We start from the raw sequence: 57,671 nt of genomic DNA, 5'->3' as shown, positions 1-57,671 counted from the left end.
GTTCAGGTTGTTGAATCTGAAATGAGCTCGTCATCGGAAGATTCTACGGTTACGGAACCCCCGAAGTTTTCCTATGTGGGCGGCCCGATTATTTTTACAGAAGTGGATCCCATCAATACGGTCTATGATGATCATGAGGGTGGTGATGCCGGTTGGGTTGAACTGTATAATTCTTCCAGCGAACCGGTGAATCTAAAGGGAATGGCTTTGACCAATTCACTGGACAAGCCTGAAAAATGGATTTTTGGAGATGTGGTTCTACAGCCGGATTCCTTCATGCTGGTTTATCTATCCGGGAAAAATTTGCCTGATTTTGTTGCTCCTCATGATTCAATCAGCTTGATTGGAACGGGTTGCTGGAGTTGGACAGATGCCCAGAATGATCCCCCGGGAGAAAGCTATTCTGAACCGTTAGACGGACAGAAAAAACTGTGCTTTACGGAAAATAATGGACGGATGTTTGGCGCCCGGATGCGTCTAGGCGAAAATGAGAAACTGGGCTGGTCTTCCATTTCGTCCTTTGTGGGGACGAGGAGTAGCGGCGAAAATGATGTGCTGGACATTTCGGCTACCAATGAGATTTTGCTTCATGCCTTTATCACCAGGGATCGAAAGGTGTCCTTCCGTTTGGGTCAAACGGGACTTGATGACTGGAAAGGTTACGAATTGGTCTTTACGGGAACGGGGGATTCTTCTACGGTGTATCGCGCCTTGCTTCCTACGGGGAAGACGTTCCCTGACTTGTCCATCATTTATGGAACTAGGATGAGCCCGGAAAGTCAGGAAAAGCAGGAAGTGACCGTGAAGGCCTTCTCTTACATCGCGCGAAACAGAGGGCATGAACCTCATACGTCCTTCAAAATCAAGAACGAAGGTGGTTCGCTATACTTGATGAAAAATGCGTTGGAAATTATGGACTCTGTGGCGTACCCCAAACTGCCTGTTGAAAAGACCTGGTCTTTGGGCGATGGCCGCTGGGGCTTTGCCGATGCGACGCCTTATGGTGTGACAGTTTCCGATGTGGTTTCGGAAAGGTCGCCTGCTTTGGATACTTTGACTGATTTGCCTCCGTCAGGTTTTTACCAGGATGAGTTTGTAGTGTCGTTCCCGAAGGAAAGTATGGTGCGCTGTGAATTTGGTGGAGCCGTTCCTACGGAGAATAGCCAACTGGTTTTGGCGTTGAAGGTGGACAACTCCGCTGTAGTTCGCTGCGCCAGCTTTATTCCGGGCGCCCTTCCTGGAGAAGTCTTGAACCGAACTTACCTTTTTGAAACGACGCCCAGTGTTCCGACGGTCTTTATAACTAGCGATCCCAATTCCCTGTTTGACCCTGATACGGGAATCTACATGGAAGGTCCCAATGCCGAACATGCGGAACCTCACTACGGTGCCAACTATTGGGAAGACAAGGAAGTTCCTGTTTTTGTTGAACTACTTGAAGTGGGGCAGGGCGCTCCTGCTTTTGCCAAGAACGCCGGGCTGAAAATTTTCGGAAACTACAGTCGTCAGAATGAAAAAAAATCCGTGGCAATTACATTCCGAGAAAAGTATGGCGACAAAAGATTGAACTATCCCTTGTTCCCTGATTTCCCGGATTTAACTAAGTTTAAAGTTTTCCTGTTAAGGAATAATGGTAGCAATTTTAACAACGACTATATTCGAGATCGTTTGGCCAGTTCTATTTCAGAAGGGCTTGGCGTTGACTATCAGAGAGGGCGTGGCGCAATCGTCTATTACAATGGCGAGTACTACGGTATTCACAACATCCGTGAACGCTCTACGGAATATTATTTCGAAACCCATTATGGATACGACCCCGATGAAATTGACTTGCTGAAGGCGGATAATGCCGCATCGGCTGGGTCCGCTATTGGCTACACCGATTTGATGTCCTGGATGGAAGATCATGATTTGTCTTTGGATGAAAATTATGCCTATGTTTCGGAGCAGATTGATGTAGACAACTTGATGAATTACATGCAGACGGAAATTTTTGCAAATAATAGGGACTGGCCTGCCAACAATCTTAAGAAGTGGCGCTGTGAAAATCCCGCAACAAAATGGAAATGGTTCATTTACGATACTGACTTTGGTTTTGGTGGCAGTTCCACGGATCAAAGCAATATTTTTGACTTTACTACTACGGAGGAGGGCAAATCTTGGCCCAACGGACCGGAATCTACGTTCCTTTTAAGGACGCTCCTTAAAAATCAGACGTTTAAAATTGCGTTCATAAATCGTATGACAACTCTCCTTTCCATGAATTTTGAGTCCAGTAGGATTCTTGCTCGAATCGAGTCCATGATGGGTGAAATTGAGTCGGAAATTTCCAGGGATCAGGATCGTTGGAACCATAAATCCTCTTACATGAGTAGTCAATTTGATAAGATTAAGAGTTTTGCCAAAACCCGTCAGGCCGTAATCGTGACGGAACTGCAGGAATTCTTCGGTCTGGGCGAGGTGGCGGAGGTTTCCCTATCTGTGGAGGGGCATGGAACCATCCTTGTCCATGGGTTGTCCTTGGATCGTAACTCTATGACTGTCAAGTTCTTTGCCGGCACTCCCGTGACTCTTACCGCTGCTCCGGTGTCAGGTGGTGTGTGGGCTGGCTGGGCTGATGGTGTCATGGACGCTACCCGAACAATTCTCCCCGAGGAAATAACCTCCCTAACAGCCACTTTTAGGTAGCACTTTGGGTGTCCAAAACGTTTTTTTTCTAAATTTAGGGTATTATGAGTTTTACTACAAAGATTCTTTGCATTGGTGCGGGCTACGTCGGTGGTCCCACCATGACCGTTATTGCCGACAAGTGTCCTGATGTAAAAGTTACTGTCGTTGATATTAACCAGGCCCGCATTGATGCCTGGAATAGCGAAAACCTCCCGATTTTTGAACCGGGACTGGATGACGTCGTTAAGCGTGCCCGTGGCCGTAATCTTTTCTTTAGTACCGATATTCCGGCTGCAATTAAGGAAGCGGACATCATCTTTGTGTCTGTGAATACTCCGACCAAGACGTTCGGTCATGGCGCCGGAAAGGCTTCTGACCTCCAGTACTGGGAAAAAACCGCTCGAAATATTCTTGAAATTGCCGATGAAGGCAAAATTATCGTGGAAAAGTCCACTTTGCCGGTTCGTACTGCCGCCGCAATGGAACGCATCCTGAATTCCAATGATAAGGGACTCCACTTCGAAGTTCTGTCTAATCCGGAATTCTTGGCTGAAGGTACCGCCATCCAGGATCTGTTTGAACCGGACCGTGTTCTTATCGGTAGTCACCAGACTGAATCCGGCTTGGCCGCTTGCCAGAAGCTGGTCGATGTCTATGCCCACTGGGTTCCCCGTGATCGCATCCTGACCACGAACCTGTGGAGCTCTGAACTGACAAAACTTACTGCAAACGCCTTCCTGGCTCAGCGTATTAGCTCCATCAACTCCATTAGCGCCCTGTGCGAACGTACCGGTGCCGACGTGGATGAAGTTGCCTTTGTCATGGGCAAGGACAAGCGTATCGGTCCTAAGTTCCTGAAGGCTTCTATCGGTTTCGGTGGCTCCTGCTTCAAGAAAGACATCTTGAACCTGGTTTACCTTTGCGGTTACTATGGACTGCCTGAAGTGGCTGCCTATTGGGAAAGCGTGGTAAAGATTAACGAATGGCAGACCCATCGCGTGGTGGACCGTATGCTGGAAACCATGTTCAACACCATCGCCGGAAAGAAGATTGCCGTCTTCGGTTTCGCCTTTAAGGCAAATACGGGTGATACTCGTGAAAGTCCCGCAAACCTGGTTGTTCGCGACCTCCTTTCTGAACATGCACTGCCGGTTGTAACTGATCCGAAGGCTATTCCCGATGCAAAGCGTGACCTGAAGGATGTACTGGATCAGGTTGAATTTAACGAAGATCCGTATAAGGCCGCCGAGGGCGCACATGCGGTGGTGGTCTGCACTGAATGGAAGTGCTTTGCTGAACTGGATTGGAACCGTATTTACAGTTCCATGGCTAAGCCTGCCTTCGTGTTTGATGGCCGTAATATTTTGGATGCAGATGCTCTTCGCAAGATTGGCTTCGAAGTGACGAGTATCGGTAAGGGTAAGGCGGAGTAAAAAGGATTATTTTTTATGGCAGCAATTAGTGTCTTTGGGCTTGGGTATGTGGGTTGCGTCGGCATTGCATGCTTGGCGAAACTGGGCAACAAGATGGTGGGCTGCGATGTTGATGCAAACAAGGTTTCCCGTGTTTCCAAGGGTCTTCCGACCATTGTCGAAAGAGACATTGATGAATTGATGGAAGAAGGCTTCAAGGCTGGGTTGATTTCTGCAACCGAGTCTGTCGAAGAGGCTGTCTTGAATACGGATTTGTCTTTCCTGTGCGTTGGAACTCCCAATGCACCTGATGGACATCTGGATGTTTCTTATTTGATAACCGCTGCAGAAAGTATTGGCTCTGCACTCAAGAAGAAGGACTCGTTCCATATTGTCATTATCCGTAGTACGGTTCCTCCTGGAACTAACGCTATGATTTCAGAACGTATCGCTGAAATTTCCGGCAAGCAGGTCAATATGGATTTTGCTGTTGTTTCCAATCCGGAATTTCTGCGTGAAGGGACTGCAGTAAAGGACTTCCTGAATCCTCCCATTACCGTTATTGGATCTCAGAACGAGATTGCGGTTAAGACCTTGCGTACCTTGTATGAACCTCTTGGCAGTGAAATTGCCGAAGTTCCCGAAAAGGTTGCTGAGATTATCAAGTTTGTCAATAACTCTTACCATGCCCTCAAGGTGACATTCGGTAACGAGGTTGGCGCAATTTGTAAGTCTCTGGGAATCGATAGCCATCAGGTGATGAACTTGTTCTGCAAGGATACTCAGCTGAATATCTCTCCGTACTATTTCAAGCCCGGTTTTGCCTATGGTGGCTCTTGCTTGCCTAAGGATCTTAAGGGTTTGAAGTTCCTTGCTGAAAATAATGATGTCAGTGTACCTGTCCTTGACTCCATTGAAAAGAGTAACGATGCTCACATCGATAGAGTTGTTGAACTGGTCAAGAATTCTGGATGCAAGGATGTGGGCGTTATTGGTTTGACCTTTAAGGCCGGCACTGACGATTTGAGAAATTCTGCTTCGACTCGTATGGTCGAGGCTCTGATGAAGTCCGGTTACAATGTCCGTATCTTTGACAGATTCCTGAACCTGGCTCTGGAAAAAGAAACGAACCTTAAGGATTTGAATTCTCGAATTCCTCATTTGCTGCCCCTTTTGAAGGGCTGCACCGAGGATGTGGTGAAGTGCAGTTCCCTGGTGATTGTGACCGTGCGTAATCCCGATATTCCTGCGATGATCCGTAAGTACACGAACGTACGTTTCTTCGATCTGGATCGTGTGAAGGATTCTTCTGTGGAATGCTTGCCCAATTATGAGGGCTTCTGCTGGTAGTATTTTATGTCTGAGTTGTGCGGAAAGAAAGTCTGTATCGTTGTTGAAAACTTGCCGGTTCCTTTTGATAGGCGCGTCTGGCAGGAAGCAACGTCGCTTCATGATGCTGGTGCCGAAGTTACTGTGATTTGTCCCCAGACAAAGAAGTATCCCTTGGCGTACGAAGAACTCGACGGTATCAAGATTTATCGTCATCCGCTTCCTGAAGCAAACAGAACCTTGGATTATTTCAAGGAATATTTCTGTGCTCTCTTTCATGAATTTAGACTGCTCTTGAAGGTGTTCCGGAAGCAGGGCGTGCAGGATGTAATCCATGCCTGCAATCCTCCTGACTTGATTTTCATTGCGGCATTCCCGTTTTATGCATTGACCCGCTGCAAGTTCCTCTTTGATCATCATGACATCAATCCGGAACTGTGGATTGCCAAGTTCGGTAAGAAGGGCTTGGGTTACCAGGCTATGCTCCTGGTAGAACGTTTGACGTACCATTTTGCTAAACACGCTATCGTCACTAATGAATCCTACAAGGAAATTGCCATCCGTCGTGGTAAAAAGCGGGAAGAAGATGTGACGGTTGTCCGTAGCGGTCCCAATATCCAGAAGCTGAAAGTGGGCCCGGCCAAGCCTGAAGTGAAGCAGGGCTTTAAGCATCTCGTTGGTTATATTGGCGTTATGGGAAAGCAGGAAGGTATTGATCTGCTGCTCCAGTCTGTCGACTATATCGTAAATAAGAAAGGTCGCAAGGATATCCGTTTCTGCATTATGGGCGGCGGTCCTTCTCTTGAAGAACTCCGTCAGATGAATCAGTCCATGGGTCTTTCTGATTATGTGGAATTCCCGGGTCGCGTGTCGGACGAGCATCTGGCCGATGTGTTGAATACTGCGGATGTGTGTGTGAATCCGGACCTGCCCTCTGAAATGAACGACAAGTCTACCATGAATAAAATTATGGAGTACATGGCGTTTGGAAAGCCGATTGTGCAGTTCACCTTGAAGGAAGGTAAGTTCAGCGCTCAGGAAGCTTCTCTTTATGCAGAGAATACTAGCACGGAAGATTTTGCAGAAAAGATTCTCTGGTTGCTTGAAAATCCCGAAAAGGCTGCAGAAATGGGCCGCTTTGGCCGCAAGCGTGTCGAAAGCGAGTTAAGCTGGGAATATGAACGCCCGAAGCTGATCGGGGCCTATAAGAAGCTGCTGAAGGTTTAACAGTAAAATTAGCCCTCACTTTGAGGGCTTTTTTTATTTAAAGTTTGCTGTATAGGAAGACTTCTTTTCTGGGGAAACTAGGCGCGGATTTTCTGTAACGCCGTCGTCCCATTGGGTAAAGTTGTGCCCGCTTTCGGGGATGGCCTCTATTAGGAGTTTGTTTCCTCTAAAGAATGTTCCACTAAATGTTTTTGAATGATTTTCTGGAAGCCGCATTCCGTCGATGGTTATGTAGCCAGCTCCCTTGGCTTCGAAAGAAACAGGTGTGGTCTTGCCTAGGTTGAATTCTTTTCTGTAATCTTCTATGACGGATTTGTCGCGTTCTACGGCCCATTTTATGATGTCCTCGCCGTCTTTAGAAACGGAGCGAGGGAATCGTTCCATGTCACGGTCCATTTCGTCGGAGTCAATTTGGGCTAGAATCGTCTTAACAGCATTGGAAACTTTTTCGGCGGTTAGATAGTGACTAAACAGAATGGCGGAATGATTGATGAAGGCTCTCTTGAAGTCATCATTTTGAATGAGTTGAGTGTAAACCTTGGCAAATGACCATGGGGTTGAACGGTCTCGGATCCAGTCGAATATGTTCTGGTTGCTTTTTTGCCATTCATAGGAATCAAGGTTAAAACCATGATCTATGTCGAATGCCATGTATTTCCAACGTGTGGAATCTGATTTCCAGGCACGAACGTTATTTGTTGGCCAATCGTCGTTGAGGCTGTAAATTTCAAAAGCCATGTAGTTCGTGAAGTTTATTATGTCCAATTTTGTTTGCAGGGTGTCGTATTCGTCTTGCCTTGAAAAATCGGAATTGGCGATGTACCTGATGAAATCAACGTATTTTTTAATTGATTTTCCGCTGAAATTTTCGCGGTGATGTTCTACGACGGTTACGGTTTTTGAGTTGATTCCGTAGTTGGTCTCTATATAATCATCGTTTAATATTTCGCGTATGTTGTGGATTCCGTAGTATTCGCCGTTATAGAAAACTACTACGGGGTGTGAACGCTGGTAATCTATGGTTGTCCCTTCCAGAAGGCTTGTGAATGCGGCGTCTCCTACATAATCCTTGTAGAATCGATTGCCGAGATTTCTAAGACGGAAAGATTTGAATTTATTGTTGTTGGGGCGAGTGTCGAAAAGCGTGTAGGTGAGTTTGCCGTCTTGATAGACTTTTCTCATTTTGATGTTGACGGATTTCTTTGGGTAGTATCGGGTGCAGCCTCCTGCAATGGAAATTCCTGCATCAATTTCAAAACTGACTTTCTTGGATGAACTTCCTTTTGCGAAATATTCGACGTGGACGGGGTATTCCGTTTCATTGAGATATCCGGCATCCGCGTTGGGGTCAGAACATGAGTGATTGTCGTAATAGTAGGATTCCTTGAAAAAGATGGGGTCTACGCTAACGGAGATTACTGGCATCTTTATTTTTTCGCCGACAAAGTAGGATCTGGTTGTCGTGTTTATGGTAAGTGCTCCGTTTTTAAAACCGGCGCAACGCAAGATGGTGTTTTTTTCGATGAGGAGACTCTTACTGAAAATGGGGGAATTTTTGCTGGGTACAGATCCGTCCTGTGTGCAGCGGATGGTTTCCTTGTCGGATGGCGTCGGTGCCTGCAGGATAAAAGGATCTTTGTAGAATCCGGATTTTGTATTTAGATTTATGGTTTTGGCTATTTCCGAATACCAGTTTGAATCTACGTTTGCGTTTTCTGGGGTGGCTTTTGAGAAGTATCCCCAGATCCCGTCATTGTTTTTCCCGTAACTGATTCCGTTTGTCAACTGAGGGTAGGTGACTGAATCCAATACGTCAAATTTGGAATTTAGCAGATATATACTGCCGCCCTTTTTGCCTAGATTCCAGTTTGTATGAAAATTTGAATCTTTTTGATCGCAGAAGACGATTTTGTATGATTTGGCTGGAATTTCCTCGCTGGAAAATTTCCATTTGTCGGGCTCCGCTATGTTATCTGTCAAGTAGACGTTTTTGAGGCTGACGGTTGAATCTTTTGAGTTGTATAGTTCGATCCAACTAGGTAATTGACCTGCATCGTCTTTAAAATCTAAATTTTGAATTTGAATTTCTGATATGGAAATGTGAGCCCGATCCTGTAAACGCTGTTCCTCGGAGGAGTCTTCTTCGTCTGAGGCAAATATTGCACAGTTGGATATCGATGAAAGAATAAATGCCGTCAATAGCATTGTCGATATTGTGGAAAGTGTGTTTTTTAATTCAATCATCATCTGTATAATGTAATAAGGAAATTGGCTTTTTTCAAGTTTTTTTATTTAATCCATTTTTAGTCGACTTGTTCTATTTTTCTATCTTTGAAAGAGAATGTCATTAGTATGGTATATTCAACGCATTAAGACCTTTTCTCCCGAAGAGGTTTTTTATCGTGTAGGTCAGCGATTCCGCACGCATGTTCTTGATAAACGTCTGTTTAAACGAAACGTTGCAAAATGCAATTTAGAGGGGAAAGTTCCGCCCCGTTTGGTTGCTGATGAAAATGCTCACTTGATGTATCCTATCTTTGAATCGGCTGTTGATATTTATAAGCCGATAGACTGGCATCGTGATCTTTCGTCGGGAAGATCGTTCCCTGAAACGTTTGCCCATAAGATTAATATTCGTTCCGATGAATTTGGCAGCGCCAAGCATGTGTGGGAAGTTAACCGCATGCTGTTCCTGACGCGTATTGCAAAACTTTTTAAGGAATCGGGAAATCGTGATTTACTAGATCTATTTGTCTATCATGTGACATCGTGGATGGATTCGAATCCCTATTTGCGGGGGGTAAACTGGTACAGCAATATCGAGGTAAACATCCGTCTAATTAACTGGGCGTATTGCTGGAAGTTGTTGGATGCTGAAAATCTTTGTAAGTCTGACGAAAACTTCGGACGATTTGTCCGTGAAGTATGGCTTCCCCTCGTGAACCAGCATATTGAATTTTCAAGGAAGCATCCGTCGCTGTATTCGTCTGCGAATAATCACCTTGTTGCAGAATATGCTGGCCTCTTTATTGCGTCATGTTGCTGGGATTTTCCAAAACGTGAAAAATATCGTGCTTATGCCAAGGCAGGACTTGAAAGAGAAATTCTCTTGCAGAATGTGTCCGATGGCGTAAATCGAGAAGAGGCTGCCGAGTACATCCAATTTATTGATGACTTCTTTTTGCTTGCCTCCGTGATGGGAGATGAGGCGGGGTGTCCGTTGTCGTCGTCGTATAAGGACCGCCTTCATCAGATGGCTCGTTACTTGAATGCCATGCTGGATGTGAACTACAATTATCCCATGTATGGAGATGGGGATGATGGATTCCTGTTGCGTCCTGATGCTGGTGGTCATTTCAATAACTTTAGATCGCTGCTGACATCTTTTGCAACCTATTTTGCTGATGCTTCCCTAAAACGTTCCGACTTGAGTTGGGATGATAAGAACCAATTGATTTTTGACAATCAGGGAAAGGCTGCTTTTGACGCTTTGAACGCCGACGGCGATAATCCTGACAAGAATGTGTTCCTGACAGAAAGCGGTCATTACATTTTTAGAAAGATGGCTGGAGGGAGGGAAACATTTCTTCATTTTGATGCTGCTCCTTTGGGCTTCTTGAGTATCGCTGCACATGGTCATGCCGATGCATTGAGCATTATCTTGCATGTGGACGGTTTCCCTGTTGTTGTGGATTCGGGTACGTTTACTTATCATACTCACAAGGTTTGGCGTAAATACTTTATGGGAACTGTTGCCCATAATACAGTCCGCGTTGATTTTATGGATCAGGCCACTCAGGCCGGACCTACCATGTGGTTGAATCATTTTAAGTGCAGAGCCTTGCAGGTTGAAAATGATTCTGTTGTTGCAACCCACAGTGGTTATGATAAGCTTGGCGTCTGTCATTCTCGAAAGGTCGAATTCTTGCGGGACCAGGAAGAATTTATAATCACGGACTCTTTAAAGTCTGACGGATCTCATGATGCGGAAATACCCTTCCATTTAAGTCCTTGGGCGCAGGTGGTTAAAACTTCCAAGGGGGTCTTTGTAATCTCTGTTGCCGGGGCTCGTCAGGTGCAAATCACTACGGATCCGTCGCTGGAATATCGTATTGTGTCTGGCGAAGAATCTCCTGTGATGGGGTGGTATTCTGAACACTTTGGGGAAAAGGTCCCTTGCAAGGTGCTGTACGCACAAAAGAAGTGTTCTGGAAATTCAAGTTTTGAAACGAAGATTAAGGTGCTTTCATGATTGAAAAAATTTGTCATATTGGGCCGGCTCTTTATGTTCAGGGTGGAATCAGTTCTGTTCTTGTGAGTTATAAGAAGCTTTTTAAATTGCCTGAGGGCAATTTTATTGCTAGCTACAATGGCTCCTTTGTGAAGTCTCTTCCGGTTCTTTTTTTGCTTTGCTTGCGTCTTCTTATTTGCCCGCCGAGCCAGTTTGATTTCTTTCAGATTCACACTTCTAGTTATGGAAGTTTCTTTCGCAAGTATTTGATTAGCCGCTGCCTCCGTCTTCGCGGTCGAAAGTACGTTTGTCACATTCACGGAAGCCTGTTTGATAAATTCTGCAATGGAGCGCCTTCAATTGTAAAGCTAATGTTGAAGGATTATTTCGTTCATTCCGAAAAGATTTTCATTCTCTCTTCGGAAATGAAGGATATTGTTAGATCGGTGTCTCCTTCTTCCGAAAATTTCGTGGTAATCCCGAATCCTGGCGAAAGTATTGCCGGTGCTCCGGAGGATCTTTCTTTGCATGAAAATCCTGTGAAGGTGATTTTTTCAGGAAGATTCGGAAATCGTAAGGGCGTGTATGATTTGATTGAAGCCTTTGATAAGTCTTCTTTTTCTGTGCCTGTGGAGTTGTTCCTTTTTGGCGATGGTGAAGTGGACAAGGTTCGTGAATGTGTTGAAAAGTCCTCGAAATCAAGTCTGATCAGCGTGTCGCCCTGGATGAAACATGGGGATTATATCAGACAGTTGCCCAAATATGATTTGCTTGTGCTTCCTTCCTATGCAGAACGCTTTAGTATGAGTTTGGTTGAAGCACTCGGCTTTGGTTTGCCTGTGATTTCGACCTTCGTTGGTGGAACTGCAGAAGTGGTTGAAGATGGAGTTTGCGGAATTCTTTGTGAACCCGGAGACATTCTTGCCCTGACGAAGGCTTTGGAGACTATCGTTAATGATAAGGCCTTGCGACTGAAGATGGGAAAGGCGGGTTGGGAACGTGCCAGCACTCATTTTACAGGTGATGTTGTGAAGGGCTGCTTGGAAAGAGGCTACCAGGATTTGTTGAGTTAAAATATGATTAGTGTTGCGGTTCTGCTGGCGTTCTTTGCTTTGTTTGCAATGATGATTCTTGGGAATAAGAATCAGAGTTATCCTTGGATTCTTGCAAGCGTTATCCTTTTTCCGCAATGCGTCAGCTTTACCCAAAGCCCTCAGATTTCTCCCCAACAGGCTTTCCTCTACGGTTTCTTTGGCTTGGCTGTTTTAAGGAATAGCTCTGCTCTGGTTGATGGTGTCATCAAACATCCCTTGCGTATCCCTCTTTTTTTGTTGATGATGTCTCTAGCAGGAACTGCTGTATTGAATGGGGACGGTTCGAAGGGCCTTTATAATGCTTTCCGCTATTTCATGGAGAGCTATGCCTACCTTATTGTTGCCTATATGGGTGGCTTGTATTTTAAGGAAATAAAGATTGAGGAAAAGTGGTTCTATCCTGTAGCTGTCATATGTGTGCTGGGTGTAATCGAGTTTGTGCTGCGTACGAATTATATCTTCCCCCTGATTTGTAAGGCGTTCCCGAATTATGATGGCTTTTATGATTTGAACAGTGCCGTTTCTGCTTCAAGAAGCTATCGAAACAGAATATTCGTGACGACGATTCATCCCTCTGCGTTTGGCTGTATGATGAGCTGTGCCTTGATGATGTTTACCTGTTGCATGAAAAGAATTCCGTGGCCTCGCAACAAGGTGTGGTTTGTATGGGGTGCCCTGTTCCTGTTAGTGTGCCTTTCCGGATCAAGAACGGCTCTTGCTTGTTCTTTACTTGGTTTGCTGCTGTTCTTCTTAGGTAAGGTCAATGTTAAGATTAAGTTCCTTGCCGTTGTTGTGCTTGCGTTTGCAGTGGCAAATTTTGCACATAAATTTGTTGAAGAATTTTCTGTCGAGGGACAAGGTAGTTCCATATCGATGAGACAGGAACAACTTCTGTTTTCTTATGTTCATTTCATGAACAGTCCCATTTATGGAAATGGGGTTCGTTATACAAGTAAGACGGTGATGGAGCGCGACGCCTATAATGACCGCGTTACCGATAAGGAAATTGGTGGCCTGGAATCGGTGATTTTCTTCCAACTCATTGACTACGGCCTTTGTGGAATCTCATCCTATTTTCTGCTGTTCCTGTTCGCGTTCTTCTATTTCTTTAGACGACGACGTTTTGACTATGGACAGGGAGGTATGCTGGTTACGGTAGTCTTTTTTGTGTCTGCCTGTATGTCTGGTGAGATTGGCGGCAATAATGTATTTGCCTACATGCTGATGGGGTATTGTATGGGCGCATGCCGTGTTGAAGAAGATGACGAAATGCGGGAAGAAAGTTTAAGCGGTGAATCTCAGAAGATTACTGAAGAGGAGGCTGTAAGTGAATAAGTTTTCTGTTGTCATTACGACAAAAAATCGTTGTCAACTTTTAGAAAAGGCAATTCAGAGCGCCCTGTCGCAGACCACGGGGGATTTGGAATGTATCGTTGTGGATGACGCCTCTACTGATGATACCCAGAAAATTTATGCCGTAGATCCTCGCATCGTTTACGTTCGCATTGATGCCAAGGATTCACGAGGTGGAAATTATGCCCGTAATCAGGGTATTGCTCGGGCCACAGGCAAGTTTATTGCATTTCTTGATGATGATGATGAGTGGCTTCCTAATAAGCTTGAAAAACAGTTAGCTCTCCACGATCAACATCCGGGCTCCGTCATTTTTTGTGGAAGAACTTTCAAAAAAGTTTCAAGTGAAGGTGAAACTCTTCATACCGTCATTCCTCCACAGAAATTTTCTGGGAACTTGTCTCGCCTAATCCGTACCACTTACGTGACTTCCACTTCATGCCTTTTCTTCCCTAGAAATTTGCTTGAAAAAGTTGGAAATTTTGATGAACGTTTGACTTTTTGGCAGGAGTATGAACTGTGCATCCGTTTGGCACAGGTGGCTGAATTTCATTTTGTGCCGGAAGCCCTTGTGGTTTGTCTAGATGAGGTGAATGTCAAGGCTCGCGTTTCTAATAACGTGCTGAACTGGTCAGAAAATACTTCATACATCCGGAATAAGCATCAGTCCCTCTACGATGAACTGAGCTTCAAGGAAAATTGGGCCTATCATGCAACTTTGGTAAAAGACGCATTCCGACGTCACCAGCGTGCAGGAATGAAGGCTAAGGCTTTCTATTACGGTGTTATCCGTTTCTTTGTTGAATATATTCCCACGAAAGTTCTTCATCTTTTTTGAGGTACGATATGAAAAAAGTTTGTTTCTATCCGTCATGTCAAAAAAGAACAAATCATTTCCTGTTTAATCTGGCGAAGTTGCTGGAGTCTTCGGGCAATTTTCAATGTGTGAGCTACAAAGAAATGAAGAAAGAAGGCTCTGGGAATTTGTTTGAATCGGATGTTTATCACATCAACTGGTTTGATCAGAGTAAGACTTTTTTCTCCTTTTTAAAGAGACTCTATTTTTTACTTGCTCTGAAACAGAAGAATAAACGTATTGTCTGGACGATTCACAATATCGTTTCTCATGTAAAGACTCCTTTTTACAACAAGATTCTCTTTAAGCTGCTGGCCCGTTTTTCAAGTGTTATTCATGTGATGTGCGAAGACACTCTGACTATTGCCCATCTTGAAAAATATGCAGGGAAGGTTAAGCTTGTTCCTCATGGAGATTATTACGGGTCTTACCCTGAAAGCGATCTTGATGTTCGCAAGAAGTTTGGGATTGATGAACGTTCTCCGATTATGCTGTTCTCGGGGGCTATCCAGCCTTACAAGAATATAGAGGTGCTGGTGAAGGCTTTTATGAAAGCATTCGGTGAAAACGAGAATGTGGAATTGCCTGTTCTTTTGATTTGCGGAAAGGTGGAACCTGCTTCCTATGAAGCCGATATACGTAATTTGATTGGAAACTGTAAACGCATTGTCTTTAATCCTGGTTTTATTCCGGATGATGAATTGTCTGCCTATGTAAAGTCGGCGTGCGTTATGACTGTGCCCTACAGCTATCGTTCTTCTCTGAATTCAGGAACGATTCCGCTGGCGTTCTCTCTTGGGAAAACTTTGATCTGCCCTGATATTGCATGTGTCAAGGATATTTTGAAACAGTCTGATTGTCTGTATGGCTATCACTACGAATCCGAAAGCGAACATGTGGAAATTCTTGCTGAAAAGATGGCCGAGGCGTATTCTGATTTTGTTAGCGGTAAGATTGGCGAAAAGGAATCGCTTGCTGTGCAGTACATGGCCAGAAATTCCTGGGAATCCCATAAGAAGGAATGGCTTGAACTTTACGGAGAAACTTCATGCTGACTTTTATCTTTGTAGATTACAAGTCTGGTGAGGCGACGCTCAATTGCATTGCTCACTATATAAAAAAGTGTAAGAAGTCTCCTGCGGAAATTTCTTTTGTTGTCGTTGATAATAGCGTTGACGATGGCAATTTCGTGAAACTGTCTAGCGCCTATTCCACTATTTCGATAACAGAATATGATGGATCTGTTCTGGAAGAAAAGAATGTGGATGGCTACCGTCTGCTTTTGTGGAAGAATACTAGCAATGCTGGATATGGAAAGGGAAATAATGCCGGCGCGAAAATTGCAGGCGAGTTCCTGGGAAGCGATTATCTGATTTTTACAAATAATGACTTGCTTGTCCTTGATGATACTCTTTCGGTTGACACCCTGATTACCGAGACCGAAAAGCCGAATGTGGCTATCGTCGGCCCGTCCATTGTCGGTAAGGATGGACGTCCGCAGAATCCTTATTTTGAAAAGAATTTCTTTTTACGTTGGGGGTTGGACAATCTTTGCTATCCCTTGGCTCGCTTTTTGCCTAAAAAGTTGACTTCGGGTGACTTGCAAGAAAATTTTGTTCAAAATCCGGTTTTCCGAGTCATGGGCGCTTTTTTCCTGATTCCCCGTAGAATCTTTGAAGAAGTTGGCTGTTTTGATCCCAATACATTTCTATTTGCCGAGGAATTAATTCTTTCAAGGAAACTTCATGACAGGGGGTATGTAACCCACTATGTGCCGGCGGTACACCTTCTTCATAATCACTCTGAAATCATAAATAGAAATTATGATTTTTCTAAGAGGCTGATGCTCCGATTTGAATCGGAATCTTATTATTATAAGAATTATGCTGGTGTGAGTTCCGTTCAAATTTTTGTTGTACGTATGATTTTGAAGTCCTACATCTTTAGAAAGAAAATCTGCAAAAAGATAAAGAGCCTTTTTAAGAAGGTGTGATATGAACGCAATTGTTTCCGTTGTTATCCCTGTTCATAATGGTGAAAAGTATCTAAAGGAGTGCTTGGATACTGTTGTCAATCAGACCTTGAAAGACTTAGAGATAATTTGCGTTAATGATGGTAGCACAGATGGATCTCTTGCCATTCTCGAAGATTACGCTTCCCGCGATTCTCGCATAAAGGTTGTTTCACAGGAGGCGTCTAATGCAGGTCATGCCCGTAACACAGGACTTGCGGTGACTACAGGTGAATACCTTTCATTTTTGGATGCAGATGACTGGTTTGAATTGAATATGCTGGAAACGATGGTGACTGCGGCAAAAAAAGATGATGCTGACATTGTGTTCTGCAAGGCTGCCACATTTGACCAGAAAACAGGTGTTCAATCCACAAAGTCGTTTTCCCTGAAGGAACGTCTTGTGCCCAAGGGAACGGTTTTTTCTGGCAAGGATATTGCCGAGGATTTGTTCCAGTTTTGCAGAACCGCTGCCTGGGATAAACTGTATAAGGCTTCTTTCATTAAAGCGGAAGGCTTGCGGTTTCAGGAACAGGCTCGCATGAACGACTGCTTCTTTTCGACCATGGCGAATGTTCGTGCCAAACGGATGGTCGTATGCGATAAGATGTTTATTCATTATCGCATCAATACAGGGACTTCCATTACGTCCATTTCTCCGGATATAGCCTATCCCTGCACCTTGAACACCTTTGGTCTTTTACAGAAGACCATGAGGGCTGATGAGCTGAAGGCTGTTGAAAAATCCTGGAAGAATTTTGTGGTGAAAAATGTGGTAAATGAAATTTCCACGTTCTCTGTAGATGTGGCCTTCAAGTATTACACCATGCTGAAGCAGAATGATTTCGGTTTAAGCGGAATGAAAGGCTGCCAGATATATGACAGTTTCCTTTATTGCATGTACGATAAGTATTTGGATAAGGAATGGGACGAAGTATCTTTCAAGACCGCCTTTGAAAGTTTTATGCAGGAATATCGAGCCAAGAAAAAGCAGGCGAACTGGAAAAAATCTTTCAGTGGTTTGATTTCCCTGTTGCGTTCCCACAGCTTCTCCAGTTTAGTTCGTCAGTTTAGAAATTCCCGATAGGGGATCGTATGAATGGTTGTGGACTGATTTTCGCTATTTTACTAGCGGTATCTACGGCCATGGCTAGTGACCTGGATTCCCTTTTAGATCGTTTGAGAGAGGACTATTCCTCGAATGTTCCTCCGGAAGAATCCCTGAAAATTGTTGAGGACCTACATTCTGACGGAACGTGGTCTGGCCCCAAATATCATGAGAAGGGGCATACTCCCATTGAACATTTGAAAAAGACGAGAACGTTGGCGGAAAGCTATGCATATGCCTGTGCTGGACCGACTGCCAATAGTGAGTGCCTAAAAATAAAGGAGGCCGCAATAAGGTCTCTGCTTTTTTGGTTTAGTCGCGAAGAGGATTTTGTAAACGATAATTGGTGGATGAATGAAGTCGGTGTGCCGAGGGAGCTGGCTCCCATTGCACTGTTGCTGTGGGATGAATTGCCTGATTCATTGAGGACCAAAATTATTCGATGTTTCCCTGAATTGCCGAGTCGGAATGGTGTTAACAGAACATGGATTTCTGAACTGGTCGTTATCCGTGGAATTCTGGAGCGAAGAGATTCTCTGATTTATGATGGCCTGAAAAATATTGAGTCCACCATGCTTGTTACAAGTAGGGAAGGGCACCAGAAGGACCATTCCTTTTTTATGCATGGCAATCTGTTGTATAATGGCGGGTACGGGAAAATGGCTTTGTCTATTGGAGCGAAGTGGGCGTCCTTTTGTCGTGGGACGGTATATGCCTTTAATCAGGAAACACTTGATGCAATGAGCGCTCTTGCCTTGCATGGAAATCGCTGGATGATGTGGAAAGGGATGGTGGATCCCATGGTTCTAGGCCGTGAAATTTCTCGTAAGGACGATAACAAGAATGCAGGGGGATACGTTTATATTATCAGGAATTTGGAAAGTGTAGATTCCTCCCGTGCGGAAGATTATTCCTTGTGGAAAAAGGAAATAAAAGGAGAAAATTTTCTTTCGGGTTGCCATTACTTTGAGCGAGGAGAATTGATGGTTTGCCGTTCCGATGATTATTACATCTCTCTCAAGATGTCTTCAAGGAAAACGGTAGGTAGCGAAAGCATCAATCGTGAAAATCGGAAGGGGTTTTGGTTAGGGGCGGGAGTCCTGTCTGTATACCGTCACCCGGATGATTTTAAGGATATTTACCCTCTATGGGATTGGTCTATGCTTCCTGGGATTACTTGTTACGACAAGTCCGAACAGAAGGAAAAACGTGTGACTAATGAGTCTCGATTTGTTGGTGGCTTGAGTGAAGGAAACATTGGCGTCGCAACAATGATTGTTGATCGTTCGGGAATCTATGCCAAGAAAACCTGGGTGTTCATCAATGGCACTGTCGTTGCCCTGGGGGCTGATATTTCTAGCAGAATTGATTCTCCGATCCGAACAACACTGGATCAGCGCTTGTTGTCGACGGATTTTTCGCTTGAGTCTGTTCCTGCCGTTGGCGACTCTCTTGAATCGTTAATGGTTCTGCATAATGGAATTGGTTATCGCAGTCTAGACGGTCAGACCTTCAAGGTAAAGGTTGAAAATCGTGAAGGAAACTGGAGTGAAATCGGTACAACGAAATTTGTTGAACATGGAAAAATTTTCTCGCTATGGATAGATCATGGAATTCTTCCTCAAAAGGCAAAATATGCCTATCTCATGGAGGTTGGGGCAAAAACAGGTCATTTGACTTCCGGACATAAAGAACGTATTCTAGTTCTTCAAAATGATCCTGTGGGTCAGATTATTTATGATGCCGCAAACCACATTGTGTGTGGAACAATGTTCCGAGCTGCTTCATTCAAGTTCAATCAGCAGGCGTTCTTCTTTGATGTTCCCTGCGTCTTTATTTTCCGCGAAGACGGAGGATTTCTAAAAGACCTCTTGAAGAAAGACCTTGTTTTTGAAAAATGAATTAGTTACAGGAGGCTCTTGTAAAAATCAAGAAGCTGTCTAGAAATGGTCTTGCTGGATAGATGCCGTTGTGCGTAAGTCTTGTTCTTCTGGCCGTACCCGGCGGCAGCCTGCGCCAAGCCTTCCTTTATGCTGGATATCAGAGATTCCTTGCTGCCTACTTCAAATACGGGGTTCCCGGATTCCTTCAGGAACGGACCTACATTTCCTGTATCGGGGCCTACGACAACTTTGCCGAGATAGAATCCCATAGAGGCGTTCCCTGAATTTAGAATGACAACGCGCTGCAATAGCATCAGGTCTGCCATCGCTCCGAATAAGGGAATCTCCTCTTCGGGAATGATTTTTGCACTTGTCTTGATGTTGTGCAGTAAATTCAGCAATAGACATTTTAGCTTTGTCTTTGCGTGGCGCAGGTAAATTCGGATGCCCTTTGTCTTTCGCTCGATGAAGAATGATGGGGCAAGAATCTTGATGGAATTCTTCTTTAGGAAGTCGGTTAGCCCGAGTAGTAAATCTCGTTCCTGCTGGTCTCTAAAGGCTCCAAGGCATAGAATGTAAGTGTACTTGGTGCTTAGTCCAAGTTTTTTTGCAGCCTCTTCTTTTGTGACGGGATCCTTGTATCTGTCATCATAGATATGATGGGGGAGAATTTCGTGTCTGCTGCGAGGATACAATTCCTTGAACAGGTTTTGACTGTAGTTCCCCATGTGCAAGATCATGTCGCATAATTCGTAGACCACTGTGTAGGCTTCTGTTTGCCAGGGAAACTTTGCAAAGTGTGGCTTGATGTTGTGACATGTTGCTACAATCTTGCCGCCCTTTTCCTTGATAGCTTGCAGACGTAACCCCAGATCCTCTGGGGTCCTATTTGTGTTCTTTAGAAGAATATCTGGCCAGTGGATGTGTATGATGTTGCAGGATAATATTTCTTCATTCCAGAAGGTTTGAATTCCCGAAACAACTTCCAGGGTGTCGTCTATTTCTTTTAGACGCTTTATAAGAATCGAAACATACGGATTGAAACAATCGTTTTCGTCAATGCCAAAATAAATCTTCATGGGCTAGCGGAAAAGGGGGTGGAAGTCGTGCTTGTACTGGAGCGAATTCTTTCGTTCGCCGATTACTTTGGCGGGTACGCCTGCGACGATTGCATTGGCGGGAACATCTTTGGTGACGACGGCATTTGATGCAACGACTGCTCCGTTCCCGATTGTTACTCCGGGAAGTATGGTTGCCCTTGAAGCGATCCATACATGGTGACCGATATGAACCTTGCCTGCCCTGGATTCGTGAGTTTCACTATTGGGGTCGTGGTCCATGGTCCAGATCATTACATTTGTTGCAATGTCTGTGTCGTTTTCAATTTCTAGCGTTCCACGGCCGTCCAAAAGTACATCTTGATTGATGATGACTCGATCCCCGACGGAAATGCCTTTAGGGTATAACAGCTTGACATGGCGCAGAAAGGAGACTCCTTCGCCCATCTTTCCCAGGATCTTTTTTAGGTAGCGTGTACGAATTCTGCGGCTCGGAAATGAAAGTATCCACGGTCGGATGACTTCTGTCTTGAATAGCTGGTATTTTTGTTTGAAAGTCATAATTTTTTTTTGTATTTATTACTAATATAGATAATTATAAGTTTTATTGTTTTGGCTTGTTCGGGGTAGAAACATAAATCTATTTGAGGTATTGCTTGCTTTTAAGAACGGTCTGCCTTTTTTTTCTAGCGTTTATGCTATTGTCCTGTACGGAAACGTCACAGGATGATGATTCCTTTGGTCAAGGCGCATCGGAATCTTCGTTGGCTTCCTGCGTAGAAAGTATAGCTCTTGAAGATGAATTTCCATTTGAAAATTCTGAGTATCCCTTTGTTGGGCTTCAGCGTATTGTCATAGAGACGGATTCTTGCGAGCGTGATATTGAGAAGGGCGTTTATACATGGGCTAGCATGCGTGTGTATGGGGAAGATTCTGCACAGGGAGAATCGTTAAAGATGCGCATCAAGGGACGTGGGAACTCCAGCTGGAATGATATGCCGAAACGGGGCTATAAAATCGTTTTTGAAGAAAAAAAATCAATGCTGGGGATGCCTCGAAATAAGGAGTGGGTTCTTGTCGCCAACTATGCAGATAAAAGTTTGATGAAAAATCATTTGGCTTATAGGTTGGCATCTGACATTGGAATGGAATTTTCTCCGCGAAGTGAATTTTTTGAATTTTATTTAAATAGCGAATATCTGGGCGTTTACCTGTTGACAGAGAGTATCGAAGTCCGAAAAAATAAGGTAAATCTCCCTGAAGATGTGGATTCCTATCTGGTGGAGTTTGATGCCAAATATAACGAAGGAGAACAAGTTGTATTTGCCAATGTGTTAGATACGAATAAGCCATTCCGAATTCATTACCCTAAAAATGCTTCGGACAGTTCTTTGGAAAAATTGTTAAATCATGTTGAATCGTTTGAAAGATTCTTGCTGACGGTTGAAGGGGCGTCTATAGAGGAAATCTCTGAATGGATTGACATTGACGCTTTTTCAAAACATTTTTGGATTCAGGAATTTGCGAAAAATCCAGATGCGAATTATTTTACCAGCGTCTATTTTACCTGGTCGGATGGTTGCCCGATAAAAATGGGGCCTGTTTGGGATTTTGATGTAGCTTTTGGGGGAATGCGAATTTATAACGAGGCTCTTGCGTTAAGCGAAAATTGGCGAACTAGAGATGCTTATTGGAATGCAAGATTATTTTCAAATAAGGCTTTTGCAGATACAGTTGACCGGTATTGGAAAAAGTTAAGCCCGATTTTTGAAGGGGCTGAGGGAATTATTGATTCTCTTGGGGTAGCCCTAGAATTACCTGCGCAAAACAACTTTAAGCGCTGGGATATCCTTCATGAACATGGCAAGTGGATTTCCAATAGTGTTCGGAACTATGGAGAAGCCGTAAATAATTTAAGGAAGTGGGTCGTCGGAAGACGAAGATGGATTAATGAAAATACTCCCTAGAGTCTCCATTTCTTCTTTATGATTCTTCTGGCGATTCTGCTGTGTCTTGCGCAGAATAAGGCTATCTTCTGTTTTGCCGAAATGACGCCCTCGTTGATTTTAGAGCGAAATGTCGGATCGAATACAGCATAGCGAATAAGGGCCTTTCCAAAATCCTTTTTGAATTTCTGGATGATGGCTTCGTCTTTGATGTACTTGGAAAGGTACACGCGCATTTCTTCGCAGGATAGATTGAATCGGTATTGAGCCTTGTTCTTTTCGCCTCTGTGGCAAGCGGAGTTGGGCGTCAGACGATAGACTGATGTGACTGTGGGATCGTAGTGGATTTTACCAAGAGTCGATGCGAAGAAGAATAGCTGTGTATCTCCCATGAGGAAATATTTGCTTATTGCGAAGTCGTCGTTAATCTTGGACCAGAGAGAACTTCTGTAGACGGTGGTGACCGTTTGGACTCGGTACTGATTGGCGTCTAGGATATAGAGGCTTAAATCGCTTTGCTTATTTTTCTGAATATCCAAATTCTGTTGAATTGATTTATCTTCTAGAAATTTGTCGTTGGTCTGATCGTAATATTGGAAAGCCGTGTGAGAAAAGATGTAATCAGGATGACTTTCTAGAAAATCAACTTGTCTTTGCAATTTATTCGGGTCTATCCAATAATCATCGCCTTCGCACTCCGCGTAATATTTTCCTTGAGCTTTGGGATAGACGAAGGTGTTCCAGACGCTGACTTTTTTGGAATATTGATTTTCGGTCTGAAGAATAGGCTTGATTAAGTCAGGGTATTTTTCTGCGTATTCCCGTACGATTTTTGCGGTGCCGTCTGTGGAGGCGTCATCATGGATGATGATTTCGATAGGGAAATTAACCTTCTGTAAAAGAAAGCCCTCGATGGTTTGCGCAATGTATTTTTCTTGATTGTATGTTGCGCAGAGGATGGAAACCAATGGTTGTTGTGTCATATTTTCAATTTACTAAAAAATATCACTTGAAATTGTTGATGGCTTCAACGAATCGCGTCATGTCGTCGGTACTGTAGCGTTGGTCGCAAACCAGTGATAATATATTGGGGTAAATTTGGGCGATTTCGGGTCTTTCTGCTATGATTTTTGACGGAGTCCAGTGAATAGTACAAAAAATGTTGTTTTCTATTAGATGTTTTTGAAGGTCTGCGCGTCTGCCATTTTTTATGTAAATAGGGTAGTAGAAAGGTACAATTCCCTGTGGAATGTCATTGAATATTTTTTCAACAATATTGTTGTTTATGTTTTGGCTAAGAAATTTTGCGTTTTTGATTCGCTGGTTAATCACAAAGTCATAATTCGCCGTGTCGAAGATGACTTTTGATATTGGGGAAAGTGCGTACGCCTCTTTGTGTTCGAAATATTCAATGGTGTGCTTGAATAGGGGGTAGAATTGCGATTTTTCTACACTGGGGTCATTTTCTAAAAAACGATTTTTTAAAAGGGACGCCTCTATATATTCGTTGACTTGTTCTTCACAAAAGGGCTTAATGTTCTTGCTTTGAAGAGGTTGTGTGTCGGAAGACAAAACTCCACCATCGGGAGTTGATAGCCATTTGCGTATGCTGCACAGGTATATGTCCGCTTCAATTTCTTTTTTTTTGTTTAACCAGGATTGCGTATAATCGTCGATAATTGTCAGCTCGTTTTTCTGGCGAAGCTTCTTCAGTAATGGCTTTGCTTTTGATAACGTGTCAAATCCAAAATAAGAATGGACGTAGAGAATGCCGTTGTATGCTATTTTCTCTAGTTCGGTTACAAGAGAATCTTCGTTGATGGACAAATCTTCGTTGATTCTGTAGTATTCTATGTTGAATCCGTGATCAACGAAAGGCTTTATACATGTCTCGCATGTGTAAATCGGCAAGACTACATTTTTCTCTCCGCTGTAGATTTCGTCGAGATACACGTTTAGGGCGGATCTTGCAGAAAATGTATAAAGATTGTATTTGAACTTCGAACAACCGAATACTTCTTTTGTTGATGGCTGCTGATTTAGCACATCTTCTTTGAGTGGAATGTTTCCGCCAATTTCTCTTTGCAACTATGCATCCCCCAAATCTATTTTTTTGTCGGCGTAGTAGATTAGGCTGTTAAGGTGTGTTGCGTCGTTGTGCGTGATTTCTTGAAGTTCCTCGGAAACGAAATTCTTTTGGTAAAGCCAAGGCTTTCCATCGCAATTGTCAAAGAGCGGCTTTAAATGGGCTGTTTGTTTTGATATGAAATAGATGCCAGCGAACTTTTGTTCTGAATGGTAAAATTCAGGATCGTAAAAGACATTGCAGGCAGCAAGGATTATGCCTGTGAGGAATTTGTACCCGGTGCTCAGTTCCGTGAGCGGATATGTAATGCAATCTCCACCGGGCCTTGCATTGATTTCAATCAAGTAGATTTCGCCATCGATGATTTTAATTTCGGTATGGCACGGTCCATTTTCAATGCCGACGCATTCAAGCATGTCCTTGATGGCTGTTTCTACTTTCTTTCGCATTTCAGCGGTAAGGGCTGCCGGCTGATGATGCCCAAGTTCTACACAATGAGGGGCGCCGGAACTGTCCTTTTGCGTAACTTGGATGACGAAGTGCTTTTTGCGGAAGGACAGGGACTCGACTGAATATTCCTGCCCTTTGTCAAGGAATTGCTCTATGATGATGCCGTCTTTGTTTCGTGTCCCGATAGTTTCTTTGGCGTAGTTGATTGCTCCTTGGAATTCGTCTTCCGAGAATACGACTGTGATGCCGCGCTTGCCACCATAAGAAGCTGGCTTTACAATGACTGGGAAGGACTCGACCTTGATGACCTCGTCAAGGTTTGTGACTTCCTTATAGAATGGTTGCTTGATGAATTTGAAATTCTTCCCTTTGTTGCGGACCCAACTTTTATTGGTGATGTTCCCCATGACTTCGAGAGGACTTGTATTGAGGCCGAGGGCGTTCGCGACAATAGATGCTATTTTTACAGTGAGTTCTGTAGTGGCGAGAACCCCATCAACATTTTTTTCTTTGCAGATATCGATAATTCTGTTTGTGTCGAAGATGTCGATGTCATGAAATTCATCGACAGAATCCTTTGCTATGGCACCTTTGGCCCAGGCAAAACAAAGTGTTTTTACATTAAGTTCCTTGGCCCTTGTTGCTAGGATTTTGGCCATTACACCTGCACCGATAATTGCAATAGTTAACATTGTAAATCCTTGGGTTTTAGAATGTGACAGGCAAAAGTTCTTTGCAACTTTTTACGCCGTCTGTTTGGCAAATGAGTTTGCTGTCTGTGCCTTCGTTATTTAACCATTTCACGATTTGCTTTGGAACGTTTACGCCGGCATTGTGTGTGAACGGGTATTGCCCTCCAAAACGGCAATTCATTTCCAGTACATAAATGTCGCCATCTTCTGTAACAAAACAGTCGGCGTCTAATAGAGCAATGTGCTTTATATTTGAAGAAATGTTTTTTGCCACGTTTTCAAAGGGCTTGGTGGGTACAGTTTCTGCGACGTCTGTTTCACCGGATCGCATGGCTATTTTTTTCTTTGCAAATACGGTGACGTAGTTGCCGTCAAGGTCGTTTAGAATCTCGATGCCGTATTCCTGCCCTTTGATTGCTTGTTGGATGATAATGCATTTTTCCGTGTCGGCGGCAGATTCGTACTTCAAGTAAGTATTGAAAATTTCCCTATGAAGTTTTTTGTAAAGAACTTCCAACTCTTCATTGTTTTCTGCTTTGTATATGCCGATGGAACCCATACCCCAACGAGGCTTTAAAAAAAGTGGATAGTTCAAAGAGCCGTTCTGTAGAGCGTCTTTTGCGTCGTTTAGACGAATAAAAGCTGGAGATTGCTTGATTCCAATATTTGATAAAAATTTAAAGGTCTCCCATTTGTCGTTGCAGATAGATGTGGCTTCCACGCTGGAAACAACAAGTTTTATTCCTGCTTTTTCAAAGGAATGTCGATTTTTTGCGAGAACGGGAAGATCTATGTCAAATAAAGAAATGATAGCGCTGATTTGTTTTTCTTTGCAGTAATCAATTAGAAAATTAATGTATCGGTCGTCATAGATGTTTGGCGTCAATACGTAATCATCGGCTTGCAATAGCGTGTAAGTGAGAATGCTGTTGGATGCAAAAACCTTTCCTGTTCCCCTCAGTGCATCCTTGAAGTATTTTACTAGGTAAGTTCTGCGGCCGGCAGATGTGAGAAGAATGTTCATTGTATAAACCTATTTCTTGTTGACTACGACGTCAATAACTCTGTTCACACCTTCTTCGTCAAGGCCGGCGAACATGGGCAGACAGAGCACCTGGTCGGCAAGTTTATGTGCTACAGGAAGATTCTTGGGGTCAGCGGATTCCAACCCCTTGTAGGCACTGAAGGTGCTGATTAGCGGGTAGAAGTAGCGGCGCCCAAAAATATTGTGCTCTTGCAATTTTGCGTAAAGGGCGTCGCGACTGATGCCGTATTCTTCGCTAATGAAGATGGGGAAGTAGGCATAGTTGTGTCGAACACCTTCAATATCCTGGAGGAATCGGATTCCCGGGATGTTCTTGAATGCTTCGCGATATCTGTTTGCTACGGCCTGACGTTTTTCGATGGCGCTGTCCACCTGCTTCAAGTTCAGCAAGCCGTATGCCGAACGAATCTCATCCATCTTGCTGTTGATGCCCGGGGCGACCACGGTTGTTTCGCCGTTGAAACCGAAGTTCTTGAGGAAGTCGATTCGCCTTTTGGTGGCTTCGTCATGGCAAACTAAGGCACCACCTTCGATGGTGTTGTAAACCTTGGTGGCATGGAAACTGAGGGTGCTCATGTCGCCTGCCTTCAATACGGATTCACCATCTTTTTTGACGCCAAAGGCGTGGGCGGCATCATAGATAATCTTCAGACCATAGATGTCTGCGATTTCCTGGATGCGCTTCATGTTGCAGGGGGTTCCGTACACATGGACGGGCATAATGGCCGTGGTGTGCGGGGTAATGGCTGCTTCAATTTTTTCGGGGTCGATGTTGCCAGTTTCTTCATCAACATCTACAAATACCGGTTTCAGTCCGTTCCACCAGATTGAGTGGGTGGTTGCCACAAAACTATAGGGTGTGGTAATCACTTCTCCAGTAATTTTCATCGCCTGCAGAGCGGTAATCAGGGGCAGCGTGCCGTTGGTGAACAGGCTGATGTATTTTACGCCGAGGTAATCTGCCAGGGCTTTTTCCAGTTCTTCATGATAGTGACCATTGTTTGTTAACCATTTGCGGTCCCAGATGTCTTGAAGCATGGGAATGAACTCGTCCAGAGACGGGAGGAGCGGGGAGGTAACTGTAATCAGCTTGTTGTCCATTTTATTTCCTCTTGATCATGCTTAGTAGTTCGTCAATGGTCTTCTTATTAAAGAGATAACTGGTGATAAAATAGTAAATGCAACCTACTGCTATTCCTGTTGCAATCTGCAAAGCATACTGTTTCTCAGGTAGCAGGCTGTTTATCCCTATGACTAGTGCTGCCATAATGGATACATTCAGGAATGCGGGGAACAGGAACTTCATCTGAGTGAAAAAACCGGCTTTCAAAAACCTACCGGAATAGAATGTGTTTATGAAAAGACTTATCCATGTGGAGATGACCTGGCCGATGCACATTTCCAAAACACCCATTTGAAGGGTGATGATGAGGATGGTAAATCCAACCGTTTTCTTGATGATTTCCAACTTTAGGAAAAGGTCGGATCTGCCGAGAACCTGGAGCATATTTAGGTTGATTGCATGTACAGGGTACCACATCATGGCAAGGCAAAGAATTTGAAGCAGGATGATCATACCTTCCCAACGATCTGTCAGGAAAAGTAATGTACATGGTTTTGCCAGTGCGAACAGGCCCATCATTAACGGGAATACGATAAAGGTGGACATGTTTAAAAATTTCAAATAACCGTTGCGCATACGCTCAGGTTCGTTCTGCATTTTGCTGAGGACCGGGAATGATACTCGTTGCAGAATGCGGGTGATGTTGAGCGAAGGGAATTGGGCAAAATGTTCGGCCTTGGAGTATCCTCCCAGCTGGGCGGGGGTGTAGTACTTTCCGATTATAAGCGGATAAATGTTGTTGTAGACGGTGTCAATGATTCCGGAAATGAGCAACTTTGAACCATAGGAGAACAGATACTTAAAGGATTCCCTGGAGAAAAAACAGGTGGGACGCCAACGTACGACAAGCCAATATAGGGTAGACATGAGTACGGTGCTGAAGAGCGCCTGGATGACTAGTGCCCAGACTCCATAACCATTGTATGCAAAGAAGATGCCTACGGCGCCGGAAATGACTGCGCACACAAGCGAAATTTTAGCCTGTTTCTTGAAGTCAATTCTTATGACAAGTGTTGTTGTCTGGACCGCGTTAAAGGATTGTACGATAATCTTTAAAGCAAGAACTCGTAAAACGAGAGTGAGTTCTGGCATAGCGTAGAATTGCGCGATGAATGGTGCCAACAGGAATATGACTGCATAGCAAAACAGAGACATACCGATATTGAAGAAGAACATGGTGGCCATATCCTTTTCTGTACGGTCAATTTTTCGGATAATTGCATTTGAAAAGCCGCTGTCAATGAATGTCTGGCTGATGGCCAGAAAGACGGTTAGCATGGCGATTACACCATAGTCTGCAGGCGTAAGCATTCGAGCAAGGATGATGCCGAATAAGAACTGAACACCCTGCGTAGAAAATCTCTCTATGGCACTCCAAATGACTCCGTGCGCGGTTTTTTTCTTTAAATTGTCTGCCATTATACCTAGACTCCCCTTGTTAGGGAATTGTATTTATGCTTTCCACGGCAAATTTAGAAAAAAACATATTCGTGAATTTTATATGTTATATAGTGATGGCGTTTATGAAGAATGGATTTGACTATTTGAAAAGCACCCGATTGATTGCGGTGTTTATTGTTTTTTTTGTTTCGATGGCCTTCGCCTATATTCCTGGCGAGTCGGGTTTTGTATCCCTGGAAAATGAACATGGAATCTGGGGGAACCCTGCGGGGGTGCCTGCTTTTGATTCCAAGGGCGGCTTGGTTTCCTACGATTTTGACAATGGAATTACCAATATTCGTGCCGGCGGTAATTTGGATCATTGGGCTGCTGGTTTTGATTATGTGCAGGGGCCCGATGGGCTTGATGAATCACGTTGGAGTCTAACTCACGGTTCTGACTGGTTGAACCGCTACCTGTTTTTGGGAACACGCATTACGGCCTTCCGCAGTTCTGAATTCCGTGGGACGGAGTGGAGTTATGCGCCTGGTGTCCTGATTCGCCCTTTCCGCAGTCTCTCTCTTGGCTATTCCTGTGATAATCTGCTTTTTATCGGTCCGGAATCCCAGAAGAGAATTCATAATTTTGGAGCGACCCTTCGTCTGGGGTATTTTTTCAGCCTTAGCTATGACGTTGAAAATTTCGAGAATCATCGTCTCTTGTTAGAACTGGAATCTTATGGTTTCCGCTGGGGACTTAAGCTACCCGTTTATGGGGATGACGGGTATCGACTGAGTTTTTCGATGCCTATCGGGGGTTACAACAATTTCGCCTTGCATGTGTATGACGATTTGTTGCCCAAGGGCGGCGCCTGGGGATTTCATTCTGCCCGCAATCCTCGTTCAAGTTTGAGTGCCCAGATTATTCGTGTACCCCTGGATATGGAAGTGTCTGAACGGGAGGATGAATTTGCATTTTTCCGCAAGAGTTCCATTAGTATCTGGAAGGTCCGCAATCTTTTTGAACATATGTTCCGTGATCCTTCTAGTGGTCTTGTCATTCTTGACTTTTCGGGCTATAAGGGAAACATCGGAGTGTCCGATGAAATCAACCGTTGTGTGATGAAGCATCGTGCTCGCGGGGGCAAGGTGGTTGCCTATCTTGATGATATTCGTCCATCTGTCCTTTTGGCAGCTTCCAATGCAGATCGTATTGTGGTGGAGCCTTCGGCTCATCTGAATTGGCGTGGCCTGGGCGGAAACATCTTATTCTATAAAGGTCTGTTTGACAAGCTTGGTGTAAAAGTTGAATTCCTGCGTCATGGTAAATTCAAGTCTGCCGTAGAACCTTATATTGCCGATTCCATGTCTGTGGAGGCCCGTTCCAATATGGATTCCCTGTATAGGGATTTGTGGAAAACTCTTGAGTTGATTATTGCTAATCGTAAAATCGCCAAGACCATGTCGATCGATTCTGCAGTGGCCTATCTAGATACGCTTGCTACAAAGCCTATGGTTACGGCGAAGGCTGCACAGAAGGCTGGGCTTGTGGATACCATGCTGTATATTGACCAGGTTCCCGCCTATGCAATCAAGTCTTTCTTTGGTTTTGATGCGCCTTGGGCTAGTTACCGCACCTGGCGTCCTACAGACAAGAAGATTTTCAATGAAAGTTGGACTCCCCGCACAAAGTTTGCTGTTCTGAATATTGATGGGTCCATTGATAATCGCATGGAACGATCTGTTTCGGAATCTCTTCGCAAGTTGCCTGGATCTGGTGCAGAAGCGTTGATTGTCCGCATTTCGTCTCCTGGCGGAAGCGCTATTGCCTCTGATAAGATTTGGGCGGCACTTCGCCATGTAAGCGAAAGGGGAATTCCTGTGGTGGCTAGCATTGGTCATATGGGTGCTTCTGGCGGTTATTATATTGCCTGTGGTGCAGACCTTATTGTGGCAGAACCCATGGCCATCGTGGGTAGCATCGGTATTTATGGCGGCAAGGTTGACGCCTCGGGACTCATGAGTAAGTTGGGACTTCGTGCAGAACCGGTGAAAACTCACGATTATGCGGATGCCGAGACTTTTGTCCGTCCGTGGACCGATGTGGAAAAGTCGGCTCTCCAGGAATACATGGATGATTTCTATGACCGCTTTACTGGCGTGGTTTCGAGGGCGACTGGTATTCCCCAGGCTACGGTAGATTCCAGTTATGGTGGCGGACGTGTTATGTTGGGCTTGAAGGCTGTTGCTGCGGGGCTTGTTCATAAGCTGGGCGGTATCGATGATGCCATCGCTGCGGCAAAGGATCTTGCTGGAGTAAGTAAGTCTACGGATGTGGATTTGATGATTCTTGATTCTGACAAGGCTTATACTTTGCCGATGCCTAGTTCTAAGGCTTTTGTGAATTTCATTACTGAAATGAATCAGACTCAGTTGTGGGCCATTGAACCCAATTTGTGGGAGATGGAATAATGTTAGGTATTGTCATAACAGTTCTTCTGTGTCTTGGGGCGTCTGCGTTCTGTTCTGTGACGGAAGCGTCTTTTTATAGCATTCCTCCTGCTACCATAGAACTTCTGCAAAAACAGAAGAAATTTACGGCCCGCTATATGTCCCATGTAAAGGATAATATTGACCGTTATATTGCGTCGGTTCTTGTGGTGAATACGGTTGCCAATACTGTTGGTGCTTCCTTGGCGACGGCCTTGGCTGTAAGGAATTTGCCTCCTGCAGGTCAGGTGGCCTTACCTATTGTGCTGACCATCCTGATTCTTCTTTTTGGTGAAATTACGCCTAAGACTCTCGGCGTGAAACAGGCCAAGATTGTAGCCCCCCTAGTTGCAGTTCCGTTCTACTACATTACGAAGATTCTTTCCTGGACTGGACTAATCTGGCTCTGTCTGACTTTGACGAAACATTGGACTCGAGAATCCGAGGAAAAGAAGGATGTGAGCATCGAGGATATAAACAGCCTTGTTAGCCTTGGCCTGCGTGAAGACGTGATTGACCGTCAGCAGTCCCTGGTGATCAAGAATATTCTTGCGCTGAAATCGGTTCCCGTGCGTAAGGTGATGACACCGCGCCAGGTGGTGTTCTCGCTGGATGCCAATAAGACTTTGGGTGAATCCCTGGACGAACGCGGAAACTGGCCGTTCTCCCGAATTCCCCTTTACGAAAAGAATAAGGACAATTGGATTGGAACGATTTTGAGGCGCGATGCCTACAACAAGTTGGCTGACGGTCATCGAGATATTAAGTTGCGTCAGTTGATGCGTCCCCTTCAGCTGATTCCTGATTCCTTGACTCTGGATAAGTTGCTGCTCCGTTTTTTGAAACAGCGTGGACATATTGTCGGCGTTGTGGATGAATGGGGCGCCATTGCGGGGGTCGTTAGTCTCGAAGATGTTCTTGAAGAAATTCTTGGCCGAGAAATCGTAGATGAATATGATGAGTCGGTGGACCTTCAGGAGTCCGCCCGTAAGCGTTCCAAGGCTTTGGCCAGTATGCGTGAACAGCGTCGTGCTGTAACCCGTACTACGGCGGCGTTGGCCCGCGAAAGTGTGGTGACTCGCGAAAACGTCGCTGTTCCCCGCCCGCAAAATTCAACTTCAAACGAAAATTCCGCTGACACTCAACGGCAGTAAGATTATGACCGATTCCGTAACGAATTCCTCTGCAAAGACTGCACCTAAGAAAAATTACTTTCCCGCTTTGGATGGCCTTCGCCTGTTGGCTAGCGTGAACATTGTGCTGCTTCACTTGGCCAGTTCCAATGCCCTTGGCTACTTGGCTGACTATAAATGGCTGATGCCTATTCTTAGCGCTCCTGCGTTTGCTGCTGGTATTTTCTATGTGCTGGCAGGTTTCCTTTTTGCAAGTAAGTTTAGCGATCCCGACCGTCGCATTCCTGTTATCCCCTTTATGTTCGGTCGCATTTCAAAACTGTACCGCCTTCACTTCTTTATGACCTTGCTCATGTTCGTGGCCATGATCGTGAAGTTCAGCGGATACACCCATTTGCCGGGCTTGAGTGAAGTTTCAGATTGTGTGAGCAAGGGTCTTGCCAATATGACGCATCCCTGGCGCAGCTTGATTTTGCACTTGACTTTGACATGGTCCATTGTTCCCGATCTGGGCATGAAACTGAATGAACCTTCCTGGTCCCTTACCAGCTTCTTCGTCTGTTATGCCATTACGCCCTGGTTTAGCCGTTGGTTGTTCAAGCAGAATAATCGTACTCTCTGGATTCTTTTTGGCACGCTGTTTATTCCGGGAATTTTGTGGGCCATTTTCTTTGGCTTTAGCGGAAATCTTTGGTTTGATGGCTACGGCGCCAAATACCGTTTCTTCCACATTTTTGCTCCGGTCCGAATTTTCGAATACCTTTTCGGCATGGTCCTTTTCAGATTGTACAATGAAGGTTGCTTTGACTACCTGAAAAAGAATTTTGTCAGTGGCATAGCCCAGTTTGTGGTACTTGCCGCCATTTACGGAAGCCTATTTATCATGAGTCCCAAGGCCAATCCTGGTTGGAACTATTTTGCACACCATTCCGTTCCGGTGATGCTGTACGGATTGTTCCTGGTGTCGCTTTTGAGCGGCAAGGGCTTTATGGCCAGGCTTTTCACTGTCGGAATTGTACGCAAAGTGGGCAAGGCTTCTTTCTATCCTTACCTGATTCACCTGCCGATTATGACCATTGCCTGGGGCATGTGCAACTTGAATCAGCCGGCGAATACCGTCAAGTTTATGCTGTTCGTCTATACCGTCAGCACGTTATATAGCGAATTCAAGACCTGGCGCCGTAAGAAGGCTAAGGAAAAAGGAAAGTAGGCGTGGAATTTTTCGGGCGATTTCGTGTGTTGAGTCGCTTACCGTTCAAATCAAAAATGCCGCTGTGATTGCCATCGGTTTTGCGTTTTGTGCTAATGGTGGATTTCAGTTTAGATGTTCCCGCCGACTTTTTAATAGTCAGACTTAAATCGCAGAATTCAATGGTGTAGATCCCGTTTTCGTCGGGCTGAATTTCATTGTTGTTCTGTTCGATAACGATATTGTCATCGGCAGTAAAACCGGATTCCTTCAGGAATTCTTCGTTCAATTTTACCTTGAGAGGAATGCTCTTGGGCATATGCGGGTGGGGCATTTCCCAACTGATCTTGTACTCCTTATCGTTTGCGGTACCTTCTGCCTTATCCATTATAAAATGTGCTTTATGGTAGGCGCCTACCGTGCTAAATGGGGCTACCCACAAGTCATTCTTTAGGGCACGTTGAAAGGCATTCTTTATGGCTTCGGGGGTGATGCTCATACCGCCTTCATCTGATACGCCGTGGTTCAACAGAACTAGCCAGGAACCTCCCTTTACCTGAACGTCCCACGGATTTGCATTTGAAAAATCGCCAATGAATGCGGCTGTATCTAACGCTTCTAGAAGTTCTGTGTCCGCCGTTTCCGAAGAATTCCAGACTCGGGAGGCCATGCCTAACCATTCCGGTTCTACATCCCAGTCGTTTCGCCCATGCCAGCCGCAGTCGCGGTTAATAAAATGATGCTGGTTGATTTCGCCAGATACTTTTTCGTTGTTGGCGCAGAAGGGTGTGGCGTGGGAAGTGATGTTGATTTCGGCTCCGTTTTCGGCCATGACTTTTTCGATTTCCGTAGCGAAATCAGTAATTTCCGATTTTAGGTTGGCGTCATCTTGATCGGGGAGTTGCAAATGGTTGTCGGTATGGTTGCCGATTTCGTTGCCCATGTTGGCCAGTTTGGCGAAACCTGCACCGTTTTGCCTAAGGCTGTTTCCGCCCATGTTTGAAAGGAAAAAGGTCACCCTGACGTCTGGCATTTCTTCCAGGATTGGAGTCAGGTTCTTCACCTGATTTTCCATGGCGTCATCAAAGGTGAAACTGGCGGCGCCGACATGGCCGTTCCAGGGAACTGTAGTGAGAGGGGGCACGGCCATACTAAAACTCGTTAATCCTAAAGTGGCGATGAGTGTTCTCACCGCCGATTTCGCTAAACTCTTTTTTGCCATAAGTCAAATCCAAAACGTTTCTTCAAAATTAATTTAAAGTTTTGGATTGGAGGTGCTGTTGTTCTCTAGTGGATGACCTTTCTTACCTTGGCGGCGAATCCAGGAGTCTTTGAGATGATGATGTAGGGGCCCTTGGGCATAAAATCGGGGACTTTGAATTCGGTAATATTACCAAGGCGTCTTCCCTTTGCATCCAGGAGGGTGTACGTTGTGTTTTCGGAGAAGGGATCGTCTTGTGTTCTAAGGTCGGAACGAACCATGTAGGGCTTGGTGTCGGGAGTCTTGGAGGAGCCGTAGATGGTTGCCTTTAAAGAAGTGAATTCAAGAATGAAAATTCCGTCTTCATCGGGGTAGATTCTTTTACCATCCTGTTCGATGTAGATGCTCGCATTGTTGCCGAAATTTTCTCTGACGAAAGTTTCGTTTATGACGACCTTGAGAGGAATGCTTTTGGGCATATTCTTGTGGGGCATTTCCCATGTGACGGTAATATTGTTTCCATCGGCAACGGCCTTGGCGGTATCCAGGGTAAAGTGGGCGCGGTAGTAGGCCCCGACTGTGCTAAAGGGGGCAACCCACATATTGTTTTTTACGGCACGTTGAATGAATTCCTTCATCAGATCCTGGGTGATATAACCTTCTCCAAGATCGGCGATTCCATGATTGAGAAGAACCAGCCAGGAAGGGGCCATGGCTGAAGCATCGATAGAGTTGAGGAAATCTTCTTCGGCGTTGGGGGTGGTGTACCAAACCTTGGAATCCATATTGCTCCAGTTGGGTTCCACATTCCAGTCGTGTTTACCCGGTCCGCCTGCACTGCGATTGATGAAATGGCGGTCATCAATGACGCTAGAAACAATGTCGCTGTTTTGACTGTAGGGGAGTGCGTGGGATGTGACGCTCACTTCAGCTCCATAAGAGCCCATGATTTGCTCCAGTTCCCCGGCAAAATCGATAATTTCTGATTTCAGGGAGGATTCTGCAATGGAGGTGAGGTCGAAATGGTTGTTGGTATGGTTGCCGATTTCATGCCCCTGTTTTGCAAGTTCAGCGTATGTGGGGCCAAAGTAGTCAAGCAGGTTCATACCCATATTAGTAAGGAAGAAAGTCACCTTGACTTCGGGCATATCCTCGAGAATCTGGGAAAGAGGCTCTGCCTGGTAGAATCCGTCATCGAAGGTAAAGCTGGCCGCGCCAGAATAGCCATTCCAGGGGACTGTTACGAAGGGGCTTTTGACGGAACCTGCTGAAGCAAGCCCGCAGATTACGGAAATCCCTAAAAATGCTTTTTTGATGATCCTGTTCATAATTTTCTTCCATTCTTAGGGAACAAAATACGATCTCAGGATGTTTTTTTTTCAAAAAAATTTCATTTCCAATATTACAAGATGTAAGGAAATAGTCATATTGTATGGATTCTGTTAATACGGTGTATTAACAAATGTTATAATTGGCCCGCTATGAGAAGAGATAAATTGGCTATATCTATTAATGGTGGTGGTGCGCTGGGCATTGGTCCGGTTGCGCTGATGTGTGAAATTGAAAAGAAGCTTGGGGAAGGCTGGATTTCTAAGAATGCTGCCGCTTTTGGTGGTACCTCTACCGGCGCTATCGTAGCGGCTTGCCTCGATGAGGGAATGTCTGCAGAAAAGATCCGTAAGTTCTACCGCGATAACTTGAAGGATATTTTCAAGAAATATTCCTTGTGGGAACGCATTAAGGATCTTAAAAAGCCGACTTATAATCATGCACGCTTGAAAGAACTTCTAATGGACTGCATGAAGGGTAAGTGCAGCGATTGGGAAAAACCGATTTTCATTCCCACAACTCGACTCAATGGTAAAAAGTCTGTAGAAAAGGTTTGGGACAGAGGCGATGCCGATGTGGATAAGTGGTTCGCGGTTCTTTCGTCCACTTGTGCTCCTACCTACTTTGACGTTGAAAAACTTGGCGATACTTGGTATGCCGACGGTGGCATGTGGGCAAATTCTCCCATTGCGGTTTTGAATGCAGGCTTGAAGAGAGCTGGTTTCCGCGACGATTACCGTATCCTTACCTTTGATACTGACATGGATATGATGGTTCGCGTTGAAGACAACCAGACCTTGCTTGGCTGGGGTAGCTACGTGCTTAATGAATGGGTTGCCCGTTCTGGCAAGAGTGGCGATTACCAGGTCATGGCTGATATCGGTAGAGAAAACGTCCATGTGCTTTCGCCGTCTGCAAATGGTAAAAAATACAAGTTGGACGATGTTGCCGATGACAAGCTGGATGAACTTGAAAAAATCTGGCGTGGTTATTTCACGGAACATGAAGAACAAATCATATCCTTCTTGCAAAACACCTAGAGATGACGGCATTGTCATTAAACACGGCACTCCCTTGGGGGTGCTTTGTTTATATTTTTTGGCATGAAAAAAGCTTTCTTGATTTTTTTATTCTTGAGCGTCTTGACAGCTGCCCTAATATCTTTGGGGAGGAACTTATCTAGTTCTTCGTTTGAAAATGCAGATGAATTGCATCCCTCTGTATCGAATGAGCACTACGACGATGTTGCAACAGCCGCAGATACGGCGAGAATAAAAATTTTAGGTTATGACAGAGATGGAAATGGTGTAAGGGATGACCTGGATTCTCTAATTGATGCGAAAATTCCAGACAGTCCTGAAAAGAGAGCCGCTTATCGCTATCTGGCTCGGGCCATACAGAATCAGTGGATTGCTTTTTATGATAATCCGCAAATGACGTATGAGGAAATGCATCCCTATGCAGTTTTTACCTCTTTGGGAATTGAACTTATTGGAGAGCTTAATGCTGAAGTAAATCTTGATTTTAGTCTTTTTGAAGCCAGTTTACTAAATACATTGGAACGGGTTATGTTTAGCGATGAAATTGACAGAATCTTTGTCGGAAAATATTTGCCCGTAGCGGTAAAATCAGATCGGCAATATTCCGATTTGGTATCCTTAGGAATGGGTGCGTTTAATGAAATTTTAGAACAAGAGAGGATGAAATAATGCGAGAAATTTTTTTGAGAAAGAGCAGAATTTTATTCGCATTTTGTTCGCTCATGTTGGTCTCGTGTGTTGATCCTTATAAGTGCGCTAATGAAATTAATACAAATTAAATTACGGTGATTAGCGTAATTTCAACAAAGCCGGTCAAGTCTGTTAAAGCATATATAGGCGACAAAGTTCTTTGCGAAGGCGTTAACGAATTACTCTATAGAAAAAATAAGGAAGACCTCCTTTATCATTATACCTATGATGAAGGGAAAATTGATTCTGAACGTGAGGATTGGTTTGTTGTATATGGATGTTATGTCATACATGATACAACCGTAAAGAATGGGAAGGTTTATTTTGATGTTGAGGAAAATGACAGTATAAATGTCCTTGATGTTGACGACTTGATAATGGGGAAAACACACATTTATGCAATTTCGTTGCAAGACACTGCGTGGCTTTTCGGTTACAAAAGTAGTTTATTGGTAAATGACGCTCAAAATTACGATTTTTCTGTTTAGTCTCGATTGGGCTGCCGTGATGGCTATTACTTTGTCTCTTTGCCGATGATAGAAGAGGACCTGTGCTTTGATGATTGAAATTTATCGGGGTTTTTAAGGGGTGTCCCCTTAGGAGTGGGGGTAGCGTAAAATTTTGCGCGGCCTGCTTTTTAGACTGATTTGCGCAAAAGTTGGAGCGAGGGGGCGGCTGCCCCCCTTTTTGTTTTTTCTATCTGACAAGCTTTGCTTGCATTTAGTACGGCTCAATCATGCCATTTCACGCAAGCGTGAATGTCACGATGTTCGCCTTTTGCTAAATTTACGCCCGTATTTAATAGGGGGCTGTATGCCCCGAGGTAAACAATGGCAAAGTTATTCCGCGAAGTACAAAAGGAAGAAACCTTCCCGCAGATCGAAGAGCGCGTGCTCGGATTGTGGGATAAGGATGATAGCTTTAAGAAGTCTCTGGACAGCCGTCCGGAAACTGCACCCTATACTTTCTACGATGGCCCTCCGTTTGCAACGGGCCTTCCGCACTATGGTCACTTGCTGGCTGGTACCATCAAGGATATCGTTCCCCGTTACTGGACCATGAAGGGCAAGAAGGTTCCCCGCGGTTTCGGTTGGGACTGCCACGGTCTGCCTATTGAATCTCTGGTGCAGAATGAACTAGGTCTGGCTGGCGTTGCCGAAATCCAGAACCTGGGCGTAGATAAGTTTAACGAAACCTGCCGTAGCAAGGTTCTGAAGTACACCGGTGAATGGCGCAAGACGGTTCGCCGCATGGGCCGTTGGGTGGACTTCGACAAGGGCTACAAGACCATGGACAAGAACTTCATGGAATCTGTGTGGTGGGTGTTCAAGCAGTGCTTCGACAAGGGCCTCATCTATCAGGGCTACCGCATCCAGCCGTACAGCCCGGCTCTTGCAACTCCGCTTTCCAACTTCGAAACCAACCAGGGCTATAAGGATCGCCAGGACCCGTCCTTGACTCTTATCTTCCCGCTGGTTTCCGACGACGCTAAGTTTGCTGGTTCCAACATCCTGGTTTGGACCACCACTCCCTGGACTCTTCCTTCCAACTTCGCTATTGCAGTGAAGGCTGACGCCGAATACGTTTGCGTTGAACAGGACGGCAAGAAGTTCTGGGTCATGGGTACCCGCGCAGGCGCTTACTTCAAGCAGCCAAACATCGTGGACAAGTGCATGGGCTCTGACCTTGCTGGTCTCAAGTACGAAGCTTTGTTCCACATTAGCGACGCTTATGCAACTCCGGAAGAACTTGCAAAGCGTTACACAATCTACGTTGCAGATTTTGTTAGCGACGAAGACGGTGCCGGTGCTGTGCATATCGCTCCTTCCTTCGGTGAAGAAGACTTCCAGCTTGGTGCAAGCCTTGGCTTGGGTCTTTTCGACCCGCTGGATACCGAAGGCAAGTTCACCGACAAGGTCCCCATGTGGCAGGGCCTGGGTGCAAAGGAAGCCGACAAGAGCATTATCGCCTACCTCAAGGAACAGGGCCGCGTGTTCAAGCACGAAACCTTCGTTCATAGCTACCCCCACTGCTGGCGTACCGGCGTGCCTCTGCTGTACCGCGCCCTCAAGACCTGGTTCTTGAAGATCGATGGCGAAGTCACCAACGCAGAAGGTGTCACCAAGACTTTGAAGGAATGGATGGTCGAAAACAACCAGACCGTGAACTGGGTTCCCGACCACATCAAGAGCGGCCGCTTCGGTAAGTGGATTGCCAACGCCCGCGACTGGAACCTTTCCCGTAACCGTTTCTGGGGTACCCCGATTCCCGTATGGATTGCTGATGACGGCGAAATGATCGCTGTGGGCTCCATCAAGGAATTGGCTGACCTCACCGGCGAAACTCTGGACGACTTGCACAAGCACTTTGTAGATAAGATTGTCATCAAGAAGGACGGCAAGGAATTCAAACGTACTCCGGAAGTGTTTGACTGCTGGTTCGAATCTGGCTCCATGCCTTACGCCAGCCGCCACTATCCGTTTGAAAACAAGGAACTGGTTGAAAAGAGCTTCCCGGCTGACTTCATTGCCGAAGGCCTTGACCAGACTCGTGGTTGGTTCTACACCCTGACTGTTCTTTCTAACGCTCTGTTCCAGAAGCCCGCCTTCAAGAACGTGATCGTGAACGGTATCATCTTGGCCGAAGACGGTTCCAAGATGAGTAAGTCCAAGAAGAACTATCCGGACCCCAACGAACTTATCGAACGCACCGGCGCAGACGCCATCCGTCTGTTCCTCATCAACTCTGCTGCCCTTAAGGCCGAAGACCTGCGCTTCTCTGAAGAAGGCGTGAAGGGTATCGTGAAGCAGGTGATGTTGCCGCTGTGGAACGCTGTTAGCTTCTTCGTTTCTAACCACAATGCAGACGCCGCCAAGGGCCAGCTCAACTGGAAACCGGGTCAGGAAGTAAAGTCTGAAAACGAACTGGACCGCTGGATGCTTGCAACCCTGCAGGATCTGGCCGCTAAGGTCGAAGTGGAAATGAAGGCTTATCGCCTGTACAACGTGGTGCCCGCAATCATCGCTGCTGTGGATGACCTGACCAACTGGTACGTCCGTCGTAGCCGCCGCCGCTTCTGGAAGTCTGAAAACGATGGCGATAAGAATGCAGCATATGCAACCATGTACAAGGTGCTGGTGGACTTCAGCAAGATTCTCGCTCCGTTCCTGCCGCTCCTGGCCGAAGAAATCTACCAGATTCTCGTTCGCGAAGTGGATGCCAACGCACCTGTTAGCGTACACCTCTGCGAATTCCCCAGCGCAGACGAATCCTTGAAGGACGAAGCTCTGGTGCAGCGTATTGCCATGGTCCGCGGTATGGTTGAAATGGGCCGCGCTATCCGCGCTACCAACAACGTAAAGAACCGTATGCCGATTGCTTCCATGACTGTGGTGCCCCATGGTGCTGTAGAAAAGGACGTTGCCGAAACCATGAAGGACCTCATCCTCGAAGAACTGAACGTTCGCGAAATGAAGTTCCTGGAAGACGAAACCGTTCTGGTGAAGCTTACCGCAAAGCCCAACTTCCTGGGCATCAAGGCCAAGGGTCCTGAATACGCCAAGAACATGAAGGTCATCTCTGCAAAGCTAAACAGCCTGAGCGCTGACGAAATCAAGGCTCTGCAGGGTGGTGAAACCATCAAGTTCGAATTCGGCGAAGTGGGTGCTGACTGCCTCATGATCCAGCGCATTGTGCCGGAAGGCCTTGCCGTTGACGCCGACAGTCACTTCACCGTGGCTCTGGACCTGAACGTTACCGACGAACTGCGCCGCGCCTGCGTGGCCCGCGAACTGGTAAACCGCATCCAGAACCGCCGTAAGGAACAGAACTACACCATCACTGACAAGATCGAAGTGACCTTGTTCTCTGAAAGTGAAATGTTCAAGCAGGCTGTTGCTGAAAACGAAGCTTATATTGCTGGCGAAACGCAAGCCACCGCAATTAAGTGGGCTGCAACCGCTGATGGCCTCGAAAAGAATGATGCCGATGGAGAAGAATTCTCCTTTACTACGGTAAAGGCTTAATCGTCATTCTGGAGGGGCAACGCCCCGATAGAATCCATTTTACAAGGTCCCCGAAGTTAACCGCTTCGGGGATTTCTTCTGCTATTGACAAATATCATAAAATAAGATATAATTTTATGATATGAGTTTTAAAGAGAAAAAAGAAATTGGCTTGCTGAAAGATGTGGCTGCTGCTTACAATGGGGTTGTGCTTTCCTCAAAGTCCGGGTCAGTGGGAATTTCACGGGCCCAGTTATCGTCTTTGTGCAAGTTGGGCGAACTTGTCCGGGTGGCGCAAGGGCAGTATGTTTTGCCAGATGCAATTCCAGATGAAATCTTCATGATTTCGTCTCGTTCAGATAATTTGATTATTTCTCACGAAACGGCCCTTTTCTTGCACGGCTTCTCGGAACGGACTCCTTTTGAACATTCAATAACAGTTCCCTTTGGACATGCACCGTCATTGTCTCTGAAAAATGCCTGCAGGGTATTCACTTGCAAGCCAGAACTATTTGATTTGGGAGTGACGGAGGTGAAAACTCCTTTTGGTAATACCGTTCGCTGCTATGACCTGGAAAAAACAATTTGTGATTTGATCAAGAACAGATCCCGCGTAAGCAACGAACTGTTGCTGGCGGCAATTAAGAGGTTCGCTGCATGGGATGGCAAGGACTTAAATAAGCTTGCAGAATACGCGAAGAAACTTAGGGTTTCCAAAATTCTGAAAACTTACCTGGAGGTGCTGCTCTGAAAAATGCGATGCCGGAGTAAGGCGTCGGGGAGGGTTGATTGTTTATTTAAAGACAAGCGGAATACGGAAGCGATTTTATTGGCTTTCAAAAGATTTTTTAAACATTTCCTTTGTAAGAAAGTCTTCTTCACCCTTATAAAAAACAGTTATTTGCCAATCCTCATCTTTCAACACCGGTAAATAGTAATAATCGCCTGTAAGAATAGAGCACTGCTTATAACAGTCCTTCAGAGCGTTGATTTTTGATTTGTATTCCACTGAGTCAAATTGGGCTTTATTTGATACGTTGACGCTCTTGACTTCGAAAAGGTGGTTAGAACCTTTCTTGTCTCTCATAATAAAGTCTGGATATGAAGAATGAATTCCATTCAGGTAGTATTCAAATTTAATTTCTGAGTTTTGAAGGTAGTTCTTCCCCCAAACATTTGATTGGAAAAGAGACCTCTTTTACTAACCCATTTTCATCTTTTGTCAAAAAAATCTACAGCAACGAAATCTTAAGGCTCAAACAGGCCTTAGGGTTCGGAATTATGTGTCTTCTTTGAAAAGTAAATAAACAACTTATCAACATGTTTTCATTGTTTTTAGTAAAAAAACACAATATGTAACATAAAAACTTGATTATAACATTTTAAAATGTTACATTTGATAGTGAATGTTATAATGAGTATTTAGATATGGCTTTTTTCTTCTTTTTTGACAATGAGAACATCTGCGATTTTGTAAAGAGCATTTTCCTTGAAAATGGTTTTGACTGCAATGTGGATATCGCTGTTCAACCCAAGGGCTTGCCTTTGTACATGGTGAAAAATCGTGGGTTCTTTAATGCTTGCGTAGAGGGAGTCCGTTTTGTTGTTGTCGCTGTCCTTGGCGAAGAATCCTTTGATGCAGAAGCTTTGGCAAGGCAGATTAAAAAGTACGAACAAGTTTTGACGAGACCGGTGGCGTTTCTTTTTAAGAATTCTTCTAATGCGCAGCGTAAATCGTTGATTCAAGAGCGAGTTCCGTTCATTGCGCCGACATCCCTGATTTACCTTCCGTTTTTGGGAGTGGCTTTGCAAAACCAGAACCGCGCTGCGGGTGTGCGGAACGAAGACGATAATGACCTTCCTAAAAAAATGACACCTCAGGGGCAGCAGCTTTTTTTGTACATGTTGTACAAAGTGAAAGACTCTTATGTGACCAAGGCGCGAGCCGCTCAGGAAACAGGTTTAAATGCAATGGCAGTATCCAGGTATTCTCGGGAACTGGAAAAACTTGGGCTGGTGCGATTGCAGGAGAATGGCCGGTCGATTCTGATGACTTGCTCGGACAATGGAACGAGCCTGGTTGAAAAAGCAAAACCCTATTTGATAAATCCCATAAAAAAGCGAATCATTGTAACAAAGGATAACTTGAAGGAAACATTCCCGAAGGCCGGTGAGTCGGCTCTTTCTGCAAAAACTATGTTGACCACTCCGCGTATTGATGCGTATGCCTGTCAAAAAAAGGATTTACCCCCAAGTGTCATTGATTACACTGCTGGTTTGAGGTGGTTCAGCAAATTGGAACTGGTTGAAGTTCAGATATGGAGTTATAATCCCTCGCTGTTTGCCGTAGATGGCGTTGTCGATCCCCTTTCTTTGTATATGTCGTTGAAAGAATCCAAGGATGAACGAGTGGTTGGATGCCTTGAAGAAATGATGGAGACCGTACAATGGTAAATGGCCTTGAAAAGTTTCGTGAAAAATTCGAAAAATTTAATGACGAATATGTCGTCATCGGCGGGACCGCTTGCTCTATCCTGATGGAAGACGCCGGATTGAAGTTTCGCTCAACGAAAGATGTCGATATGGTGTTGGTTGTTGATGCCCAAAGGTATGTTGAATTTGGAAAAACTTTTTGGGATTTTATTAAAGAAGGCCAATATACATGTGGTGAGCAAAAAAGAGCGAAAACGTGCTTCTATCGATTTACCGATCCTCAAGTCGGATATCCTTCAATGATAGAATTGCTCTCTAAAAGCACAGATCCTTTAGTTATTCCTGGGGATGTTAGGCGAGTCCCAATAGCGGAAGATGTATCCAGTTTGTCTGCGATTATTCTTGACGAAAGCTATTACAATCTTTTAAGCGAAGGCTGTGATGTTTTGAATGGCATTAGAGTTCTTAAGCCGGAGTATTTGATTCTGTATAAAATGAAAGCTAGGATGAACTTGAAAGAATCAAAAGAAAAAGGTGAACACGTCAATACAGATGATTACAAGAAGCATAAGAACGATGTGTTTAGACTTTTGCCACTGTTGCCTGTGGATTTGAAAATCAACTTGCCTGAGAAAATCCAACATGACGTAGAGACTTTCTTGGATTCCATGAAAGAAGAAGTCATTGATTCTCAAATTTTAGGTGACGGCATGACCAAGGAAGAAGCCTTGGATATGCTGCGAAAGATTTTTTCTGACAATCCACAAAATGCATGATTTGTGGACTTTAGATGTGAATGCGCTTGAAAAATTGGAGCGTTGAGGAAATTCAACAATGCTAAGGTTTCCTCAGTAATTAAACTGCTTTGAGCTACTAGCATTGTTGATCGTTTTCTTCGCACCAAAAGATATTTCTTAATAAAAGAAAGATCTTTTTTCTATGGAATACCGAATGTATTATGACTTTATATTTTTTTTTCGAAAAATTAGTAGTATTCTTCGACTTCCTCTCTAGAAGGCGCTTGGTATATTGGATAATCTGTTATCTTAGAAAAACAAATTGTCTTCTGGTGAATTTTTGAAATGTGATCCATTGCGACTTTTCCGCCTGATGTGATTTCCTTTCCTATGATAAAACCTTTATTTATCCCTTTAACATCCATATACATGAAAAGTTGATAAACTTCTAATGCGGATACAGAACCTGTTTTTAATTCCCAAGCGTCACCATCCGCAAATATATCGATAAAACCTTCTATTCCATCAATAGAATACTCTCTGACAACATCTTTTTTGGGACCAATAGCAGGATTTGTTTTAAGCCAATCTGCAAGGCGATCTCTAAGCAATCTTTCTGGAATTTCCTCTGAGTGGCTGATGCGCTTAAGATAATCGTGTGATTTCTTGTTTGGACCAGGTTGTTCTCCATTAAGAATTTTGCGCACTTGGTTTATTAAATCATTAAAAGCGTCGTCTTGAATCATTAAATTTTTAGTAATGGCTGTCTGAAAACCAGAAATCAATTCGATTTCTCCACGGATTAGATTGAAATGATTATGACGAGCTTCAATGATTCCTAGTTCGCTTAACTGATGAAATAAAATTACACGATCATGGAAAATAATATCAAATCCCTGATTTTTTATTGATACATGATAGGGAGCGAATTTTGTAGGCTTCTCAAGTCCTAACTCTTCGTATTCATCATCATTTGATGGTGCGTATCCAAACGTTAATCGTGCTTTCCAAGAAGTTCCCTTTAGTTCAAAATTGGAGAACACAGGTTCATTTCGTCTAGTATTTGGACTAAAATATATGGGTTTTTCTTCGGTTATAAACCATTCATTCTGAATAGAGTTTGTATCAACATTGAATATCCTAATAACGAGCTTCATTATAGGAGCATCTGTTTTTAGAAATCTTCTATAACGTGCACCTAAATAATGAGTTATGCTTCTGGAAATATTTGTTTGATTGGTGTCGACTATTGGCTTAAGTTTTTCTACGCATATTTCTGTACCATATGGTTGATCCCAATCTATTTCAAAAATGTCAATAGGCCCAAAGCCCAAACGATTAACGAAACACGCTTTTTCTTGGTTCTTTGTTTTAGTGCAGATATATTTGAGTTTTCCTAGAGCGGCAATAGCTTGCTTCATTCCAAGACCATGTTCGTTCAAACTATTTTCGGTTTGTATTTTTCCTGGGGAGAGGGCGTCTCCTAAGTTATCTCGAGAAATCCCTTTCGCATTGTCGTTGTAAGTAAACAGAAGTTTGTTGCCGTTGTTATCAACATTTAGCGTGATAATTATATTTAAAAGTTCCGTTTTTTCTCGTGCTGCAATGGAATTATCGATAAGTTCAGAAAGTAAATCCTTATAATCATAAGAATTCTTCCCTAATTCATCAAAAAGTGCATCTGAAGGTATTACTTCAATCGTTGTCTGAATTTTGGTTGCCGTTGAAATATCAATCATATTATCTCGTCCTTCTAAGAAAGTTTTCTGTGATAAAGTGCGTTGACGATTTTGTTCTTTAAGAAAAATAATAAAAAATGTACTGAAAGTTGAAGAGTGCGGGGGCGTTGTTAGGTTAATACCAGTTGGCTTTGTTCCTTTATTTGAAGATTTATTTTGAAAATGATATTAACTTGTCGGAAGAGATGTGTTGTTTTAGGAAGAAACAGAATGTAGAACCTGTTTTTACTTATGCCTTGGTTGGATATGATAGAATGGAATCTGAAGTTGGGAATCGCGATATCATGTAAGCTTCTAGACTGGAAGTTTTCGAGTTGATTAATGTGAATAGGTTAGAAAATCTCGCAAAAGCTTAGCATTCTGAAATCATCCCAACAGGTGAATAGAATGATATTCTCTGCTTCATTGGAATAGAAATTAGAGACGAATCTCAAAAAATCCGGTCGTTCAGCTTTGCTTTCGCAAAGCTGAACTATGTCATACTAAATATAAAAAAGCGTTTTGCGAAACGAATGATATTTTCGATATTTGTTTGTATTTACTTAAAAATTTTGCATATTGTGGTAAGGAGGTTTTGTATGCCGTGTATTCTGCCTGTGTCTGATTTGCGAAACTATAACGAGGTCCTTCAGAATGTTTCTGAGGAGTCTCCTGTGTTGGCCGCCGAGCATAAGTTGCAAAAATCGTTGGAAGAGGGAGAACGATCTGCGAAGGAATCTGGCTGGCTGTCGGCTGCAGACGTGCGTGCAAAGTACGAGGTCTAAATGGCCTCAACAATGAAAAACTGGTATTTTTTGAAAATCTTGTGATTATGGAGCTGGATGCTTAACTCCCAGAGCTTCATTCAGGCTGCCGGTGCGGTAGCCTTTTTTGTCGAGATGAACTTCTGCAAAACCTAGACTTTTGAGGGTCTGGATGATAAGTTCTTGATTTGTTTTGAACAGGTCGAATTGCTCGGGAAGAATTTCGATGGAGGCGGTAAGGACCGTTGCGGGGGAGGCCTCGCGGCAGCGCACTCTGTATTGCACGAAACCTAAATCCTGCAGGAATTTTTCGGCGGTTTCGACCAACTGCAATTTTTGTCTTGTAATGATTTGACCGTAGGGTATGCGGCTGGCGAGGCAGGCGAATGAGGGCTTGTTTGCGGTGGGGAGGTTGAGTTCCTGGGAGAGTTCGCGGATTTCTGATTTGGAGAGACCGGCTTCTCGCAGGGGGCTCTTGACGGAAAGTTCTGCGATGGCTTTCATGCCGGGGCGGTAATCCCCTTCGTCATCTTTGTTACTTCCTTCGCAGACGACGAAGTTTACGCTCTGATTCTTTAACTCTGCGTATGATTTTGCTGAGTTTTCGTTCTCGCTGGAGAGACCTGCGCCGAACATTTTGCGGGCGGTTTCGATGACGGCAGAAAAAATTTGCCTTTTGCAGATGTAGCAGCGGTTAGGCGGATTTTCTGCGAATCCCGGCACGGACATTTCGTCGTGAATGATGAATTGGTGGCAAATGTTTTCGCGTTTGCAGAATGCGTCTGCTTCGTCCATTTCCGCCGCGGGAACCAGGAGGGACTTTACCGTAATGGCGATGGCGTTATCGCCTAAGGTATCGTGAGCTACTTTCAGAAGGAACGTGGAATCTACGCCGCTGGAATAGGCGATGGCCACTTTGCCATAGCTGCGGAGAATTTCCTGAAGACGTTCTTTCTTTTCTTGTAGATTCATGAGACCCTTTTTTGCGACTTTTAAGAACTGCGCGGGCTGCAAGTTGTGTGTAGGCTGCGATTTATAAAAACGTTGCTGATACTTTAAACTTTAGAATTTTGCGTTGGCTTTGGTCGCGTCGGAAACTTCGCGGTAGGTGACACCGTTTTCTTCGGCCACTTTCTTGACGCTGTCAAATTCCGGCTTGTACTTTATGATGTCGCCCAGCTCGCATTTCTTGACGGTGACGGTTCCGTAAGGTGTTGCAATGTCTGCGAAACTGCGGTTCATGCAGGTGCGACTTACGGGATAACGCCTGAGGCCAACTGTCGTTGTGTGGCGGAAAATTGCGGTTTCAATTTGCGGTAACTTTTCTTCGTCGGCAAGAACTCGCAGGATCACTGCGGGGCGGTTCTTTTTCATGTAGCAGGGAATGTAATGAACGTCGCGAGCGCCGGCTTCGAAGATCTTTTCCATGGCCAGTCCCAATTCTTCGGGACTTTGATCATCGATGTTACATTCGATCATGAAAATATTTTCGCCATCTGCGTCGCGAACTTCAACATCTTCAATAATCTGTGCCCGCAGGAAATTGGCTCTTCCGAAATCTCGCTTTCCAAGGCCGATGCCTGTCTTTAAAATCTTGTACTGTTCCGGAAGCTTTTCGCTGGTGCGTAGTGCGGCCACAACGCCGATGCCTGTGGGGGTGACCATCTCGCCCTTGGTGTCGGTAACGTGGAGGGCAATGCCTGCGGCTTCTGCAATGCTTGCCACAGCGGGAACGGGAATGGGGAGCATTCCGTGTTGAGTTTGCACAAATCCGAAGCCTTCGTTAAGCCCTGTCACCACGCACTTTTCAATGCCAAAATTTTCTCGCAGGTCGTCAACAAGAACGGCCACCGCCATAATGTCGACGATGGAATCGATGGCACCAACTTCGTGGAAGTGAACGTCCTCTACTGCGACACCGTGGGCTTTGGCTTCGGCCTCGGCGATAATGCGGAAAATTTTCTTGGAGATGTCCAGGGCGTTGCTAGAAAATGCGGGTGCGGCAGGATTGTGTTCTGCGCAATGTCCAGCAGCATGTTCTAGAATGTGGTAAACTTCTGCCAGGTGGCGGTGCTCATGGTGATGACCATGTTCGTGATGATACCCTTCGCAATGATCATGATGGTGCTCGTGATTATGCTCGTGGTGATATTCCACGTAACCTTCTTCGTGAGCATCTATGTGGTCGGCGCTTTCTTCACCGTGATGGGTGTGGACATGAACATCAAAGTTCATCCCTGCGATGCTGTAGGAATTGCCCCTTTCAATATGACAATGCATTCCTTCCAGGTGCATGGCGTGAATGGCGGACTCCAGTCTTTCGCGGGATGCGCCTAAGTCCAGCAAGGCGGCAACGGTCATGTCTCCGCTGATACCACAAGATCCATCAAGATAAAGATATTTCATAATTCTTCAAGTCCGCGGCGCTCTCAGTCGCATTGAAATTTTTGATTCGTCTGTGTTTTACTTTTTGATGCGTAACATTCTCACTGCACTGACGGCGGCGCCATAACCGTTGTCGATGTTCACTACGGAAACCCCTTCTGCGCATGTGTTCAGCATGGTCAAAAGCGGGCTCAGTCCGTTGAAGGATGCTCCGTAGCCAACAGAGGTTGGAACTGCAATCACGGGGGCTTTTGTAAGTCCTGCGATAACGCCTGCCAATGCGCCTTCCATGCCTGCGACAGCAATAATGACATCGGCCTTGCGGATTTCATCCATCTTTGAAAGAAGTCGGTGAATGCCTGCGATGCCTACGTCAAAGTGGCGCTCAACCTTGGCTCCGAAAAATTCTGCGGTCTGGGCGGCTTCTTCGGCGATGGGCAAGTCGGCGGTTCCTGCACAACATACGGCTACGGAATCTTTAAGTGAACGGCCTGCTCTCGCGACTTTCGCATTCGCAGATCTTTTTGCGGTCCTCTTAACCTTCATGGTCAAGATTCTGGAAGTCTCGTCGTAACGAATTGCCGGTGCGTCCGTAGCCCCGCTTTTACCAGGCGTGCCATTCAACATTTCTTGTACAAAATTAGCTTGTTCCTTAGTGCATTTTGTCCCCAGTACAGAACACCCGTTTTTGACGAAGGTTTCAAGAATCTTTAACAGCTGTTCCTTAGTCTTGCCGGGGCAGAAAATGGCCTCGCTGGTACCGGTTCGGTTCTCGCGGCTTACATCCAGCTTTGCAAAACCGATATCGTCAAACTTTTCATCTTTCATACCCTAAATATACAATCTAGAGTTTACTCTAACACAAGAGATAAAAAATCTTTTTTGCATAAAATGATTTTTTTCGGTCCTACTACCTAGTAGAATAAAGTCTAATAAAATGTTTGTCGCAAATGTAATTGGGTGCTATGAGGCTACCCCTAACTATGAAAAATTGGGCTATGGAAATAACTATATTTTTCATGTTGCAATTTGACATTCTTCCGTGGCTCATAGTTGATTGATCATGAAAAAAATACTACTAATCATTACTTGCTTGTTTTTGTGGAATTGCGGAAATTGTGGTCACGCCAAGAGTTATTATATATTTGTGGAGAAAAGATCGAAAATAGTCAAGTTCGACAGTACCTTTGTGAAGGTTGCCGATATTACTGGGGGAAACATAGACCTGAATTCGGAGGGAATTTTGGAAAGGTACTTTGAAATGATCCAAGTTTATTTGGATAGTACCAAATATGGAAAGACTCTCCCCAAAAAAGTAACGGGGACGTTTTTTAAAGGGCAAGAAGAAGTTGTAATTGATTCTGCAAATATCTACACTAGGGAGACTGTCCTTGGAGCGGGAATATTTGTACAGCAAAAAATTATCGGAGATGAAACTCGATTGAAATTGGTAATCTACAAAGATAATGAAGATTCTGAGCCTTTGATTTTGGAGTTCGATATTGAGCAAAACAGTTGGAAGGAAAGACGTTCTAGCTGCCTTGCTGAATATCTTCTATTATAATGCTTGTTTTAACTTTTGGTGTATCGTAGATGATTGGTCTAACCTAATTTTTTGAGGGTTTAGACCTTTTTTTAGAAAAAGTTCTTGCATTAGAGTTGACTCTAGGTATTATATTTCAAGTGATAAATATTTTAATACAGGAGTACTTATGTGCTGTTTTGTCGCCCCCATGGCTGAAGCCATCGTTACCACCGTCACCACCATTGTTTTGGAACAGACCGACAAGTCTGCCAAGCAGGGTGCTGATCTTCAGGTTGCTACCAAGAAACAGGCTGTCTGCAAGAATCTGAAGGTCCTTTCTAAAATGCTTTGGGGCGGTTCTGTTCTGTTGGCTTTCGAACATGTCTGGCACGGCGAACTGCAAGCCTTCTACCCCTTCCTTACAGCTGCTTCCAGCCCCGAGGCAATGAGCCAGATGTGGCATGAAGTCGCTACCGTGGGTACATCCATGGCGGGCCTTGTTACGGTGGCCTGGGCCGCTCTCATGGCTGTCCGCAGCAAGTTCCACAAGGCTGTTCCTGCAGAAGTCGAGGCTCACAAGTAATGACTTTGCTCATAACCATTTTTGCAGCGATTTTCTGCACCGTGCTCTGGTACCGCGATGTCGAAAACAAGATGCGTCTTTCTCCCTTGTGCTACATGTACTGGGGCGCATCCCTCATGTGGTTCGTGGATGCCATTTTTGAATATGCAGAACTTCGTGCTGAATTTTTCACCCCGGCTGCAGGCGACATGCTGAATGACGCCTTCCTGGGTTTCTCCGCTGTGGCGTTTGGCCTTGTGATTTGGCTTGCCATGCTCCTCATTAAAGACCCCAAGGGTCGTTTCCATAAGGTGGCTTAAATGGATCGTCGTGATTTTATAAAGACTGTAGGCTCTGCTGCTTTGATCAGCGCCATGGCTACTCCCGTTTTTGGCAAGCCCAAGAACCAGGAAGTGAAGGAAGCCGGCAAGGATGTTTCCAACGTCTATTTTACCAAGGATCTTTCTGCCGAAGGTCTCATCAAGTTGTACAACAAGGTGAACCAGAATATTTCCGGCAAGGTGGCCATCAAGGTTCACACCGGTGAAAAGAACGGCCCCAACATTTTGCCCCGCGAATGGGTGAAGGCTGTGCAGGCCCTGATTCCCAATTCCAACATTGTGGAAACCAACACTTACTACCATCCCAGCGACCGCGATACTACCGAAAAGCATCGCGAGACTTTGAAGGTAAACGGCTGGACTTTCTGCCCCGTGGACATCATGGACGAAGAAGGTACGGTGATGCTACCTGTTCCTGGCGGCAAGCACTTTAAGGAAATGAGCATGGGCGGCCATATCGTGAATTACGATTCCATGGTGGTGCTGACCCACTTCAAGGGCCATACCATGGGTGGTTTCGGCGGTTCCCTCAAGAACATCGCCATCGGCTGTGCCGACGCCAATGTGGGCAAGAAGATGATTCACGAAAAGATGGAAGATCCGGATTACAATGCAAAGCCGGAACTTTACCCCAAGTGGAGCAACAGCGGCAAGCGCTTCATGGAAGCCATGGCTGAATCCGGCAAGGCAACCGTCAATCACTTTAAGGGCAAGATGTGCTTTATCAATGTGCTGCGCCGTATGTCTGTGGACTGCGACTGTGCTGGCGTTGGCGCTGCTGAACCCACTTGCCGCGACATCGGTATCCTTGCTTCCACCGATATTCTCGCTGTGGACCAGGCCAGCGTAGACATGGTTTACAAGCTGCCCATTGGCGAACTGAAGGATATCAAGGAACGTATCGAAACTCGCGAAGGCTTGCATCAGCTCCCTGCCATGGAAGCTCTGAAGATGGGCAACCGTAAGTATCGTATTATTGAACTCTAATAAGAAGGCCGTTATGGATCGTCGTGATTTTCTGAAGGCTTCTGCAGGTGCCGTTGCTGTGGCTGGTCTTGCAAGTGCTGCAAACGCCGCTAACGCTGCTCCTGCAAAAACCTCCAAGGAGGACAAGGTGTCTACCGTCTATTTTACCAAGGATCTCAGTGCCGCTGGCGTTCTGAAACTTTACGAAAAGGTGAAGCAGAACATCTCTGGCAAGGTGGCCATCAAGCTCCACACTGGCGAACCCAACGGCCCTAACATTATTCCCCGCGAATGGGATGAAGCCTTGCAGAAGGCCATTCCTAACAGCACCATCGTAGAGACCAACACTCTTTACCAGGGTGGACGTTATACTACTGCAGACCACCGCAAGGCTCTGGAAGTCAATGGCTTCACCAAGTTTACGGTCGTTGACATTATGGACGAAGACGGCGAAACTCCCATTCCTGTGAAGGACGGCTATTGGCTGAAGGAATTGCATGTTGGCAAGCACATGCTGAACTACGATTCCATGGTGGTGTTCACCCACTTCAAGGGTCATGCCATGGGCGGCTTCGGCGGCTCCATGAAGAACATCGCTATCGGCTGTGCCGGCGGTCAGATTGGTAAGCGCGAAGTCCACCTGAATACTTCCGACGTGAACGCCTCTGCCGACTGGATTATGGGTGCCAAGTTCATGGAACTGATGGGCGATTCCGCCAAGGCTACCTGCGATCATTTCAAGGGCAAGATGTGCTTCATCAACGTGTTACGCCGTATGTCCGTGGACTGCGACTGCGCTGGCACAAGCGCCGCGGAACCCACCTGCCGTGACATCGGTATCCTTGCCTCTACCGACATTCTTGCAGTGGACCAGGCTAGCATCGACATGGTCTACAAGCTTCCTCCCAAGGAACTTGCCGACCTGAAGGAACGAATCGAGTCCCGTGAAGGCTTGCATCAGCTTGACGCTATGGAACACCATAAGATGGGTAACCGCAAGTACAAACTGGTGGAAGTTTTGTAACTTTCCATTGAACGTAATTTTTTATAAAGCGCCGAGGTTCCCATGTCTCTTGGAATTCCAGAAATCATCTTGATTGTTGTTGTGGTTTTGCTGCTGTTTGGTGGCAAGCGCATTCCTGAACTGGCCCGCTCTCTTGGCCGTGCCCAGCACGAATACAAGAAGGCAAAGGACGCCCTGAAGGAAGAAGCAGAAGACCTGCAGAAGACTGTCGAAAAAGTCGGCGAAGCTGAAGCGAAAAAGGAACAGGGCTAAAGCCCTTTGAGGTCGCTTCGCTTTGAGCTGTGAGGGACGGAGGCTTTGCCTCCTTGAGGTGGAAAAAATGAACCTCAAAGGCGAGAATCGCCGACCTCATACCTCAAAGGTGCGTAGCACCGAGCTCATACCTGCATGAAAAAAGAAGATCAGGAACAGACGTTGGTCTCTCACTTGGAGGCCTTGCGTACGGCGCTGATTCACTGTTTTGTGGCGCTAGGCATCGGGATTATCCCGATGTTTTTGTTGTCTTCTTACATTCTTGATTGGTTCAGCGCGGAACTTGTGGCTCAGAGCGGCGCGACCCTTCATTACTTCTCACCCATGGAAGTATTCTTGCTGCAGTTGAAAATTGCGGCTCTGACGGATTGCGTTGTCTGTTCTCCTTACATTGCCTGGAATCTTTGGAAATTTATTCTGCCAGGTCTCTATGAAAATGAACGAAAATTTGTTCGTTCCATTGTGTGGATGACTAGCGGGCTTTTTATTTCGGGAGTGGTGTTCTGCCTGGGAATTTGCTTTCCGCTGGTGGTGCGCTTCGGCATGAGCTTCGAAAGTGCAAACCTGCAGCCGATTTTTGGCGTAGAGAACATCGTCACTTTGGCATTATGGCTGTCCCTTGCCTTTGGATGCATGTTCCAGTTCCCGTTGGTGACTTACGCTCTGATTCGCTCTGGCGTTGTTTATTACGAAACAGTCTGTCACACACGCCCTTATGTGGTGGTGGGCATCCTTGTGTTGGCTGCCTTGCTGACTCCGCCGGATATTATTAGCCAGCTGATTCTTGGTGCTCCTACTTACTTGCTTTTCGAAGCAGGCCTGCTTGCTGCACGAAAGTATAAAGGCGAACAGTTCAAGGAATGTAATGAAGAAAATTCGCCTGTTCATGTGGAACCAAAAAATCAAGAATCGCGCAACACCCAAGATTCTCAGGACGATGTGGATTTTACGAAAGCGTCTTCTCCATACCAGGTGGGTACGGAACGAAACGCAAACGACTGGAAACCATTTTAAAATTGAGGTGACAAGATGAAAGTTTTATTGATTAACGGAAGCCCCCGCAAGAACGGCAACACTTTTACCGCCCTGAACGAGGCTGCAGAACAGCTGAAGAAGAACGGCATTGACAGCGAAATCGTATGGATCGGCAATAAGGCCGTTCGCGGTTGCATCGCCTGTAACGTCTGCAAGACCAAGGGAAATTGCCGCTGCGCCTTTGACGAAGACATCTGTAACGAAGTCATCGCCAAGATGGAAACCAGCGACGCCTTGATCGTCGGTTCTCCGGTTTATTGGGGCCAGCCCAACGGTTCCGTACTTTCCCTGATCCAGCGCATGGCTTACGCTGCCGGCGCTCATTTCCAGGGCAAACCCGCCGCCGCTGTTTGCTGCTGCCGCCGCGGTGGTGCAACTGCTGCGTTCCAGACTTTGCAAATGCCTTTCCAGATGCTGAACATGCCTATCGTTACTTCCCAGTACTGGAACATCGCCTACGGCCGTGCCGAAGCGGAATCCGCCCAGGATACAGAAGGCATGCAGACCATGCGCACGCTGGCAAACAACATGGCGTTCATGCTTAAGAAGTTCGCCACCGGTACCGCAGAGGTTGAAGCCAAGGAACCCTGGCAGCCAATGAACTTTGTGCGATAAGATTCAGCTTTTCGCCCTAGCACATAGATTCATTTTTTGAAAAGTCACCCGCTGAAAATGCGAGGCGATTTTTTTGCGTCTTACCCCTTGACCTTGAGTTAACTCTAGATGTTATATTGGAGGGTATGAAAAAGCTTTTACTGAAAATCCTGCCAATCTTTATTCTTGCAAATATGACTTACGCTCAGAAGCCCATCGATACCCATTCACACATGATTCCGAAATCCTATCGTGATTATCTGGTAAAACATGACGCCCTTCTTGATGAAGATTTTCCCATTCCCCAGTGGAGTCTTGAAAAGCATATCAAGTTTATGGATGCCGCCGGCATACAGACTTCCGTTTTAACATTGCCTGCGCCGCAACCTTGGCTTGGTGACAGCGTTGAAAGCGCTCAGCTGATCCGCAAAATAAATGAGGAAATGGCTGAAGTGAAGGCTATACATAAAGGCCGATTCCTTTTCTGTGTCACCTTGCCATTGCCTGATGTCGATGCAGCTATTCGCGAAGCCATTTATGCTCTTGACACCTTGCACGCCGATGGCGTTTAGCTAGCCTCTAATAGCCGCGGGCTTTATTTGGGAGATCCCGCGCTTGACCCACTTATGAAGGTGCTGAATGAACGTGGGGCGGTTATCATTTCCCACCCTCACAAGCCTTCTGCCGTAAATAAGGAATTGACTTCTGTTGTGCCGCTGGCTTCCTACGAATATCTGGCGGAAACCTCTCGGGCGGTGTTGAATATGGTGGGCCACAACATTACGGTTCGGTTCCCGAAGTTGAAAATCGTGGTGCCCCACTGCGGTTCTTTCTTGCCGCTGGCCGTGCCTCGCATGCAAAGCCTGATGCCCGTCATGAATAACGTCGGGTATTTGAAAGGCGTCGACATCGCAAAGAATTTGGAAGCTTTCTACTACGACTTGGCTGGGGCCGCAACTCCAGAAACTATTCGTGAACTTTTGACGATTACCACCCCCGACCATCTGCTTTATGGAACGGATTATCCCTACGTCGCTGAACCTGTTCTGATAAAGAACTTATCTATTCTAAAGAAAAACCTGCAAGAAATTGTTTCTCAAAATGTAGAACAGGTCCTGTACAAAAATGCGCAGAACCTGTTTGAGAAGTAATTGATTTTTAGGCTCTTCATCAACATGTGTGGGTGGCTTCGCCACCCTTTTTTGTTGACATTCGCCTAAATTAAACAAAAAATGGGCTATTTTCTAAAATTTAATCGCCAAAAAAAACAGAAGAAAAAGCCCATGTCAAAATTATACAAATCCAT

Annotated in this window: 48 protein-coding genes and 1 pseudogene (1 of these 49 running past the window's edge); 33 read left to right on the top strand and 16 right to left on the bottom strand. The window is 45.1% G+C overall.

Going from position 1 to position 57,671, the window contains the following annotated elements; genetic code table 11:
• The 4 genes in view from BUB38_RS04295 to BUB38_RS04280 are tightly spaced (at most 44 nt apart) and all read left to right on the top strand, a layout consistent with a single transcriptional unit that may run on beyond the window.
• Window positions 1-2,688: the 3' portion of a CotH kinase family protein gene (locus BUB38_RS04295; RefSeq protein ID WP_254794872.1), read on the top strand. The gene continues 111 nt to the left of window position 1, outside the view; 2,688 of the gene's 2,799 nt are visible here — the last part of the coding sequence; its start codon lies off the left edge, out of view; it ends in the stop codon at window positions 2,686-2,688.
• Window positions 2,689-2,732: 44 nt separating this feature from the next.
• The gene (locus BUB38_RS04290; protein WP_073157546.1) at window positions 2,733-4,103 is read left to right on the top strand and encodes a nucleotide sugar dehydrogenase; all 1,371 of its coding nucleotides are present in this window, start codon (window positions 2,733-2,735) and stop codon (window positions 4,101-4,103) included.
• A 15-nt stretch (window positions 4,104-4,118) separates the two neighbouring features.
• Window positions 4,119-5,432 carry a nucleotide sugar dehydrogenase gene (locus BUB38_RS04285; protein ID WP_073157544.1) on the top strand — a complete coding sequence of 438 codons (1,314 nt, stop codon included), beginning with the start codon at window positions 4,119-4,121 and terminating at the stop codon, window positions 5,430-5,432.
• Between the two features lie 6 nt (window positions 5,433-5,438).
• Window positions 5,439-6,638 carry a glycosyltransferase family 4 protein gene (locus BUB38_RS04280; protein WP_073157541.1) on the top strand — a complete coding sequence of 400 codons (1,200 nt, stop codon included), beginning with the start codon at window positions 5,439-5,441 and terminating at the stop codon, window positions 6,636-6,638.
• A 33-nt stretch (window positions 6,639-6,671) separates the two neighbouring features.
• Here the strand turns inward: BUB38_RS04280 and BUB38_RS04275 are convergent, their stop codons facing one another.
• A complete protein-coding gene (locus tag BUB38_RS04275; RefSeq protein ID WP_073157538.1) occupies window positions 6,672-8,885 on the bottom strand; it encodes a CotH kinase family protein in 2,214 nt (737 codons plus the stop codon).
• 250 nt (window positions 8,886-9,135) lie between these two features.
• Here BUB38_RS04275 and BUB38_RS04270 point away from each other — a divergent pair, with 250 nt between their 5' ends.
• From BUB38_RS04270 to BUB38_RS04235, 8 genes are all read left to right on the top strand, one after another.
• Window positions 9,136-10,890 carry a heparinase II/III family protein gene (locus BUB38_RS04270; protein ID WP_175547640.1) on the top strand — a complete coding sequence of 585 codons (1,755 nt, stop codon included), beginning with the start codon at window positions 9,136-9,138 and terminating at the stop codon, window positions 10,888-10,890.
• Window positions 10,887-11,942: a glycosyltransferase gene (locus tag BUB38_RS04265; protein ID WP_073157532.1), complete on the top strand. Its 1,056-nt coding sequence runs from the start codon at window positions 10,887-10,889 to the stop codon at window positions 11,940-11,942. The genes BUB38_RS04270 and BUB38_RS04265 overlap by 4 nt, the downstream gene beginning before the upstream one ends.
• Window positions 11,943-11,945: 3 nt before the next feature.
• A complete protein-coding gene (locus BUB38_RS04260) occupies window positions 11,946-13,298 on the top strand; it encodes an O-antigen ligase family protein (RefSeq protein WP_073157529.1) in 1,353 nt (450 codons plus the stop codon).
• Window positions 13,291-14,154: a glycosyltransferase family 2 protein gene (locus BUB38_RS04255; protein WP_073157527.1), complete on the top strand. Its 864-nt coding sequence runs from the start codon at window positions 13,291-13,293 to the stop codon at window positions 14,152-14,154. Before BUB38_RS04260 ends, BUB38_RS04255 begins: the two co-directional genes overlap by 8 nt.
• Window positions 14,155-14,261: 107 nt before the next feature.
• A complete protein-coding gene (locus tag BUB38_RS04250; RefSeq protein WP_170932341.1) occupies window positions 14,262-15,227 on the top strand; it encodes a glycosyltransferase in 966 nt (321 codons plus the stop codon).
• Window positions 15,221-16,165 (top strand): glycosyltransferase family protein, encoded by a 945-nt coding sequence (locus tag BUB38_RS04245; RefSeq protein ID WP_073157521.1) that lies wholly within the window; start codon window positions 15,221-15,223, stop codon window positions 16,163-16,165. Before BUB38_RS04250 ends, BUB38_RS04245 begins: the two co-directional genes overlap by 7 nt.
• A 1-nt stretch (window position 16,166) precedes the next feature.
• Entirely contained in the window at window positions 16,167-17,270 is a 1,104-nt protein-coding gene (locus tag BUB38_RS04240) for a glycosyltransferase family 2 protein (protein WP_073157519.1), read from the top strand.
• Window positions 17,271-17,278: 8 nt separating this feature from the next.
• A complete protein-coding gene (locus BUB38_RS04235; protein ID WP_073157516.1) occupies window positions 17,279-19,192 on the top strand; it encodes a polysaccharide lyase family 8 super-sandwich domain-containing protein in 1,914 nt (637 codons plus the stop codon).
• Window positions 19,193-19,197: 5 nt separating this feature from the next.
• Here BUB38_RS04235 and BUB38_RS04230 read toward each other — a convergent pair whose 3' ends face one another.
• Both BUB38_RS04230 and BUB38_RS16885 read right to left on the bottom strand, forming a co-directional pair.
• On the bottom strand, window positions 19,198-20,253 hold the full coding sequence (locus BUB38_RS04230; protein ID WP_073157513.1) for a glycosyltransferase family protein: 1,056 nt from the start codon (window positions 20,251-20,253) through the stop codon (window positions 19,198-19,200).
• A 3-nt stretch (window positions 20,254-20,256) separates the two neighbouring features.
• The gene (locus tag BUB38_RS16885) at window positions 20,257-20,679 is read right to left on the bottom strand and encodes an acyltransferase (protein WP_073157920.1); all 423 of its coding nucleotides are present in this window, start codon (window positions 20,677-20,679) and stop codon (window positions 20,257-20,259) included.
• A gap of 317 nt (window positions 20,680-20,996) precedes the next feature.
• On the opposite strand from BUB38_RS16885, the gene BUB38_RS04220 reads away from it, so the two are divergent.
• Window positions 20,997-22,199, top strand: coding sequence for a CotH kinase family protein (locus BUB38_RS04220; RefSeq protein ID WP_217650861.1), 1,203 nt, complete (start codon window positions 20,997-20,999; stop codon window positions 22,197-22,199).
• Here the strand turns inward: BUB38_RS04220 and BUB38_RS04215 are convergent.
• Genes BUB38_RS04215 through BUB38_RS04190 form a run of 6 tightly spaced genes read right to left on the bottom strand, consistent with a single transcriptional unit; the run spans window position 22,196 to window position 28,993 of the window.
• Window positions 22,196-23,161 carry a glycosyltransferase gene (locus tag BUB38_RS04215; protein WP_073157508.1) on the bottom strand — a complete coding sequence of 322 codons (966 nt, stop codon included), beginning with the start codon at window positions 23,159-23,161 and terminating at the stop codon, window positions 22,196-22,198. The genes BUB38_RS04220 and BUB38_RS04215 overlap by 4 nt on opposite strands.
• Before the next feature lie 22 nt (window positions 23,162-23,183).
• Window positions 23,184-24,266 carry an aspartate aminotransferase family protein gene (locus BUB38_RS04210; protein ID WP_073157506.1) on the bottom strand — a complete coding sequence of 361 codons (1,083 nt, stop codon included), beginning with the start codon at window positions 24,264-24,266 and terminating at the stop codon, window positions 23,184-23,186.
• Window positions 24,267-25,406 carry an ATP-grasp domain-containing protein gene (locus tag BUB38_RS04205; protein WP_073157503.1) on the bottom strand — a complete coding sequence of 380 codons (1,140 nt, stop codon included), beginning with the start codon at window positions 25,404-25,406 and terminating at the stop codon, window positions 24,267-24,269.
• 16 nt (window positions 25,407-25,422) lie between these two features.
• Entirely contained in the window at window positions 25,423-26,430 is a 1,008-nt protein-coding gene (locus BUB38_RS04200; protein WP_073157500.1) for an ATP-grasp domain-containing protein, read from the bottom strand.
• Between the two features lie 9 nt (window positions 26,431-26,439).
• Complete coding sequence (locus BUB38_RS04195; RefSeq protein WP_073157498.1) at window positions 26,440-27,552, bottom strand: DegT/DnrJ/EryC1/StrS family aminotransferase; 1,113 nt, start codon at window positions 27,550-27,552, stop codon at window positions 26,440-26,442.
• 1 nt (window position 27,553) lies between these two features.
• Window positions 27,554-28,993, bottom strand: a complete 1,440-nt coding sequence (locus tag BUB38_RS04190; RefSeq protein WP_073157495.1) for a lipopolysaccharide biosynthesis protein — start codon at window positions 28,991-28,993, stop codon at window positions 27,554-27,556.
• A 104-nt stretch (window positions 28,994-29,097) separates the two neighbouring features.
• Here BUB38_RS04190 and BUB38_RS04185 point away from each other — a divergent pair, with 104 nt between their 5' ends.
• The 3 genes from BUB38_RS04185 to BUB38_RS04175 are packed head-to-tail and all read left to right on the top strand — an operon-like array spanning window position 29,098 to window position 33,786.
• Window positions 29,098-31,425 (top strand): S49 family peptidase, encoded by a 2,328-nt coding sequence (locus BUB38_RS04185; protein ID WP_073157918.1) that lies wholly within the window; start codon window positions 29,098-29,100, stop codon window positions 31,423-31,425.
• Window positions 31,425-32,597 carry a hemolysin family protein gene (locus BUB38_RS04180; protein WP_083537926.1) on the top strand — a complete coding sequence of 391 codons (1,173 nt, stop codon included), beginning with the start codon at window positions 31,425-31,427 and terminating at the stop codon, window positions 32,595-32,597. Before BUB38_RS04185 ends, BUB38_RS04180 begins: the two co-directional genes overlap by 1 nt.
• 4 nt (window positions 32,598-32,601) lie before the next feature.
• Window positions 32,602-33,786: an acyltransferase family protein gene (locus BUB38_RS04175; protein WP_073157492.1), complete on the top strand. Its 1,185-nt coding sequence runs from the start codon at window positions 32,602-32,604 to the stop codon at window positions 33,784-33,786.
• Here the strand turns inward: BUB38_RS04175 and BUB38_RS04170 are convergent.
• Window positions 33,767-34,915 (bottom strand): polysaccharide deacetylase family protein, encoded by a 1,149-nt coding sequence (locus BUB38_RS04170; RefSeq protein ID WP_073157490.1) that lies wholly within the window; start codon window positions 34,913-34,915, stop codon window positions 33,767-33,769. The two genes, BUB38_RS04175 and BUB38_RS04170, sit on opposite strands and share 20 nt — an antisense overlap.
• A gap of 137 nt (window positions 34,916-35,052) precedes the next feature.
• A complete protein-coding gene (locus BUB38_RS04165; protein WP_073157487.1) occupies window positions 35,053-36,294 on the bottom strand; it encodes a polysaccharide deacetylase family protein in 1,242 nt (413 codons plus the stop codon).
• Between the two features lie 168 nt (window positions 36,295-36,462).
• Between BUB38_RS04165 and BUB38_RS04160 the strand changes: the two genes are divergently transcribed.
• From BUB38_RS04160 to BUB38_RS04140, 5 genes are all read left to right on the top strand, one after another.
• A complete protein-coding gene (locus tag BUB38_RS04160) occupies window positions 36,463-37,335 on the top strand; it encodes a patatin-like phospholipase family protein (RefSeq protein ID WP_073157484.1) in 873 nt (290 codons plus the stop codon).
• Window positions 37,336-37,398: 63 nt separating this feature from the next.
• Window positions 37,399-38,004, top strand: coding sequence for a hypothetical protein (locus BUB38_RS04155; RefSeq protein ID WP_139258228.1), 606 nt, complete (start codon window positions 37,399-37,401; stop codon window positions 38,002-38,004).
• Window positions 38,005-38,120: 116 nt separating this feature from the next.
• Complete coding sequence (locus BUB38_RS04150; protein WP_073157478.1) at window positions 38,121-38,513, top strand: hypothetical protein; 393 nt, start codon at window positions 38,121-38,123, stop codon at window positions 38,511-38,513.
• 342 nt (window positions 38,514-38,855) lie between these two features.
• Window positions 38,856-42,050: an isoleucine--tRNA ligase gene (gene ileS / locus BUB38_RS04145; RefSeq protein ID WP_073157475.1), complete on the top strand. Its 3,195-nt coding sequence runs from the start codon at window positions 38,856-38,858 to the stop codon at window positions 42,048-42,050.
• 121 nt (window positions 42,051-42,171) lie between these two features.
• A complete protein-coding gene (locus BUB38_RS04140) occupies window positions 42,172-42,780 on the top strand; it encodes a type IV toxin-antitoxin system AbiEi family antitoxin domain-containing protein (protein ID WP_083541907.1) in 609 nt (202 codons plus the stop codon).
• A 75-nt stretch (window positions 42,781-42,855) separates the two neighbouring features.
• Here BUB38_RS04140 and BUB38_RS04135 read toward each other — a convergent pair whose 3' ends face one another.
• Window positions 42,856-43,116, bottom strand: coding sequence for a hypothetical protein (locus BUB38_RS04135; protein WP_073157472.1), 261 nt, complete (start codon window positions 43,114-43,116; stop codon window positions 42,856-42,858).
• A gap of 341 nt (window positions 43,117-43,457) precedes the next feature.
• On the opposite strand from BUB38_RS04135, the gene BUB38_RS04130 reads away from it, so the two are divergent.
• Both BUB38_RS04130 and BUB38_RS04125 read left to right on the top strand, forming a co-directional pair.
• The gene (locus BUB38_RS04130; protein ID WP_073157469.1) at window positions 43,458-44,483 is read left to right on the top strand and encodes a hypothetical protein; all 1,026 of its coding nucleotides are present in this window, start codon (window positions 43,458-43,460) and stop codon (window positions 44,481-44,483) included.
• Window positions 44,477-45,238 (top strand): hypothetical protein, encoded by a 762-nt coding sequence (locus tag BUB38_RS04125; RefSeq protein WP_073157467.1) that lies wholly within the window; start codon window positions 44,477-44,479, stop codon window positions 45,236-45,238. The genes BUB38_RS04130 and BUB38_RS04125 overlap by 7 nt, the downstream gene beginning before the upstream one ends.
• Window positions 45,239-45,447: 209 nt before the next feature.
• Here BUB38_RS04125 and BUB38_RS04120 read toward each other — a convergent pair whose 3' ends face one another.
• A complete protein-coding gene (locus BUB38_RS04120; RefSeq protein WP_083541904.1) occupies window positions 45,448-46,938 on the bottom strand; it encodes an ATP-binding protein in 1,491 nt (496 codons plus the stop codon).
• A gap of 578 nt (window positions 46,939-47,516) precedes the next feature.
• Here BUB38_RS04120 and BUB38_RS04115 point away from each other — a divergent pair.
• A complete protein-coding gene (locus tag BUB38_RS04115) occupies window positions 47,517-47,702 on the top strand; it encodes a hypothetical protein (protein WP_073157911.1) in 186 nt (61 codons plus the stop codon).
• Window positions 47,703-47,747: 45 nt separating this feature from the next.
• Here the strand turns inward: BUB38_RS04115 and BUB38_RS04110 are convergent, their stop codons facing one another.
• From BUB38_RS04110 to larB, 3 genes are all read right to left on the bottom strand, one after another.
• A complete protein-coding gene (locus BUB38_RS04110) occupies window positions 47,748-48,653 on the bottom strand; it encodes an ATP-dependent sacrificial sulfur transferase LarE (protein ID WP_073157464.1) in 906 nt (301 codons plus the stop codon).
• A 90-nt stretch (window positions 48,654-48,743) separates the two neighbouring features.
• Window positions 48,744-50,087: a nickel pincer cofactor biosynthesis protein LarC gene (larC, locus tag BUB38_RS04105; protein WP_083541901.1), complete on the bottom strand. Its 1,344-nt coding sequence runs from the start codon at window positions 50,085-50,087 to the stop codon at window positions 48,744-48,746.
• 57 nt (window positions 50,088-50,144) lie between these two features.
• The gene (gene larB, locus BUB38_RS04100; RefSeq protein WP_083541899.1) at window positions 50,145-50,894 is read right to left on the bottom strand and encodes a nickel pincer cofactor biosynthesis protein LarB; all 750 of its coding nucleotides are present in this window, start codon (window positions 50,892-50,894) and stop codon (window positions 50,145-50,147) included.
• A gap of 235 nt (window positions 50,895-51,129) precedes the next feature.
• Here larB and BUB38_RS04095 point away from each other — a divergent pair, with 235 nt between their 5' ends.
• The 9 genes and pseudogenes from BUB38_RS04095 (at window position 51,130) to BUB38_RS16715 (ending at window position 57,516) form a co-directional block, all read left to right on the top strand.
• Entirely contained in the window at window positions 51,130-51,630 is a 501-nt protein-coding gene (locus BUB38_RS04095; protein WP_073283324.1) for a hypothetical protein, read from the top strand.
• Window positions 51,631-51,778: 148 nt separating this feature from the next.
• Window positions 51,779-52,174: a hypothetical protein gene (locus BUB38_RS04090; RefSeq protein WP_073157455.1), complete on the top strand. Its 396-nt coding sequence runs from the start codon at window positions 51,779-51,781 to the stop codon at window positions 52,172-52,174.
• Window positions 52,174-52,473, top strand: coding sequence for a hypothetical protein (locus BUB38_RS04085; RefSeq protein ID WP_073157452.1), 300 nt, complete (start codon window positions 52,174-52,176; stop codon window positions 52,471-52,473). Before BUB38_RS04090 ends, BUB38_RS04085 begins: the two co-directional genes overlap by 1 nt.
• Window positions 52,474-53,481 carry a DUF362 domain-containing protein gene (locus BUB38_RS04080; protein WP_073157449.1) on the top strand — a complete coding sequence of 336 codons (1,008 nt, stop codon included), beginning with the start codon at window positions 52,474-52,476 and terminating at the stop codon, window positions 53,479-53,481.
• A 13-nt stretch (window positions 53,482-53,494) separates the two neighbouring features.
• A complete protein-coding gene (locus tag BUB38_RS04075; protein ID WP_073157908.1) occupies window positions 53,495-54,484 on the top strand; it encodes a DUF362 domain-containing protein in 990 nt (329 codons plus the stop codon).
• 42 nt (window positions 54,485-54,526) lie between these two features.
• Window positions 54,527-54,736 (top strand): Sec-independent protein translocase subunit TatA/TatB, encoded by a 210-nt coding sequence (locus BUB38_RS04070; RefSeq protein WP_073157447.1) that lies wholly within the window; start codon window positions 54,527-54,529, stop codon window positions 54,734-54,736.
• 135 nt (window positions 54,737-54,871) lie between these two features.
• On the top strand, window positions 54,872-55,750 hold the full coding sequence (tatC, locus tag BUB38_RS04065) for a twin-arginine translocase subunit TatC (protein ID WP_073157444.1): 879 nt from the start codon (window positions 54,872-54,874) through the stop codon (window positions 55,748-55,750).
• A gap of 15 nt (window positions 55,751-55,765) precedes the next feature.
• Window positions 55,766-56,386, top strand: a complete 621-nt coding sequence (locus tag BUB38_RS04060; RefSeq protein WP_073157441.1) for a flavodoxin family protein — start codon at window positions 55,766-55,768, stop codon at window positions 56,384-56,386.
• A 125-nt stretch (window positions 56,387-56,511) separates the two neighbouring features.
• A pseudogene (locus tag BUB38_RS16715) lies at window positions 56,512-57,516 on the top strand (amidohydrolase family protein).
• Window positions 57,517-57,671 lie beyond the last annotated feature (155 nt).

It is taken from the genome of Fibrobacter sp. UWH5, assembly GCF_900142505.1.
Classification (GTDB): Bacteria; Fibrobacterota; Fibrobacteria; order Fibrobacterales; family Fibrobacteraceae; genus Fibrobacter.
This window is presented reverse-complemented; position numbering and strand designations above follow the sequence as displayed.

Excerpts from the sequence above, each read along its gene's own strand:
- BUB38_RS04290 (WP_073157546.1), top strand. The coding sequence starts at position 2,733 with ATGAGTTTTACTACAAAGATTCTTTGCATTGGTGCGGGCTACGTCGGT.
- BUB38_RS04285 (WP_073157544.1), top strand. The coding sequence starts at position 4,119 with ATGGCAGCAATTAGTGTCTTTGGGCTTGGGTATGTGGGTTGCGTCGGC.
- BUB38_RS04280 (WP_073157541.1), top strand. The coding sequence starts at position 5,439 with ATGTCTGAGTTGTGCGGAAAGAAAGTCTGTATCGTTGTTGAAAACTTG.
- BUB38_RS04275 (WP_073157538.1), bottom strand. The coding sequence starts at position 8,885 with ATGATGATTGAATTAAAAAACACACTTTCCACAATATCGACAATGCTA.
- BUB38_RS04265 (WP_073157532.1), top strand. The coding sequence starts at position 10,887 with ATGATTGAAAAAATTTGTCATATTGGGCCGGCTCTTTATGTTCAGGGT.
- BUB38_RS04260 (WP_073157529.1), top strand. The coding sequence starts at position 11,946 with ATGATTAGTGTTGCGGTTCTGCTGGCGTTCTTTGCTTTGTTTGCAATG.
- BUB38_RS04245 (WP_073157521.1), top strand. The coding sequence starts at position 15,221 with ATGCTGACTTTTATCTTTGTAGATTACAAGTCTGGTGAGGCGACGCTC.
- BUB38_RS04240 (WP_073157519.1), top strand. The coding sequence starts at position 16,167 with ATGAACGCAATTGTTTCCGTTGTTATCCCTGTTCATAATGGTGAAAAG.
- BUB38_RS04235 (WP_073157516.1), top strand. The coding sequence starts at position 17,279 with ATGAATGGTTGTGGACTGATTTTCGCTATTTTACTAGCGGTATCTACG.
- BUB38_RS04230 (WP_073157513.1), bottom strand. The coding sequence starts at position 20,253 with ATGAAGATTTATTTTGGCATTGACGAAAACGATTGTTTCAATCCGTAT.
- BUB38_RS16885 (WP_073157920.1), bottom strand. The coding sequence starts at position 20,679 with ATGGGCGAAGGAGTCTCCTTTCTGCGCCATGTCAAGCTGTTATACCCT.
- BUB38_RS04215 (WP_073157508.1), bottom strand. The coding sequence starts at position 23,161 with ATGACACAACAACCATTGGTTTCCATCCTCTGCGCAACATACAATCAA.
- BUB38_RS04205 (WP_073157503.1), bottom strand. The coding sequence starts at position 25,406 with ATGTTAACTATTGCAATTATCGGTGCAGGTGTAATGGCCAAAATCCTA.
- BUB38_RS04200 (WP_073157500.1), bottom strand. The coding sequence starts at position 26,430 with ATGAACATTCTTCTCACATCTGCCGGCCGCAGAACTTACCTAGTAAAA.
- BUB38_RS04195 (WP_073157498.1), bottom strand. The coding sequence starts at position 27,552 with ATGGACAACAAGCTGATTACAGTTACCTCCCCGCTCCTCCCGTCTCTG.
- BUB38_RS04190 (WP_073157495.1), bottom strand. The coding sequence starts at position 28,993 with ATGGCAGACAATTTAAAGAAAAAAACCGCGCACGGAGTCATTTGGAGT.
- BUB38_RS04185 (WP_073157918.1), top strand. The coding sequence starts at position 29,098 with ATGAAGAATGGATTTGACTATTTGAAAAGCACCCGATTGATTGCGGTG.
- BUB38_RS04180 (WP_083537926.1), top strand. The coding sequence starts at position 31,425 with ATGTTAGGTATTGTCATAACAGTTCTTCTGTGTCTTGGGGCGTCTGCG.
- BUB38_RS04175 (WP_073157492.1), top strand. The coding sequence starts at position 32,602 with ATGACCGATTCCGTAACGAATTCCTCTGCAAAGACTGCACCTAAGAAA.
- BUB38_RS04170 (WP_073157490.1), bottom strand. The coding sequence starts at position 34,915 with ATGGCCGTGCCCCCTCTCACTACAGTTCCCTGGAACGGCCATGTCGGC.
- BUB38_RS04165 (WP_073157487.1), bottom strand. The coding sequence starts at position 36,294 with ATGAACAGGATCATCAAAAAAGCATTTTTAGGGATTTCCGTAATCTGC.
- BUB38_RS04155 (WP_139258228.1), top strand. The coding sequence starts at position 37,399 with ATGAAAAAAGCTTTCTTGATTTTTTTATTCTTGAGCGTCTTGACAGCT.
- ileS (WP_073157475.1), top strand. The coding sequence starts at position 38,856 with ATGGCAAAGTTATTCCGCGAAGTACAAAAGGAAGAAACCTTCCCGCAG.
- BUB38_RS04140 (WP_083541907.1), top strand. The coding sequence starts at position 42,172 with ATGAGTTTTAAAGAGAAAAAAGAAATTGGCTTGCTGAAAGATGTGGCT.
- BUB38_RS04135 (WP_073157472.1), bottom strand. The coding sequence starts at position 43,116 with ATGAGAGACAAGAAAGGTTCTAACCACCTTTTCGAAGTCAAGAGCGTC.
- BUB38_RS04130 (WP_073157469.1), top strand. The coding sequence starts at position 43,458 with ATGGCTTTTTTCTTCTTTTTTGACAATGAGAACATCTGCGATTTTGTA.
- BUB38_RS04125 (WP_073157467.1), top strand. The coding sequence starts at position 44,477 with ATGGTAAATGGCCTTGAAAAGTTTCGTGAAAAATTCGAAAAATTTAAT.
- BUB38_RS04120 (WP_083541904.1), bottom strand. The coding sequence starts at position 46,938 with ATGATTGATATTTCAACGGCAACCAAAATTCAGACAACGATTGAAGTA.
- BUB38_RS04115 (WP_073157911.1), top strand. The coding sequence starts at position 47,517 with ATGCCGTGTATTCTGCCTGTGTCTGATTTGCGAAACTATAACGAGGTC.
- BUB38_RS04110 (WP_073157464.1), bottom strand. The coding sequence starts at position 48,653 with ATGAATCTACAAGAAAAGAAAGAACGTCTTCAGGAAATTCTCCGCAGC.
- larC (WP_083541901.1), bottom strand. The coding sequence starts at position 50,087 with ATGAAATATCTTTATCTTGATGGATCTTGTGGTATCAGCGGAGACATG.
- larB (WP_083541899.1), bottom strand. The coding sequence starts at position 50,894 with ATGAAAGATGAAAAGTTTGACGATATCGGTTTTGCAAAGCTGGATGTA.
- BUB38_RS04095 (WP_073283324.1), top strand. The coding sequence starts at position 51,130 with ATGAAAAAAATACTACTAATCATTACTTGCTTGTTTTTGTGGAATTGC.
- BUB38_RS04090 (WP_073157455.1), top strand. The coding sequence starts at position 51,779 with ATGTGCTGTTTTGTCGCCCCCATGGCTGAAGCCATCGTTACCACCGTC.
- BUB38_RS04085 (WP_073157452.1), top strand. The coding sequence starts at position 52,174 with ATGACTTTGCTCATAACCATTTTTGCAGCGATTTTCTGCACCGTGCTC.
- BUB38_RS04080 (WP_073157449.1), top strand. The coding sequence starts at position 52,474 with ATGGATCGTCGTGATTTTATAAAGACTGTAGGCTCTGCTGCTTTGATC.
- BUB38_RS04075 (WP_073157908.1), top strand. The coding sequence starts at position 53,495 with ATGGATCGTCGTGATTTTCTGAAGGCTTCTGCAGGTGCCGTTGCTGTG.
- BUB38_RS04070 (WP_073157447.1), top strand. The coding sequence starts at position 54,527 with ATGTCTCTTGGAATTCCAGAAATCATCTTGATTGTTGTTGTGGTTTTG.
- tatC (WP_073157444.1), top strand. The coding sequence starts at position 54,872 with ATGAAAAAAGAAGATCAGGAACAGACGTTGGTCTCTCACTTGGAGGCC.
- BUB38_RS04060 (WP_073157441.1), top strand. The coding sequence starts at position 55,766 with ATGAAAGTTTTATTGATTAACGGAAGCCCCCGCAAGAACGGCAACACT.